The organism is Pseudoalteromonas lipolytica (assembly GCF_900116435.1).
Taxonomy (GTDB): domain Bacteria; phylum Pseudomonadota; class Gammaproteobacteria; order Enterobacterales; family Alteromonadaceae; genus Pseudoalteromonas; species Pseudoalteromonas lipolytica.
In genome coordinates this window covers 1-57671 of the sequence record NZ_FPAZ01000014.1, presented here as the reverse complement: position 1 = coordinate 57671, position 57671 = coordinate 1, and the positions used below count along the sequence as shown (strand labels likewise).

General features: G+C 42.6%; 48 protein-coding genes and 4 tRNA genes (1 of these 52 running past the window's edge). 23 read left to right on the top strand and 29 right to left on the bottom strand.

Annotated features, from left to right (window positions below; all coding sequences use genetic code 11):
• A protein-coding gene (locus BM378_RS14975; protein ID WP_074989507.1) for a PAS domain-containing hybrid sensor histidine kinase/response regulator crosses the window boundary here: on the top strand, positions 1 to 1573 show its 3' portion. It extends 1877 nt beyond the left edge of the window; only the last 1573 of its 3450 coding nucleotides appear in the window; its start codon lies off the left edge, out of view; the stop codon is at positions 1571 to 1573.
• A gap of 37 nt (positions 1574 to 1610) precedes the next feature.
• Here BM378_RS14975 and BM378_RS14970 read toward each other — a convergent pair whose 3' ends face one another.
• From BM378_RS14970 to BM378_RS14940, 7 genes are all read right to left on the bottom strand, one after another.
• Entirely contained in the window at positions 1611 to 2897 is a 1287-nt protein-coding gene (locus BM378_RS14970; RefSeq protein WP_074989506.1) for a sensor histidine kinase, read from the bottom strand.
• Positions 2898 to 4274, bottom strand: coding sequence for a sigma-54-dependent transcriptional regulator (locus tag BM378_RS14965; protein WP_074989505.1), 1377 nt, complete (start codon positions 4272 to 4274; stop codon positions 2898 to 2900).
• Between the two features lie 64 nt (positions 4275 to 4338).
• On the bottom strand, positions 4339 to 6789 hold the full coding sequence (locus BM378_RS14960) for an ABC transporter permease (RefSeq protein WP_074989504.1): 2451 nt from the start codon (positions 6787 to 6789) through the stop codon (positions 4339 to 4341).
• A 1-nt stretch (position 6790) separates the two neighbouring features.
• Positions 6791 to 7546, bottom strand: a complete 756-nt coding sequence (locus BM378_RS14955) for an ABC transporter ATP-binding protein (protein ID WP_074989503.1) — start codon at positions 7544 to 7546, stop codon at positions 6791 to 6793.
• The gene (locus BM378_RS14950; protein WP_074989502.1) at positions 7543 to 8820 is read right to left on the bottom strand and encodes an HlyD family secretion protein; all 1278 of its coding nucleotides are present in this window, start codon (positions 8818 to 8820) and stop codon (positions 7543 to 7545) included. The genes BM378_RS14955 and BM378_RS14950 overlap by 4 nt, the downstream gene beginning before the upstream one ends.
• A gap of 449 nt (positions 8821 to 9269) precedes the next feature.
• Positions 9270 to 9932, bottom strand: coding sequence for a response regulator transcription factor (locus tag BM378_RS14945; protein WP_036973567.1), 663 nt, complete (start codon positions 9930 to 9932; stop codon positions 9270 to 9272).
• 100 nt (positions 9933 to 10032) lie between these two features.
• A complete protein-coding gene (locus BM378_RS14940) occupies positions 10033 to 12324 on the bottom strand; it encodes a TonB-dependent receptor (protein WP_074989501.1) in 2292 nt (763 codons plus the stop codon).
• A 294-nt stretch (positions 12325 to 12618) separates the two neighbouring features.
• Here BM378_RS14940 and BM378_RS14935 point away from each other — a divergent pair, with 294 nt between their 5' ends.
• The 7 genes from BM378_RS14935 (at position 12619) to BM378_RS14905 (ending at position 20409) form a co-directional block, all read left to right on the top strand.
• Positions 12619 to 13920 carry a GntP family permease gene (locus tag BM378_RS14935; protein ID WP_036973562.1) on the top strand — a complete coding sequence of 434 codons (1302 nt, stop codon included), beginning with the start codon at positions 12619 to 12621 and terminating at the stop codon, positions 13918 to 13920.
• A 9-nt stretch (positions 13921 to 13929) separates the two neighbouring features.
• The gene (locus BM378_RS14930) at positions 13930 to 15120 is read left to right on the top strand and encodes an E22 family MetX-like putative esterase (protein WP_074989500.1); all 1191 of its coding nucleotides are present in this window, start codon (positions 13930 to 13932) and stop codon (positions 15118 to 15120) included.
• A 4-nt stretch (positions 15121 to 15124) separates the two neighbouring features.
• Positions 15125 to 15886, top strand: coding sequence for a 3-hydroxybutyrate dehydrogenase (locus BM378_RS14925; RefSeq protein ID WP_036973558.1), 762 nt, complete (start codon positions 15125 to 15127; stop codon positions 15884 to 15886).
• 9 nt (positions 15887 to 15895) lie between these two features.
• Entirely contained in the window at positions 15896 to 16603 is a 708-nt protein-coding gene (locus BM378_RS14920; protein WP_065979462.1) for a CoA transferase subunit A, read from the top strand.
• An 11-nt stretch (positions 16604 to 16614) separates the two neighbouring features.
• Positions 16615 to 17274: a 3-oxoacid CoA-transferase subunit B gene (locus BM378_RS14915; RefSeq protein WP_074989499.1), complete on the top strand. Its 660-nt coding sequence runs from the start codon at positions 16615 to 16617 to the stop codon at positions 17272 to 17274.
• Between the two features lie 226 nt (positions 17275 to 17500).
• Positions 17501 to 19588 (top strand): elongation factor G, encoded by a 2088-nt coding sequence (fusA, locus tag BM378_RS14910; RefSeq protein WP_036973554.1) that lies wholly within the window; start codon positions 17501 to 17503, stop codon positions 19586 to 19588.
• A 401-nt stretch (positions 19589 to 19989) separates the two neighbouring features.
• Positions 19990 to 20409: a hypothetical protein gene (locus BM378_RS14905; protein ID WP_036973553.1), complete on the top strand. Its 420-nt coding sequence runs from the start codon at positions 19990 to 19992 to the stop codon at positions 20407 to 20409.
• Positions 20410 to 20452: 43 nt separating this feature from the next.
• Here BM378_RS14905 and BM378_RS14900 read toward each other — a convergent pair whose 3' ends face one another.
• The 12 genes from BM378_RS14900 to BM378_RS14845 form a co-directional block, all read right to left on the bottom strand.
• Positions 20453 to 23203 carry an ExeM/NucH family extracellular endonuclease gene (locus BM378_RS14900; protein WP_074989498.1) on the bottom strand — a complete coding sequence of 917 codons (2751 nt, stop codon included), beginning with the start codon at positions 23201 to 23203 and terminating at the stop codon, positions 20453 to 20455.
• A 133-nt stretch (positions 23204 to 23336) separates the two neighbouring features.
• Positions 23337 to 24347 (bottom strand): porphobilinogen synthase, encoded by a 1011-nt coding sequence (gene hemB, locus BM378_RS14895; protein ID WP_065979460.1) that lies wholly within the window; start codon positions 24345 to 24347, stop codon positions 23337 to 23339.
• 12 nt (positions 24348 to 24359) lie between these two features.
• Positions 24360 to 26216: a sensor domain-containing diguanylate cyclase gene (locus tag BM378_RS14890; protein ID WP_074989497.1), complete on the bottom strand. Its 1857-nt coding sequence runs from the start codon at positions 26214 to 26216 to the stop codon at positions 24360 to 24362.
• 1 nt (position 26217) lies between these two features.
• Entirely contained in the window at positions 26218 to 27000 is a 783-nt protein-coding gene (locus BM378_RS14885) for a TatD family hydrolase (RefSeq protein ID WP_065979458.1), read from the bottom strand.
• Positions 27000 to 27527 carry a hypothetical protein gene (locus BM378_RS14880; RefSeq protein WP_036973544.1) on the bottom strand — a complete coding sequence of 176 codons (528 nt, stop codon included), beginning with the start codon at positions 27525 to 27527 and terminating at the stop codon, positions 27000 to 27002. The genes BM378_RS14885 and BM378_RS14880 overlap by 1 nt, the downstream gene beginning before the upstream one ends.
• The gene (tatC, locus tag BM378_RS14875; RefSeq protein WP_036973540.1) at positions 27528 to 28268 is read right to left on the bottom strand and encodes a twin-arginine translocase subunit TatC; all 741 of its coding nucleotides are present in this window, start codon (positions 28266 to 28268) and stop codon (positions 27528 to 27530) included.
• A 48-nt stretch (positions 28269 to 28316) separates the two neighbouring features.
• The gene (gene tatB, locus BM378_RS14870) at positions 28317 to 28646 is read right to left on the bottom strand and encodes a Sec-independent protein translocase protein TatB (RefSeq protein WP_036973537.1); all 330 of its coding nucleotides are present in this window, start codon (positions 28644 to 28646) and stop codon (positions 28317 to 28319) included.
• A 5-nt stretch (positions 28647 to 28651) separates the two neighbouring features.
• The gene (tatA, locus tag BM378_RS14865; protein ID WP_036973536.1) at positions 28652 to 28888 is read right to left on the bottom strand and encodes a twin-arginine translocase TatA/TatE family subunit; all 237 of its coding nucleotides are present in this window, start codon (positions 28886 to 28888) and stop codon (positions 28652 to 28654) included.
• A gap of 78 nt (positions 28889 to 28966) precedes the next feature.
• Entirely contained in the window at positions 28967 to 30568 is a 1602-nt protein-coding gene (ubiB, locus tag BM378_RS14860; protein WP_074989496.1) for a ubiquinone biosynthesis regulatory protein kinase UbiB, read from the bottom strand.
• Between the two features lie 17 nt (positions 30569 to 30585).
• Positions 30586 to 31191: a ubiquinone biosynthesis accessory factor UbiJ gene (locus BM378_RS14855; protein WP_036973533.1), complete on the bottom strand. Its 606-nt coding sequence runs from the start codon at positions 31189 to 31191 to the stop codon at positions 30586 to 30588.
• A 27-nt stretch (positions 31192 to 31218) separates the two neighbouring features.
• Positions 31219 to 31974 carry a bifunctional demethylmenaquinone methyltransferase/2-methoxy-6-polyprenyl-1,4-benzoquinol methylase UbiE gene (gene ubiE / locus BM378_RS14850; RefSeq protein ID WP_036973531.1) on the bottom strand — a complete coding sequence of 252 codons (756 nt, stop codon included), beginning with the start codon at positions 31972 to 31974 and terminating at the stop codon, positions 31219 to 31221.
• Positions 31975 to 32088: 114 nt separating this feature from the next.
• Positions 32089 to 33075 (bottom strand): GGDEF domain-containing protein, encoded by a 987-nt coding sequence (locus BM378_RS14845; protein WP_074989536.1) that lies wholly within the window; start codon positions 33073 to 33075, stop codon positions 32089 to 32091.
• 518 nt (positions 33076 to 33593) lie between these two features.
• Here BM378_RS14845 and BM378_RS14840 point away from each other — a divergent pair.
• Both BM378_RS14840 and BM378_RS14835 read left to right on the top strand, forming a co-directional pair.
• Positions 33594 to 35369, top strand: coding sequence for a DUF885 domain-containing protein (locus BM378_RS14840; RefSeq protein ID WP_036973529.1), 1776 nt, complete (start codon positions 33594 to 33596; stop codon positions 35367 to 35369).
• A gap of 114 nt (positions 35370 to 35483) precedes the next feature.
• Entirely contained in the window at positions 35484 to 36971 is a 1488-nt protein-coding gene (locus BM378_RS14835; RefSeq protein ID WP_074989495.1) for an FMN-binding glutamate synthase family protein, read from the top strand.
• Between the two features lie 51 nt (positions 36972 to 37022).
• Here BM378_RS14835 and mtnK read toward each other — a convergent pair whose 3' ends face one another.
• On the bottom strand, positions 37023 to 38240 hold the full coding sequence (gene mtnK / locus BM378_RS14830; protein ID WP_074989494.1) for an S-methyl-5-thioribose kinase: 1218 nt from the start codon (positions 38238 to 38240) through the stop codon (positions 37023 to 37025).
• A 133-nt stretch (positions 38241 to 38373) separates the two neighbouring features.
• Here mtnK and mtnA point away from each other — a divergent pair, with 133 nt between their 5' ends.
• Positions 38374 to 39399 carry an S-methyl-5-thioribose-1-phosphate isomerase gene (gene mtnA / locus BM378_RS14825; RefSeq protein ID WP_065979452.1) on the top strand — a complete coding sequence of 342 codons (1026 nt, stop codon included), beginning with the start codon at positions 38374 to 38376 and terminating at the stop codon, positions 39397 to 39399.
• On the opposite strand, the gene BM378_RS14820 is transcribed toward mtnA, so the two are convergent.
• The 5 genes from BM378_RS14820 to BM378_RS14800 all read right to left on the bottom strand — a co-directional run bounded on the left by BM378_RS14820 (position 39400) and on the right by BM378_RS14800 (position 43846).
• A complete protein-coding gene (locus BM378_RS14820; protein WP_074989493.1) occupies positions 39400 to 41565 on the bottom strand; it encodes a winged helix-turn-helix domain-containing protein in 2166 nt (721 codons plus the stop codon).
• Between the two features lie 98 nt (positions 41566 to 41663).
• Positions 41664 to 42005, bottom strand: coding sequence for a gamma-glutamylcyclotransferase family protein (locus tag BM378_RS14815; protein WP_036973510.1), 342 nt, complete (start codon positions 42003 to 42005; stop codon positions 41664 to 41666).
• Between the two features lies 1 nt (position 42006).
• Entirely contained in the window at positions 42007 to 42549 is a 543-nt protein-coding gene (locus BM378_RS14810; protein ID WP_074989492.1) for a 1,2-dihydroxy-3-keto-5-methylthiopentene dioxygenase, read from the bottom strand.
• The gene (mtnC, locus tag BM378_RS14805; protein ID WP_036973505.1) at positions 42546 to 43232 is read right to left on the bottom strand and encodes an acireductone synthase; all 687 of its coding nucleotides are present in this window, start codon (positions 43230 to 43232) and stop codon (positions 42546 to 42548) included. The genes BM378_RS14810 and mtnC overlap by 4 nt, the downstream gene beginning before the upstream one ends.
• A complete protein-coding gene (locus tag BM378_RS14800; protein ID WP_036973502.1) occupies positions 43229 to 43846 on the bottom strand; it encodes a methylthioribulose 1-phosphate dehydratase in 618 nt (205 codons plus the stop codon). Before BM378_RS14800 ends, mtnC begins: the two co-directional genes overlap by 4 nt.
• Before the next feature lie 99 nt (positions 43847 to 43945).
• Here BM378_RS14800 and BM378_RS14795 point away from each other — a divergent pair, with 99 nt between their 5' ends.
• From BM378_RS14795 to BM378_RS14785, 3 genes are read left to right on the top strand one after another with little or no spacing between them, the layout of a single operon-like run.
• Positions 43946 to 45088, top strand: coding sequence for a methionine aminotransferase (locus tag BM378_RS14795; RefSeq protein ID WP_074989491.1), 1143 nt, complete (start codon positions 43946 to 43948; stop codon positions 45086 to 45088).
• Entirely contained in the window at positions 45076 to 45849 is a 774-nt protein-coding gene (locus BM378_RS14790; protein ID WP_074989490.1) for an amidohydrolase, read from the top strand. Before BM378_RS14795 ends, BM378_RS14790 begins: the two co-directional genes overlap by 13 nt.
• A gap of 56 nt (positions 45850 to 45905) precedes the next feature.
• Positions 45906 to 47321, top strand: coding sequence for a mannose-1-phosphate guanylyltransferase/mannose-6-phosphate isomerase (locus BM378_RS14785; RefSeq protein ID WP_177222592.1), 1416 nt, complete (start codon positions 45906 to 45908; stop codon positions 47319 to 47321).
• A gap of 120 nt (positions 47322 to 47441) precedes the next feature.
• Here the strand turns inward: BM378_RS14785 and BM378_RS14780 are convergent, their stop codons facing one another.
• The 3 genes from BM378_RS14780 to BM378_RS14770 all read right to left on the bottom strand — a co-directional run bounded on the left by BM378_RS14780 (position 47442) and on the right by BM378_RS14770 (position 50966).
• Positions 47442 to 49598: an ATP-binding protein gene (locus tag BM378_RS14780; protein ID WP_065979447.1), complete on the bottom strand. Its 2157-nt coding sequence runs from the start codon at positions 49596 to 49598 to the stop codon at positions 47442 to 47444.
• A 109-nt stretch (positions 49599 to 49707) separates the two neighbouring features.
• Positions 49708 to 50364: a helix-turn-helix transcriptional regulator gene (locus BM378_RS14775; RefSeq protein WP_036973496.1), complete on the bottom strand. Its 657-nt coding sequence runs from the start codon at positions 50362 to 50364 to the stop codon at positions 49708 to 49710.
• A gap of 230 nt (positions 50365 to 50594) precedes the next feature.
• Entirely contained in the window at positions 50595 to 50966 is a 372-nt protein-coding gene (locus BM378_RS14770) for a histidine triad nucleotide-binding protein (protein WP_065979446.1), read from the bottom strand.
• A 103-nt stretch (positions 50967 to 51069) separates the two neighbouring features.
• Between BM378_RS14770 and BM378_RS14765 the strand changes: the two genes are divergently transcribed.
• Positions 51070 to 51693, top strand: a complete 624-nt coding sequence (locus BM378_RS14765) for a DUF2057 domain-containing protein (protein WP_074989488.1) — start codon at positions 51070 to 51072, stop codon at positions 51691 to 51693.
• A gap of 56 nt (positions 51694 to 51749) precedes the next feature.
• On the opposite strand, the gene BM378_RS14760 is transcribed toward BM378_RS14765, so the two are convergent.
• Positions 51750 to 53594: a M1 family metallopeptidase gene (locus BM378_RS14760; RefSeq protein WP_074989487.1), complete on the bottom strand. Its 1845-nt coding sequence runs from the start codon at positions 53592 to 53594 to the stop codon at positions 51750 to 51752.
• 146 nt (positions 53595 to 53740) lie between these two features.
• Here BM378_RS14760 and murB point away from each other — a divergent pair, with 146 nt between their 5' ends.
• The 8 genes from murB to BM378_RS14720 all read left to right on the top strand — a co-directional run.
• The gene (gene murB, locus BM378_RS14755; RefSeq protein WP_074989486.1) at positions 53741 to 54751 is read left to right on the top strand and encodes a UDP-N-acetylmuramate dehydrogenase; all 1011 of its coding nucleotides are present in this window, start codon (positions 53741 to 53743) and stop codon (positions 54749 to 54751) included.
• Complete coding sequence (gene birA / locus BM378_RS14750; RefSeq protein ID WP_074989485.1) at positions 54748 to 55740, top strand: bifunctional biotin--[acetyl-CoA-carboxylase] ligase/biotin operon repressor BirA; 993 nt, start codon at positions 54748 to 54750, stop codon at positions 55738 to 55740. Before murB ends, birA begins: the two co-directional genes overlap by 4 nt.
• Positions 55737 to 56435, top strand: a complete 699-nt coding sequence (locus tag BM378_RS14745) for a type III pantothenate kinase (protein WP_074989484.1) — start codon at positions 55737 to 55739, stop codon at positions 56433 to 56435. Before birA ends, BM378_RS14745 begins: the two co-directional genes overlap by 4 nt.
• Positions 56436 to 56552: 117 nt before the next feature.
• Positions 56553 to 56628, top strand: a tRNA-Thr gene (locus BM378_RS14740).
• Positions 56629 to 56668: 40 nt separating this feature from the next.
• A tRNA-Tyr gene (locus BM378_RS14735) sits at positions 56669 to 56753 on the top strand.
• A 44-nt stretch (positions 56754 to 56797) separates the two neighbouring features.
• Positions 56798 to 56872, top strand: a tRNA-Gly gene (locus tag BM378_RS14730).
• 12 nt (positions 56873 to 56884) lie between these two features.
• Positions 56885 to 56960, top strand: a tRNA-Thr gene (locus tag BM378_RS14725).
• Positions 56961 to 57096: 136 nt separating this feature from the next.
• Positions 57097 to 57671, top strand: a 575-nt coding sequence (locus BM378_RS14720; protein ID WP_143104595.1) for a GTP-binding protein, incomplete at its 3' end; no start/stop codon positions are given.

Genomic DNA, 57671 nt, shown 5'->3' with positions numbered 1-57671 from the left:
AGCAAGCCAAGTATTGAAATTTAATCGTGACCTGTTGCAATCAACCATAGAAAATATTCAGCAAGGTATCAGTGTAGTCGACAGTGAACTGCGTTTAGTTGCTTGGAATCAAGGCTACAAAAACATGTTTGCTTACCCAGATGATGCCTTGTATATCGGTCGTCCAGTTGCCGATATTATTCGCTTTAATGCTGAGCGTGGCTTGTTTAGCGGTGAAAGTATGACCAGTGAAGTTGAAAAACGCTTGGCGTATTTGCGCCAAGGCAGTGCGTATAAATATCAGCGCTCACACAATGATGGCCGCGTGTTTGAAATGCAAGGTAATCCGCTGCCAGGTGGTGGCTTTGTAACGACTTACACAGATATTACTGAATTTGTAAAACAACAAAAAGCACTCACAGAGGCCAATGTTAGCCTTGAAGAAAAAGTGGCGGCACGGACCTTAGCACTCACTCAAGCGAACCAAGAGCTATCAATGGCAAAACAAGTCGCCGAGCAAGCAACCGTCAGTAAAACGCGCTTTTTTGCAGCTGCCAGCCATGATTTATTACAGCCATTTAATGCTGCGAGCTTATTTTGTTCCTTAATGAATGAAAAAGCCCAAGACACAGAACTTAAAGAACTGGCAATGAATATTAAGAATTCGCTCGGCAGTGCTGAAGAATTGTTATCGAGTATTTTAGAGTTAACTAAACTTGATTCGGGATCATTTAAAGTGCAAATGAGTGAATTTGCCATCAGTAGTTTGGTTGAACCATTGCGCAATGATTACGAAGCGTTAGCAAGTGACAAAGGGTTAAAGTTCATTTTAGAAACATGTGATGTCCGTTTGCATACAGACAAAGCATTATTGCGTCGTGTGCTTCGCAATTTACTCAGCAATGCAATTCGTTATACGGAGCACGGCGAAGTTCGCCTGAAAATGCATCACGATGATGACCATGTATCGTTTATTGTTGAAGATACAGGGATTGGAATTGCTGCCGGTGATCAACACACCATATTCCAAGAGTTTAAGCAGTTGGGTGTTAAACCGAGTGCTGAAGGACTTGGGTTAGGCCTTGCCATTACAAAACGTATTTGCGACTTATTAAAAATACCGCTCGTAATGGGCTCTGAGCTGGGCAAAGGTACACAGTTTACTTTAACCTTACCGTGCAAAGTTAGCACTGCACCAAAGCAGGCACAACATGCTGAAATATCGCAAGAAACAGAGCTTGGGCAATTAAGGATTTGGCTGCTGGATAACGATAGCAATGTATTAGAGGCGTTAAAGCAGTTACTTGAAAACTGGGGATGCGAAATCTCTACGGCAACTAACTTAGCTGAGCTGGAACAATTAAAAGCTGAGCAGCCCTTGCCGCAGTTGCTGATCATTGATTATCAACTTGATGATGGTGTTACGGGTCTTGAGGTAATAGAGCAAGCAGGCTTAACAACACTGCCTGCAATTGTAAATACCGCAAACCATGACGAGGGTATACGCGAGTTAGTTCTCGATGCGGGCTATCCGTTGCTTTATAAGCCACTGAAAGCGCCCGCATTAAAGCGTATGATTAAGCGACTGACTTAATCTGTACGATGATCGTTAGCAGCGGTATGCGTTTTAATTAAGCGCTGCAGGGCACGCTCACTTTTGCTTGTGTTCCGTGCGCTGGCTGCGACGTTAAAGTAAGCTCGCCACCTTGATTGCGTATTAGTTCGCGGGTGATTATCAGTCCTATGCCTGTGCCGTTAGCTTTGGTTGAGTAAAATGGCACAAATAGGTTGTCGGGGTTTTGAATGCCACAACCTTGGTCGCTAATTTCAATATTTAAGTTATCACCTTGTCTTGACCAAGTGAGGCTAGGAGCAGAATTGCTACCTGCTTCAAAGGCATTTTTTATCAGGTTGATTAAGGCTTGTTCGAGTTGCCCTAAATCGGCACTAAAATGCAGCTTTTCGCTGCTATTTATAACGAGCTCAGGGAAGATAGCTGTTAAACGCGTATTTAATTGCTCGTTGCTTATCGGTTGTTTGTTTGCAGGTGGTAGTTTTGCAAAGGCACTGTAACTGCTCACAAAGTCTAACAAGTGCTGGGCGCGTTTTTCGATGACTTGCAGCATATCTTGAGCAAGATCATCGTGATTGCTTATTTGCCCCTGACGCTTCATGGTTTGCAGCGATTGGCTCATTGAATAAATCGGGGTGAGGGAGTTACGAACTTCGTGATTTAATACCCGAATGAGGCGCTGCCAGACAAGCTGCTCGTTTTCGCGAAGTTGTTTCTCGATAGAAAAAAAGGTCAGTAATTCAAAGCTTCTGCCAGCCCGCCAAAAAGTTTGAGAGGCTATCTGAAAGCGCTGTGTAAAGGGGGCGCTTTTTTGCTGCTGCCATTGCCCGTCTTGAAGTGTTAACCCCAGCTCACTGGCAGTTTTACCTTCTATATTGCTATTTTGTATACTGTTTAAAAAAGCACGGTTGCTAAAATATACCAAGCTATGTGGGTCTAATATCACAATGGGTAAATCTAGCATGCTCGCAAACTCAAATACAAACTCTTCGGTTTGCATATAGTGGCGTTTGTTTTTCGCTATTTTATCGCTCAGCTTAGCAAAGTCGTTTTTGAGTGAGGCAACCCGGCCACTTTCATAAAAAGCTAAATGCCAGCTATTGCTCTCGTCGTTGGCGAGTGCGTCAAGCTGTAAACCAAAACGCTCTACGACATCGGTGATCAGGCGGTAGCTTTTAATTAATGCAAATGCGCTTACGCTAATAAAAGGCAGCAGTAAACTGATGCTGGCGAACCAGTCGAGCTTTAGGGTCAATGTGAGTGCGATGCCCAATGTGAATAGAGCAATTAACACCACAGAATAATAACGTTTTACACGCTTCTCTAACGATTGCTTTGCACCCATTTAACGGTCTACTTCTTTTAGGTCAAGTTGGTGTTTATCAATGCGACGATAAATAGCTGATTTACTTAACCCTAAAAATTCGCCAGCAGCAATCACATTGCCATTAAATTGCAGCAATGCTTTTTGAATCATCTGTTTTTCAAGCTCTTCAAGGGGCAATAAGGGCAGCGTTTTATCTGCACTGTTATTTGGTTGCTCGCAGCTAGGTTGATCTAAAATGAGATCGCTTGCTTGAATATTGATGTTGTCACTCATGATCACAGCACGTTCAATGCAGTGGCTCAGTTCACGAATATTACCCGGCCAACTGTATTGTTCTAATGCCTCGATGGCTGAGTTACTTAGCGACATATTTGAACGTTGGTATTTTTTACCATGAGTGAGTAATAAATGCTCCGCTAAGGGGGCAATATCCGCTTTTCTGTCGCGAAGTGCAGGAATATGTAGCTCAATGGTGTTGAGTCTAAACAGTAAATCACGGCGGAATTCACCTTGCTCAATCGCTGTTGCAAGTTCTGAGTTGGTTGCCGAAATAATCCGAACATCGGCGGTTCTGGTCTGGCTTGAACCTAATACCTCAAATTCTTTGCTTTCGAGCACGCGCAGCATTTTGCTTTGTAGTTCAAGGCTCAAAGTGGCTATCTCATCAAGAAATAAAGTGCCCCCTTCGGCAATTTCAAAACGCCCTAAGCGATCTTCTTTGGCGTCAGTAAACGCCCCTTTTTTATGGCCAAATAATTCGCTTTCAAAGAGTGATGGTGCAATGGCGCCTATATTTACGCTTACATAGCGTTTGTCACTGCGTATAGAATGCTGGTGGATATAATTGGCCAGTAAGCTTTTGCCTGTGCCATTTTCGCCGGTAATTAAAATACTGGCATCGGTTTTTGCGGCGCGCTCTGCTTTGGCGAGTAGTTTTTGCATTACCTCAGAATGGGCTATATAGCTAGCGTGTGTGTTATTGGTAAGTGCTTTTAAGCAGGCATTATCATGGTGGCTTTGTTTTAGTTTTAACTGCTGTTGCACCACCGCTGTTAAGCGCAAATTATTCCATGGCTTTTCGACAAAATCGACCGCGCCTAATTGCATGGCTTTAACGGCGACATCAATGCTTGCCCACGCCGTCATTACGATCACGGGAATGGTTGAACCTAACGTATTTAGTTGCTTTAAAAAACGCAGTCCTTCCTCACCCGATGTGGTGTCGAGTTTGTAGTTCATGTCGAGTAAAATTAAGCTAATATGTTCTGATTTCAACACGTCAAAAGCGTGTTCAGGGCCTTCCGCTTCAAGGCATTGTAAGCCGAGTTGTTGTAATGCAACGGTTGCAGCCAGACGCACATCAGCTTGATCGTCAATGACTAAGATTTTGTCCATGATGTTTTTCTTTTTGTCCTGTTGATGTGGCTTAAGTTAGCACTTAAGCCACCGTTTTGTGCTGTTAATCGTTACGCAGTGCAGCCATAGGTTTTGCTTTAAGCAGTAAAACCAAAGGCCTAAAGCAAGCGAATAGGGCAATACATAAGGTAATGCTCCAAGCGAGTAATTGCAGCCTTACATCAAGTACCAGCCAAGACATTAGCTGCCCTTGTAATAAGTAAAAACCAGCAATCACAGCAGCCAACGCGACACTAAAACCAATTAAAACAGGGATAATCGCTTCAACACTCATCAGTTTGAATAAACGTGCTTTTTTAGCACCTAAAGCCATGCGTATACCGAATTCATAACGGCGCAGACCAAGGTTGTAGCTCAGTACCCCAAAAATACCGATTGCCGCTAATAATAGAGTAAATAGCGCTAAGGTACTACACAGAACCACAGTTAGTCGGCTCATATACAGTAAATTGTCGTACTCGTGTTGTAAGTCATTAAACTGCCACATGGTTAAGTCGCTGTTCTTTTCTTTTAGTGTATTAAGTATTTGTTTATTGGTTAGCTTAACGCCTTCAGAGGCTTTAATTGTGAAAAAATAGCTATACGGCTGGGCCGGCCACCAAATATGACGGCCAAACGACTCGTCGTAGTATTTTGGGTGATTAAAGTCTTCGGTTACGCCGACCACTTCAAACATTTTTTCTTCCAGGCCTTGATAAGATTTACCAATAATATTGCGATAATCTTGATCGGGTAATAAGTTTTCTGCCACGCTTTGTGACACCAGTATCTCGTTGGTTTCACCGCGTATTGCTTGCTCAGTAAAAGTGCGCCCCGCGAGAATTTGCGTGTTAACTAAAGCAAAGTAATCAGGCCCCACCCACTGACTTGGGAAGAAAATTGAGCTTTTACCATTAACATCAGTCAGGGTATTGGCGTTTTGTCTTGGCGACACCGGGCTGTGACCGAGGGCCACATCTTCAATGCCTTCGCTATTAAGTAAAACTTGCTTGTATTGCAGCATGTGCTCGTAGCGCTCAGCCAATGACATTTGATTATTTGGCTGGAACAGGTTGGCAAAATAGAGGTTCTCAGTGTCACTGCCTAAAGGGCGGTTAATCGTACCGAGGGCTTTGCTCACAACCATTACCGAAAAGCTAACGAGTAGGGCGGCCACAAACATTTGTGAGCCAATTAAAATGCGTACCGTACGGCCAGATACTTGTGATACCCCGCCTTTACCACTGTTCTGCATTTGCGTGTTTAGGGTTTTGTAATTCACTAAACGCGCTGTTATCAGTGAGAAAATAGTGGCAAGTGCAATACATAAAAGCACTGCAACGATCACCAGTGTACTATCAACAGCAAGGCTATTAACCAAAGGTAAACGCCCTTCGGCCAATACTTTAAATAAGCGAATGCCCCAGACTGCTAAAAACAGTGCAATACTGACCGACAAAGTCATTAGAATCAGTGACTGTAAGAATATGCTATTAAACAAGGTTTTTCGTTTAGCACCGAGCACTGCTTGCAAAGCGAGGGTTTTATGTTGCGCCAGCGCACGCGAGAAAAATAAAGTACTGACGTTCAGCACCGCAATGATTAATAAGCCCACGGCTCCTGCAAGCATCATTAAGCTTAAGTCATCATTTTTGCCTAATTCAACGTCGCGATAGGCGGTTACTTCGGGTTTTACATCGGTAATGCCGCCATTGTTGAGCCATTCTGATTTTATGGTGTCAATTTGTTGTTTTAAGTCGACTTTAACTTGCTCAATTGTTACGCCGGGTTTTAAAACGGCAATTAGCTTTAAGTTTTTAAAGGTGTTTGTCCACGGGCTTTGCCAGTCTTCATTGTGAAAAAAACGACGGTCGGCGCTTGATGGAAACCACACTTCAACATCACTTGCTTTAAACATATAAGGTGGGCTAAATGAATCATCAACAACCCCCACGATACGGTGAACATAATCGGTTTTACCGGCCATTACTGAGAGTGTCTTACCAATAATATTCGGATCGCTGCTGTAATGCTTGCGCCAAAAGTTGGCTGAAATCACTACGCGATCGTCGGGTGTTTCTAGTGTTTCGCCAAGGTCAAAACCTTGCCCTAGTAAGAATGGGGTGTGCAACAAGTCAAAATAATTGCCGCCCACATAAAGTACCGGTTCTTTTGGTTGGCCATCGAGGTTGGCAAAGATTTCCTCGCCAGCATTGATCATCATACTTTGCTCGAAGCTTTGATTATGCTTGAGCCAATGCACCATCGACTGATAACTTTGAAAGCCGGTGGCGTCGTAGTCATCATAGGTAAGGGATTGTTCAACGACCACCATGCGATTTTCATCGTAGACATCCAGTGGCTTTAAAAAGTAGCTATTTACTAAACTGAGTACCACAAACAAGGTGGCGAGGGTGAGTGCCAATGTTGCGATAACCGCCGTTACAAAGCCGGGAGCATTCATCAGAGATGCCCACGCTAAACTCAATTGAGTGCGTATTTTGGTTAGTTTCATGTTAGATCACCTCTGCACTTTCTTTATTGTGTTCAGTGGCTGCTAAGTGATCTGAGACTTGACGCGCCTCTGAGTAGGAAATAATTTCGCCATCGAGTAGTTTGAGCTGGGTTTTGGCACGTCCTGCGTAACGTAAGTCGTGGGTAACCATGCAAATCGTGGTGCCTTTTTTATTCAGCTCATCGAGCAAGTCCATAACCGCATCACCATTTTTTGAGTCTAAGTTACCCGTTGGCTCATCCACTAATAGAATGCTGGGTTTACCAGCCAGCGCACGGGCGATAGCAATGCGCTGCTGTTGACCACCCGATAATTGATTGGGTTTATGCTGAGCACGGTGGCCCATTTCTACTTCATCGAGTGCCTGCTTTACTGCCGCTTCAATGTCGTTTTGGCTCATTGCGGGCTCTCTATAGGTGAGAGGTAGTGCAACGTTATCGAATACAGATAGTTCATCAATTAAATTAAACGACTGAAAAATAAAGCCAATATGTAGATTTCTCAACTCTGCTTGTTTATCCATATCGAGGGTTTTAGTGTCGACATCTTTAATGAAATAGTCGCCACCTGTAGGGCTATCAAGCAAGCCCAGTAGTGAAAGCAGCGTTGATTTACCACAGCCAGAGGGGCCGCTAATGCAAATATAGTCACCTTGGTTAATGTTCAGACTGATGTTTTTTAATGCATAGGTTTCAACATTTTGGCCGCGATAGACTTTGGCGATATTGTTTAATGAGATAAGCGTATTGGTTTTCATAAACTGTCCTGTTCGATTTTTATTGTTGCCAAATGCTGCCATTTAGAAAGATCTGAAATGATCAGCTGTTCGCCCTCAGTGGCGCCGCTCAAAAGTTGAATTTGGTTGTCACTGAGTGTACCAAATTCGATATTAATTGGCGCTGCTAACTGAGTACTTGAATTGAGTTTAAAAAGAGTGGCATGGCTGTGCGCCGTTGCTCTTTGCGGTACATTAATGGTTAATGCATCGGGGATGATATTACTCACTACATAGCCTTCGATGCTTAAGTCGGGTCGAGCATTGGCAGGCAGCGTCCCTTCTAAATCAAGTTCTATGATCACGCGACCGTCTGTCACGATAGGATCAATTCGGGTCACTTTAGCGCTTACTTCTCCCTGACCCGCTTGGCTAAAGGTGTTTACTTTAGCTGTCATATTAAGTGCCACTTTTTCTGCATCGGCTTGCTGTACACTGAGCTCAGCTTTGAGTGCTTTATTTGAACCCACAACAGCAAGGCGGGTGCCCGGCATGAGGTTTTGCCCAAGTTCTACATTGAGCTCTTGCAGCATGCCATCGATACCGGCTTTGATTTGCAGTTCATCAAATGCGTGTTGTTCTACCTGATAATTCAGCTCAAATTGGCTTAATAACTCTTGCTGAATTTTATCGCGCTGTAGGTGCATTTCTTTTAGTTGCATAAGGCGTTGCTTTTCGATGTTAACGCGTTCGGTTAGTTGTGCGACACTGAGTAAGCTGCGTTTGTAATCTAAGCTTGAAACAATACCTTGCTCAACTAATTTGCTTTCGGCATCGGCTCTAAGCTCTGCACTTTGTAATTCACTTTTTAAAATCGCGAGGTTAGCTTGGCGTTCAAGTAGTTCACTTTGCTGGTTAATTTGTTGCTCATTGACACTGGCTTTTTGGCGGGCGAGTTCTAATCGTGCAACCGATAAACGTTGTGCTTGTTGCGGGTTTATTAAGCTGAGTATAACCGTGTCTTTAGTCACTAAGGTGCCAGGGTAAACATGGATAGCCTCGACCATGGCAGTATCGGTATTGGTTAAATAGCGTTGGAATTTGGGTTTTAAACGACCAAAACCGCGTATCTTCACTATAAAATCGGCTTTTTTAACGGTGGCGATTTGCAGTTGCTTGGCCAAGAGCGTCGTGGGGGCGAGCCATGATTTGACCAACCACATTACAAGCAACGTGCTTATAATTAAGACGCCAATGATCAACTTTTTACGCTGACTTGGCTTATTGCTAGGTTTTAAGGTGCTATCTAAATCCATTGGCTATGTTTCATTGTATTTTTAATTAATAAATACAATAGCGAGGAACATGCCAATATTTAAGTTTATGAATTATATGGCTTTTGATGTTTTTGTGAATGCGGAAATTCCCACTTCCGGGATTAATAAATCGAAAGTGGGACAGCGTATAAAAACGGCGTTTATTGATTTAATTTTGCAAGCTTAGCCAGTTGCTTTTTCGCATGCGCGTTATCAGGTTGTAGCGTAAGCACATGATTATCCTTAGCGTTCATTTTTATCGGTATATGCTTGTTACGAACACATAAGCGAGGAGTGTGCCAAACTTTAAGTTATTAAAATATATAGTGTTTTGTTTTTAATGCGGAAGGTAAATTCTCACTAATGGGAATTTTAAATAAAAACGGGAGTCGCGTTTATTGCTGTGGTTTATTAATATGGGTTTAGTACAGTACTCGTTGTCTTCTATTTTAGTTGTCTTCTATTTTACCAACCTGCGAAAGCTGATTAAATAAAATACCTGCCTGAGTACGGTTATACACATTGAGTTTGCGTAAAATGGCTGATACATGCTGTTTAATGGTGGTTTCTTGAATCGACATTTCAAAAGCAATTTGTTTATTGAGTAAACCATCGGCAATCATTGCCAGCACGCGGTATTGTTGTGGGGTGAGTTTTTCAAGGTTACGAGCAAACTCACTCTGCTCATCATTGATTACCACATCGGTTAAATCAACTTCAGGAGGTAACCACGTATCGCCATTTAGCACATGACTAATTGCTTCGCTGATCACATCAAGAGACGATGACTTAGGAATATAGCCAGCTGCACCTAAGCTCATTGCTTGTTTAATAATGGCGGGTGTTTCATTGGCTGAGACCATGATGACTAAAATATCGGGGTAGTGATTACGCAATTGCGACAGGGCCTGCAGACCATTTGCACCAGGAATGGTGAGATCTAAAAAAATCAGCTCAATTTCTGGGTGAGCGGCTAATAATGTAAATAAGCCATCAATATCACTGGTTTCTTTTATGTGTTCTTCAGGCACAGATGTTGCGGCCGCTTGACGAAGTGCACTTCTAAATAACGGATGATCATCGGCGATTATGGTGTTCACAGCTAAAGACATTCCCTCGATTCTCCAATGCGTTATGTTATAAGTGATTTTACAGTTGGAAACAAGGTTTGCCTGAGGGGAAGTATCAGGCAAACCTTTCTCACACAAGGATTTAGAAACGGTAACCTACGGTGAAAGCGACAGTGCGAGGGTCGCCATAGTAACCGATTAGTGTATTATCACCCCCTAAACCTGGGGTGTATTTGCTAATGTTTGTTGGATCATCTCTATCTGGTGCTACGAACTGGTAACCCCCAATCATGTACTCTTCGTCGGTTAAGTTTTTACCGTAAAGACCCGCCGTCCAATGACCATCAGTGCTGTACCATGTCACACCCATGTTGAAGATACCGTAAGCATCTTGCGTTAGTAGGCTGTCTTCTTCGAACAATGCATAATCACCACGGTAGTAGTAATTACCATTGATGACAAAGTCACCCATTTCAGTGTACATGCGATACGTTGCACCTAAATTAAAGGTTAAATCAGGCGTGTTTGATACCGTAAAGCGGTCTGATTTATCGAATGCCAACCCTGTTTCTGGGTCGTAATCAATAACATTGTCGAAGCTACTGTCGATATAACCGACTGAGGCATCAAAGCTGAGTGATTCTGTGGCTACGTAATTAAGTTCAAGCTCAATACCGTCTGATTTAGATTCACCAATATTACCTAAGCGTTGGTTTAAATCTGCTGCGCTTTCACCTGGCAGATTAGAAATATATTGGCGGTCTTTGTGATCAAGGGTAAATACGGTGACGTTTGCACGTAAATTATTGTTCCATTCGCTCTTCATACCCATTTCGAAAGAATCAACAATTTCTGGTCGTGCAGCTGGCTCTGCGGTTGTTGCACGCGGGTTGAATGTGCCTGATTTAAAGCCTTGCGCATAACTTGCAAAGAACATAATGTCGTTTGAGTATTGGTACTCAACACCTGCACGAGGTGTAAAGCGTGACCACTCTTCTTCATCATCAAGTACGGTAGGGACTAGCTGGCCTTCTGGGCGCACATAACCTGGGATCCAGTCTGATTCAGGATAAACAATGTCAAGTACAAGGCCGTTGTTAACAATGGCCTCTTTGCTGTCTTTGGTGTAGCGCGCACCTAATGTCATTGACCATTTTTCACTCAAATCAATCGAGCCTTGTATATAGGCTGCTTTACTATTTGAATTACTACAGCCGCTTACTTCACGCGTTAATCCCGCAGCGCCTAAGCTTTGACCTAACACACCTAAAATAGCCTCAAATTGACCACATGACTCACCATCGTAATAGTAAAGGCCTGACACCAACTTGTAGTTATCACCTTGATGGTTTAGTTGAATTTCGTGTGTCGTTTGTTCGTCATCGTAAATAGCCGGTACGTCAAAAATAGGCAGTGAGGTGTTATCAAAGTCAATATTGGTTGGTGAATAACTTTCACGGCTCGAACCGATGTATTTAACACTGGTGCGGTCGCTCATATCCCAACGTGCAGTTAAGCTGTAGCCTTCAAGTTCAACTTTGTTCCATGTTGGTAAGCTGGTGTATGAGTCGTATACACTGTCGGGGACTGGCGCATCCGTGAGTAAGCTTGGTAGTAAACGGTAGCCGCCTTTGGCGTTCGATTTATCTTCTGTTTTATCCCACGCTAAGCGGAAGAATAAGTCATCTGTTGGTGTGTATTCTAATGTAACACGAGCTGCAGTGACATCTTTGTTGTAGTTTTCGCGGTCTTGGTTATCAAGTGCTGAGGTTAAAAACTCACCAAAGCCATCACGGTTTAATGTAGCAAACCCAAAGCCCACATACAGTTTTTCGTCAACAATAGGCAGTTGACCTGTGATTTTAAGGTCCTTTTGGTTGTAGCTACCCACTGTGCCCTGCACATTTAACATGGCATCGCCGCTCATTTCTTTGGTGACATACTTAATTGCGCCACCAATGGTATTTTTACCATACAGCGTCCCTTGTGGACCACGAATTACTTCGATTTGTTGTACGTCTAGTAGGTCGAGTACCGCACCTTGTGGACGCGCTAAATAGACGTCGTCAATATAGATACCGACACCAGGCTCATAGCCCCACAGTGGATCTTGCTGACCTACGCCACGAATAAATGCAGTAATGGTTGAGTTAGTACCACGGCTTGCTTGTAGTGTGGTGTTAGGTGAAAACTGTTGAACTTCGGTCATCACTGATATGCCATTTTCAGCCAGCTCTTCAGCACCAATTGAGGTCACTGCAACAGGTACTTCTTGTAGGTTTTCAACGGTTTTACGCGCTGTTACCTGAATGCGTTCAAGTTCACCTTTCTTGGCTGCAGGTTCTGCTTGATCAGCTGCTTGCGCATTCACACCTGCTAAAGCAAGGGAGACTGCCAGAGTAAGTGGCGCGACTTTTGGGTTAAGCTTTATCATGTTGTATTCCTTGTTATTGTTGTCATTTGTCTTGTGGCCACTCACGATGATGTTGCCTAAGACTCATAATATTTGCCCGTGTCACCTGTCAGTTAATGTAGAAGATAGTTGCGAAAAATGAATTAGTACCATAGTGCTATACCCGCTATAGGCCTTTATTTATCAAGCTTTTAAGCTATTTTTAAAGCAGATAGTACCTTAGTGTTATGTCTTTTTTTGGCGCTTAAGGTAAGACTGAATGCATTATTCCGATGTCACCTCATCTGTTTAATAACAATAATTATAGGAATGTCTATGCTGAGCATGATAGGACTGTTAGGCGGTTTAATACTGCTGATCATTTTAACGTTGCGTGGGGTAAATTTATTTATTGCCGCGCCAATCTGTGCGCTACTTGTCGCACTCAGTAGTGGCATGGCTATTTTTCCTGTGTCGGCTGACTCAAACTTTATCAATGCCTATATGGACGGCTTTGCTGGTTTCTTAAGTGCGTGGTTCTTTATGTTCTTGCTGGGATCTTTATTCGGTAAGTTTATGGAAGACACGGGTGCGGCAGACAGTGTGGCAAGTTATATTGTGGGTAAACTAGGCATGAAGCACGCGGTGCTTGCTGTGGTGATTGCGTGTGCTGTATTAACGTATGGTGGCGTTAGCGTGTTTATCGTAGCGTTTTCTGTCTACCCAATGGCACTTAGTTTGTTTAAAGATGCCAATTTACCGCGCCGTTTTATTCCAGCGACCCTCGCATTTGGCTCAGTGACCTTTACCATGACCTCGGCTGGTTCACCTGAAATCCAAAACTGGATCCCCGTGAAGCACTTAGGTACCTCGCCTTATGCTGCATGGGAAGTGAGTTTAGTGGTGGCTATTTTCATGGCTATAGCAGGCTATTTTTGGTTAAACAAAATGATCAAAAAAGCGGTGGCTAATGGCGAAACTTTCGAAGCGCGTGATGACGACCCGGTAATAATTGAACGTCGTCGCCCGCACCCAATTACGGGTGTGATCCCTTTGATTGTGGTACTGCTTTTATCATTTACTTTACACGATGTGTTACAGCAAACAGCATTGATCGTTGCGTTGCTGGGAGGGGTGTTAAGTATTGTGATTATTAACTTTAAGCATTTTCACGATATGGGGAATGCCATTAATGTGGGCACAACCGGGGCATTGGTCGCTATTGGTAATACCGCAGCAGTTGTTGGTTTTGGTGCGGTGGCTAAGGTGTCACCTGCGTTTACTGCTGCTGTGGATGTAATGACGCATATGCCTGGCAATGAACTTGTAGGGGCTGCGGTTGCCGTGAGTGTCATTGCGGGTTTAACTGGTTCGGCTTCTGGCGGGCAAGCCATTGCATTACCCCTTGTCGCACCTGGGTATTTAGATATGGGTGTGAACCCAGAGCAACTACACCGTGTGGTGGCAATTAGCTCGGGCGCACTCGACACCTTGCCGCATAATGGCTATGTGGTAACGACAATACGCGCTATCTGTAAAGAAACGCATCAACGCGCTTATTGGTCAATGGCAGCGCTAACAGCGGTTATTCCGCTCATAGGTGTGGCATTGGCACTTGGACTCTTTATTTTATTTTAAGGAACAGCAATGAAAACTAAATTAATAATGTTGCTATGGTTGGTTGTATTTAGTTGCACAGCGTTTGCTGCTGATAACACACCATCTCAGACAATGCTGGTAGAAAAACAGCATTTTACGACAAAGGACTTTACCACTGTCTCTGGCGTGACTTTACCTAAAGTCGATATTGGTTGGGAAAGTTACGGTAAATTAAATGCCAACAAAGATAATGTGATTTTAATTACCCATTATTTTTCGGGTACCTCACATGCTGCGGGTAAATATAAAGCAGATGATGCATTACCAGGGTATTGGGATGCGATCATCGGCCCAGGTAAGGCGATTGATACTAATAAATATTTTGTGATCAGTTCAGACACCTTAGTGAATGCGAATTGGCACGATTCTAATGTGATCACCACAGGTCCAGCATCGATTAACCCAAAAACGGGTAAACCCTATGGTTTGGATTTTCCTGTTGTGACGATCACTGACTTTGTTAATGTGCAAAAGCGTTTATTAGACAGCCTAGGCATTAATAAATTACATGCAGTAATGGGCGCATCTATGGGCTCGTTTCAAGCGCTTGAATGGGCAACACGTTACCCCGATAAAGTAGAGCGTTTAATTCATGTCATTGGTGCGGCAACGATGGACGCATGGACTGTCGCAGCACTTGAAAAATGGGCTTTACCAATTCGCCTTGATAAAAATTGGCAACAAGGTAATTACTATGGCAAAGAGCGCCCGTTAGAGGGGCTTGCTGCAACCATGCTCAATATCACTCAAGATGCAATGCACCCGATTATTTACAATGCCAGTTTCCCAGATTTTAACGTTCTAGATGACGGGGCATTAAAAGACATTCGCACTTTGCCTAAATTAAACCAAGTGCTTGCACAGCGTGCAATGGCGCGTGCGCAAACTCAAGATGCGAACCATGTATTGTATTTGGTCCGGGCATCACAATTATTTACGGCGGGTATGCAAAGTGATTTAACCAGTGCACTTAAAAACGTATCTGCAAAAACCTTACTGCTTCCTGCAAGTAACGACTTATTGCTACGCCCTGAAAACATGCGCGCTGTGTATGAAACCATGAAAGCGCAAGGTAAAGATGTCACGCTTTCTGAAATCGAAGGCGGTTGGGGGCACCTTGATGGCCTGTTCTCAATTGCGCCTAAGGCGCAGCTTATCAGTGAGTTTTTAGAGGAGTAACCCGATGAGCAAAACAGTTTTAATTACCGGTGCTGCCAGTGGTATTGGGCTGTATATTGCCCAGCAACTTGCGATGCAAGGGCATACCATTATTGTCACTGATTTAAATCAACATGCGGCGCAGCAAGCAGCAGCAGGAATTGTAGAGCAAGGCGGCAGCGCTGAAGGCTATGCACTGAATGTGGCAGACAGCACTGCGATAGAGCAATTTTTCACTGAGCTAAATCAGCCGATTGATGTTCTTATTAATAATGCGGGTATCCAGCATGTTGCCAAGCTTGAAGACTTTCCGGCAGATAAATGGCAGTTTTTACAACAGGTAATGCTTGTTGGTCCGGCAATGATGACCAAAGCGGTATTGCCGCGTATGCGTAAGCAAGATTTTGGTCGCATCATTAACATTGGCTCAATTCATGCCATGGTCGCCTCTAAGTATAAGTCGGCTTATATCGCAGCAAAACATGGCTTAATTGGCTTTGCAAAAACCATGGCACTCGAAACGGGTGATGCCAACATCACGATTAATACGGTGTGTCCGGCGTATGTGAAAACCCCGCTGGTGGAGCAGCAAATAGCGTCTCAAGCGAAAGAACATGGCATTTCTGAGCAGCAAGTGATCGACACCATTATGCTTGCACCTATGCCGAAAAAGGCATTTATCGGCTTAGATGAAATACTGCATACCGTGAGCTTTTTAATGGCGGATGCAGCAAGAAACATTACTGCGCAAGCAATCGCCATTGATGGCGGTTGGACAGCACAATAGGAGGAGCCCATGTCTGGTTTTGATAAAGTAGTAACAACGTATAGTGATGCAATGGCAGGCCTTGAAGATGGCATGACTGTCATCGCTGGCGGCTTTGGCTTATGTGGCATTCCCGAAGGTCTAATTGCTGAAATTAAACGTCAAGGCACGCGTGATTTAACCGTCGTGTCGAATAACTGCGGCGTAGATGGTTTTGGCTTAGGTGTGTTGCTCGAAGACAAGCAGATCCGCAAAATGGTGGCGTCGTATGTCGGCGAAAACGCGTTATTTGAGCAGCAATTATTAAACGGTGAGCTTGAGGTTGAGCTCACACCGCAAGGCACCTTAGCTGAAAAAATGCGTGCTGGTGGTGCGGGTATTCCTGCATTTTATACCGCGACGGGTGTGGGTACACCGGTCGCTGAGGGTAAAGAAACCCGCAATATTAATGGTCGCGATTATTTATTAGAGCCAAGTATTACGGGTGACTTTGCGATAGTAAAAGCGTGGAAAGCAGACCGTTACGGCAATTGTATTTATCGACATACGGCAATGAATTTTAACCCGATGGCGGCAACCGCGGGCAAAATTACGGTTCTTGAAGTTGAAGAAATCGTTGAGCCAGGGGAGCTTGAGCCAAGTCAAATTCACACACCGGGTATCTATATTGACCGCGTGATTAAAGGTAAATTTGAAAAACGCATCGAGAAAGTTACCACTAAGCAAGAGAGCCAATAAGGAGCACGCAGATGGCATTATCACGAGAACAAATCGCTAAACGCGTGGCGATGGAATTACAAGACGGTTACTACGTTAATTTAGGCATTGGAATTCCAACCTTAGTCGCGAATTATGTCCCTGATGGCATCGAAGTGATGCTGCAATCAGAAAATGGCTTGCTCGGTATGGGGCCCTACCCAAGCGCAGATCAAGTCGATGCCGATATGATCAACGCTGGTAAAGAAACGGTCACCGCAGCAACGGGGGCGGCTATTTTTAACTCTGCAGAAAGCTTTGCCATGATCCGTGGCGGGCATGTCGATTTAACCGTACTGGGTGCCTTTGAAGTTGACCAAAACGGTAACATTGCCAGTTGGATGATCCCGAAAAAGTTAGTTAAAGGCATGGGAGGCGCAATGGATTTAGTGGCCGGTGCTAAAAACATTATTTGCACCATGACGCACGCCAATAAACACGGTGAATCAAAGCTACTAACAGAGTGTAGTTTACCGCTCACTGGTGTTGGTTGTATTAATAAAGTGATCACCGATTTAGCGTTATTAGAAATTAAAGACGGTGCATTTCATTTATTAGAGCGTGCCCCAGGTGTTTCGGTTGATGAGATTATTGCAAAGACACAAGGCAAACTTATTGTCTCGGGTGAGATTCCTGAGATGGCATTTGATTAGGCGTTTTTTCGCATTATTTCGAATCTCTTTTTATTTTTGGAGACATAAAATGACTCCTTGGCACCTTAACATCACTTTAACGGCACTTTAAAAAGTGCCGCTTATCCTTTGCATATAAAAATTTTATAAAATTGATTGCATTTTAAGCGACTTCTATGGTGATGTTCGCTTTAAGTAATGCTATACTCCCGCCGAATAATTTTTCGACTTTATTAAGAGTAAAATAATGGCAGATTTATCGAAGTACAGAAATATTGGTATTTTCGCCCACGTTGACGCGGGTAAAACTACCACCACTGAGCGTATCCTTAAGCTTACGGGTAAAATTCATAAGACTGGTGAGGTACACGACGGTGAGTCTACTACTGACTTCATGGAACAAGAAGCTGAGCGCGGTATTACAATCCAATCAGCAGCTGTAACTTGTGAGTGGAAAGGCCACCGCTTAAACGTTATCGATACTCCGGGACACGTTGACTTCACAGTAGAAGTATACCGTTCACTTAAAGTACTAGACGGTGGTATCGGTGTATTCTGTGGTTCTGGTGGTGTTGAGCCACAGTCAGAAACTAACTGGCGTTATGCGAACGAATCAGAAGTTGCACGTGTAATCTTCGTAAACAAACTAGACCGTATGGGTGCTGACTTCTATCGCGTAGTTGGTCAAGTAGAAAAAGTACTTGGTGCTAACCCACTAGTTATGACTTTACCAATCGGTATCGAAGACCAATTCTGTGGTGTTGTAGACGTACTTGAGAAAAAAGCATACGTTTGGGACGAGACAGGTCTTCCTGAAAACTACGAAGTACAAGACGTTCCAGCTGACATGGTAGACAAAGTTGAAGAATACCATGAGATGCTAATCGAGTCTGCTGTTGAGCAAGACGACGAGCTAATGGAAGCGTACATGGAAGGTGAAATGCCTTCATTAGAAGAAATCAAGCGTTGTATCCGTAAAGGTACTCGTGATCTTGCGTTCTTCCCAACGTTCTGTGGTTCTGCATTCAAAAACAAAGGTATGCAATTAGTACTAGACGCGGTTGTAGATTACCTACCTGCGCCTACAGAAGTTGATCCACAGCCTCTAACTGATCCAGAAACAGGTGAAGCGACAGGTGAAGTAGCAACAGTTTCTGCTGATGAGCCACTTAAAGCGCTAGCGTTCAAAATCATGGACGACCGTTTCGGTGCACTTACATTCGTTCGTATCTACTCAGGTCGTATGAAAAAAGGTGACACAGTACTTAACTCAGCAACAGGTAAAACTGAGCGTATCGGCCGTATGGTTGAGATGCAAGCTAACGACCGTAACGAGATCTCTGAAGCGCAAGCGGGTGACATCATCGCTGTTGTTGGTATGAAGAACGTTCAAACTGGTCACACGCTTTGTGATCCTAAGCACGAATGTACACTTGAAGCGATGATCTTCCCTGATCCAGTTATCTCAATCGCAGTTGCGCCTAAAGACAAAGGCGGTAACGAGAAGATGGGTATCGCGATCGGTAAGATGGTTGCAGAAGATCCTTCATTCCAAGTTGAAACTGACGAAGATTCAGGCGAAACCATCCTTAAAGGTATGGGTGAGCTTCACTTAGATATCAAAGTAGATATCCTTAAGCGTACTTACGGCGTAGACCTAGTTGTTGGTCAACCTCAGGTTGCTTACCGTGAAACTATCACGAAAGAAATCGAAGATAGCTACACGCACAAGAAACAATCTGGTGGTTCTGGTCAATTCGGTAAAATTGATTACCGCATCAAGCCAGGTGAAGCTAACTCAGGTTTCACATTCACGTCTTCAGTTGTTGGTGGTAACGTTCCTAAGGAATTCTGGCCTGCAGTTGAGAAAGGCTTTAAGTCTATGATGGATGAAGGTGTTCTAGCTGGCTTCCCAGTATTAGACGTTGAAGTAGAACTTTTCGACGGTGCTTTCCACGCAGTTGACTCATCAGCAATCGCGTTCGAAATCGCTGCTAAAGGCGCTTTCCGTCAGTCTATCCCTAAAGCGGGTGCACAACTTCTTGAGCCAATCATGAAAGTTGACGTGTTCACACCAGAAGACAACGTAGGTGACGTAATCGGTGACCTTAACCGTCGTCGTGGTATGATCAAAGACCAAGAAGCAGGCGCAATGGGCGTTCGCATCAAGGGTGAAGTACCACTTTCTGAAATGTTCGGTTACATCGGTCACTTACGTACTATTACGTCTGGTCGTGGTCAGTTCTCTATGGAGTTCTCACACTACGCACCATGTCCACAAAACGTAGCTGAAACTGTAATCGCTGCAGAAAAAGAGAAAAAAGCTGCTAAGTAATTAGCCTTTTAACTTCTTAAAAAAACCCGCACTTGTTGCGGGTTTTTTATTGCCCGCCAAGCACGATTACAAATAACACATCTAAATTAATCTTCTATTCAGTGCTTCTTTATTAATGTTCCCAATATGATCACGACTTTTAGTATTGGTTTTATTTTCATAATTACCAAATAAGTACTAAGTGGTTTGATGTGCATGATTTTTGTACAAATTTATTTTTAATCTAAAAAGCTATGCTTTTTAGTAAGTTGTGAATTAATCATTTTGTTCTAGTCTAAAAGTCTTATTCTGTACCTTGTGTACCTTTTTTGAACGGTGTAGAATTGCCTTGCGAATGATTAGTTAATCATTTTGTATTAAAAGTCCTGCTTATTTTTATTAAAAATTAAAGATATATTCTCATGAAAACGATTAAGTTAAGTCCAAATTGGACCGTACAGGGAAGCAAGTTAGTGCTGGCTAGTCTTGTTGCATTTAGTGTTAACATTATTGGTACGTCATTACTGATGTTTATTTTGCCAGTTTTACTGTTTATCACGGTATTAAACTTTTTGCAGATCCGTTTTTTACACTGCTACAAAGCAGGCATTTGCTATTCTCGTGGTTTTGGTAAGCGTTATATAAATGCTGAAGAGATTAAAGCCATTGAGTTTAAGAAAGTGGCCTTTCTTACGGTGTTTAAGATTAGCCTTGAGAATGGTGAAAAATACCATTTTAGTAATTGGCAAATTAATGAAGAGCAGCAATTAGCAATTACGAAGTTGTATAAAGTAAACAAAGGCTCTAGTACATTTAAGGCACATGTAGAGTGTAAGGCTTAAATCGCAGGATGAATAAAGGCCGCAATTGCGGCCTTTTTAATGTTTATGCTTTAAAGCGGCGGCGTACAGCCACGAAAGGTAAAGCAAGTAAACTCAGCCAGCCAAATGAGCCAGAATCGTCTTCGTCTTCATCGTCAGCTTCATCATTTTTCACATTGATGTAAAGTAGTTGCGCTTCCGATAAGTTACCTGCGCTATCTTCAGCGCGGATCATAAGTGTTAGTTTATTTTCGAACTCATAATCAAGTTCTTTCGTAAGGCTGATTTGACCGAGTGCGTCGATTGATATCGCATCTGCGTTTTCACCAGAAACAATGAATTTTACAACAGGCGTATACTCAGCATCAGCATCGCTGAATTCAAGTTGGCCAATGACAGTACCAATCGCGCTATTTTCAAGTACTTCAAAAGCTTGCTCTGGGCTTATCACTGGGGCTTGTGGCTCAGGAATAGGCTCTGGTGCTGGCTCTGATTTAATATCAATGATGACTGGGTCATGATCCGATGCTCGATAAGCATTGTCTGCATAGAGGCTTGCTTGTTGAGTTGATGACTTGTATTCAAGATTATAGTCTAAGCTAATTGGCTCATCGGCATTGATATGCCAATCTGTCGCTGCAACTACTTTACCAAGCAGTGATTCAGATACTAATGCATGATCAAGGCTACCAATACGACCAGAGAAGCTATAAGAATAACCTAATGTGTTACCATCTAACTCTGTAACAGCACTCTTAAGGCCTTTGTCTGCAAATGCACGGATAGGGTCTTCCATGGCATAAGCGTTCATATCGCCAACCAAAATGACATCGTCATCTGCGACACCCGTAGGATGAGTGGCTAACCAATCTGCATAGGCATTGGCACCCGCAACTCGAATTTCATTCCAACATGCTTGGCCATCGCCTAAATCTGCATTATTGCCTTCGGCACTGCCACAGCCACCTTTTGATTTTAAATGCGCAACAGCAACAGTGAAAACCTCTTCTGTTTCTAGCGATTTAAAACTTTGTGCAATTGGCGGACGATTACTGTAATCAAATGGTGCAACCGTAGTATGCGCGGCTGTGCCAACCTCGGTTACTTTATTTGCACGATAGATAATTGCCGTTGTAATCGCGTCAGTGCCTACTTGTGGGACGTTAAAGTCAACAAAAGCATAACTGTTGTTTACGTCTTCATCATTGAGTGCTGCGACTAGGCTGGCGATAGCGCTATTTTCACCAAAGCCATCGTTTTCGATTTCCATTAAGCCAATCACATCTGCCTGAATTGCAGTGATTGCACTGACGATTTTCGCTTGTTGACGAATAAACTCTTCTTCACTGTCTGCACCGCGGCTAGTAGGGAAACCTGCACCTTGGCCATCACCATTGAAGTAGTTCAGTACATTGAAACTAGCAACACGTAAATCTGCACCTTCGGCCAGCTCAGGAGCGTCTGCACGTGGATTTGTTGTTGTAAAACTAGGTTGCACAGTCGGGTGAATACGGTAACGGTCAAAGCTGTAACCCATTACACCGGTGATAGAATTTACTGTATCGCCTAAACGCAGAGTATTATAAGCATCGAGGCCCGTGCCAGGATAAGCAATTGGATCACGGTTTTGTTTGGTTGAACCATCATCAATTAAGATTTGCTTCTTCAGGTTTTCAGCTTCAATTGCATTCGCAGCATCACCTGGGAGCGCAACTTGCGTGCCTTGGTATAAACGCTCAGTACCTAAGTCAACTTCGCCGTAGCGGCCAAGGCCATAGTTGTTATTAACGACAAGTGGTTGAGAGAGGGTAACGAGCATACCTTCGTAAGCTTCAAGGTCTGCAACGTCAGCAACTGGCAAGGTGATAGCCGTAGCGTCGGTAGTTAAACCTGTCGCACAAATTTCTACTTGGCTAACATCACCCAGTTGTGTTGCGCTGTAGTATTCAGCCACGCTGCCTTTAACACGTACGTGGTCACCAACAGTCACATCAGTATCAGCGAAATAAACGAATACGCCTTCAGAGGTAAGTGGGTTTGCATCGATATCAGCCGCAAGTGAGCCGATGAAGAAACCTTTAAGTTGATCATCACCTTGGAAGTCAGCAGTGACTACGCCTTCAACTTCTACTTCAGTGTTAATAAGTGGGCTATCACCCCCTTCACCTTGAATGGCGCTGATTAAGGTTTTTTCTGCGCCACACACAAGTGGTGTTACTGGTTCTGGCTCAGGTGTTGGTTCACTGCTGTCACCATATAGGCCTAAGTTGCTGAAATCGTCTTGATCGAATTGTTCCCACTCTTCGCTTGGGTTAAAGCCTGCCGTTGCATCGGTACGGCCAGTGGTTACAGTCGTTTTACGACGGAGTGTTTTATTAGCCGTTGTTACTCCCCCCTCAGACCACGCTGAACCTGGATCAACACCGAGTTGACCAAAGCTATCAACAATTGCTCCGTCTTTGCTTAATACCAACGCATCATCACCATTAAAGTAGGTAATGGTTGAATCTGTATCTGCTTTTGCTATTAATTCTGCACTAGCGCCTGCATTAGCAATCACATATGTGCCATTTGCAGCAAGGGTACCGCTTAAGGTGAGGCTGTTATTAGGAGAGGCTAAGTCACCATTTCCATTTGAATACAATGAGATAGTGTAACCATCGAGTGATAACTCAGTGCTTGACGTGTTGTAAAGCTCAACAGCTTTGTTGTTGGCGCTTCCTTCAACGTATTCTGAGATGATTAAGTTGGCTGAGGCAGGCGCGCTCAGGCTTGCAATGACAAGCGCGAGCGGCGTTAATTTAGTATTTATCATTATATTTTCCCGTGTATGTATGATTTGAGTCCCAAATTGGGACACAATACTTTAAGGAAAATCTATGACAAATTGAATACAAAATGTTAATGAAAGTGAAATAATCACTGTTTTTTAGACTATTTACTTTAGGTTAGTTATTTTTTAACCACGTTGCTGCTTGTTTAGCAAAATAAGTGAGGATGCCATCGGCACCTGCACGTTTAAAGGCCAGTAAAGATTCCATGATTATTGCCTCTTCTGCAAGCCAACCATTATCAATGGCTGCTTTATGCATGGCATATTCACCGCTCACTTGATACGCAAATGTTGGTACGCCAAACTCGTCTTTTACGCGACGTACAACATCTAAATATGGCATGCCAGGTTTAACCATCACCATATCTGCACCTTCTTGTAGGTCTAACGCTACTTCACGCAAGGCTTCATCTGAATTTGCTGGATCCATTTGATAGGTTTTTTTGTCGGCACCTTTTAAATTACCTGCTGAGCCTACCGCATCACGGAATGGTCCATAATAGCTTGAAGCGTATTTAGCAGAATACGCCATGATGCGAGTATGGATATGGCCTTGCGCTTCTAATGCTTCTCGAATTGCGCCAATACGTCCATCCATCATGTCAGATGGGGCGACGACATCAGCACCGGCTTCGGCATGTGAAAGTGCTTGTTTTACGAGTATTTCAGTTGTCACATCGTTAATCACATAGCCTTCGTCATCAATAATGCCGTCTTGGCCATGTACAGTGAATGGATCGAGTGCAACATCAGTGATTACACCCAGCTCTGGAAATGCTTCTTTTAGTGCACGCACAGTGCGTTGTGCTAGTGCATCAGGGTTGTAAGCTTCTTCAGCGAGCAGTGATTTTTTATCACTCGGTGTAACAGGAAAAATCGCGACAGCGGGTACACCTAATTCAACAAGCTCTTTGGCTTCTTCTAGCAATAAGTCGATAGAAAGGCGCTCAATCCCCGGCATTGATTCAATGGCTTCACGGCGGTTTTTACCTTCTAACACAAAAACAGGGAAAATAAGATCATTCACGGTTAGTTGGTTTTCAGCCATAAGGCGTCGAGAGAAATTATCACGGCGCATACGGCGCATACGTGTATATGGGAAAAGATCGAGTCCTGATTGGGCCATGCTTTTATACTCCTAGTCTGGTAGAGGATAACTTACTACGCGATTACGGCCTGTTTGCTTTGCGTGATAAAGGGCTTTGTCGGCATAGTCTGTGAATAAACTTGGTTTATTAACGTCTTCTGCAACGGCGCTGAAAACACCGGCACTGAGTGTAAATTTAATCGTTGTTCCGGCAACTATTATATCAGTGTTAGCAGCGGCTTTGCGTATTTGTTCAGCAATTATTAGGGCACCTTCAAGGGGGGTGTTAGGCAAGAGTACAACAAACTCTTCCCCACCATACCGGGCGACTTCATCGAGAGGGCGCTTTAAGTGTTCCTTAATAATATTTGCAGTCGTTTGAATGGTTTGGTCACCGGTTAAGTGGCCAAAATTGTCATTAATCGCTTTAAAATGGTCGATATCGAGCATAATGACGCTAAGCGGAGTTTGTTCCCGGCGGGAGCGGCGAATATCCATTATTAATTTTTTATCGAAATAACGGCGATTTTTCGTTTTCGTTAATGCATCTTCCATATTGAGCTGCTCAAGCTCACGATTTTTGTCTTCAAGCTCACGCAGGGTAACTTGCAGCTCAAATGTTCGCTCTTCAATGTTAGCCTCTAAATCTTGCCGAGCTTGTTCTTGAAGGGCTAAGCGCTCCTGCATTAAGGTATCTTGCGCTTTACTCTCTGCTAATGCGTTTTGTTGTGACACAACTTCGGCATCACGTTGCATCAAGAATAATTTAATAACGGCATAACATAAGCTCAGACTACAAATTAAGAAGCAAACAAACGTAAGAGAAAGCATACCAATATTTAAATTAAATGGGTTAAAGACACCTAAACCACTGTAAATAATCGCAGAGAAAAATGCAGATAAACCAATAAGGAAAGCAATACTTGGTTGCTTGTACGCCTGGTTAAATTGCTTCATGGCAATGATGAAAAACACCAGTAGTAATACAGGCAAGCTGATTAAACACAGTGAGAGTGCAAAATGTTTAGGAAGAAACCACATTAATACTGTTATCAATATCATGGCCCAGGCTAGCCAAAATTGAGTGCGACTCAGGGTTTTATTATCAGTGCTAAAAATATACCGTTGTATAGGAACAAATAGCGCACCACTTATAAAAAATAGACTCGGGATTGCCAACTGCTGGAATGTTAAACCACTCGGTTGTAAGTAGCGGTACCCAAAACCATATATATAAGCAAGTGTTAACCATAATGAGGTTAGTAAAATACCTGTGTAGGCAAAGTAACGGCGTCTTGAAAAACCGTACAGGACAAGGTTAGTGATCGCCAAAGAAAGAATAAAACCAACTAATAATCCATAGAGTAAGTTAAATTTACTTTTATATTTAAGGTATTCAGACGGCTCCCATAGACTAAGTGGGACACGTAATCCGCCCTCATTCTCAACTCTTAAAAATACTTCAGTATGACTTGCTTTAGGCAAAATGAGTGGAACAAGTAAGGACTCATTCTTTATTTGCCGATTTGCAAGCGGCAGTGCGTCGCCAATTTTGGTCTTTGACAGAATGTGCCTACCTTGCACATGAAAAACACTGACTTCATCAAGAAGTGGGTTATCGATCGAGAGAATCAGAGTGAGATCATTCAAGGAGGTATTTTTTATCGATACCTTTAGCCATAAGGGTGTCAGGTTTAAGCCCAAGTTAAGTGTGTCAGCTTGATTTTTTTGCCAGTCGATATCTTTACTGATAAATGCTTGTTGCTGAGTAATAGGCTCGAGCGTGTACTCAACATTTATGATTTGTTGAGACTTAAAGTGCGAGCTAACGGCGATAGGGTTAGCCTTTAAATAATGACTGAATAAAACAACGAAGAGTACGCCACATAGTGACCATAGGCGCTTCATTTTAACCCTTTGTGGTAAATAATGTCTGAAAGTTTAGTGTAGTTTGTTTTGCCACTTCAGTAAATTCACAGCCTTTTAAGTCAGCAATTTGCTGGCATACATAGGTAAGATACTGTGGCTCGTTCCGCCGAGACTTAGGTTTAGGCTTAATGGTTCTTGGCAATAAAAAAGGGGCATCTGTTTCAATAAGCAAACGTTCTAATGGGATGTCGGGCACAAGCGCCTGTAGTTGTTCACCACGGCGTTCATCACACACCCAGCCTGTAACGCCAATATAAAGCCCAAGCGCCAGGTAATTTTGTAATGCTGATGCATCACCTGTAAAGCAATGTAATACGCCACGTACGTTGTAATCGGCTAGAATCTGAAACATATCTTCGCTGGCATCTCGCTCATGAAGATAAACAGGCATGTTAAGTGTTTCAGCAAGTGCCAGCTGTCTTCTTAAAACGCTTCGTTGTACATCACGTGGAGAAAAATCGCGATTGTAATCGAGCCCACATTCACCAATAGCAACCACCTGTGCATGGTTAACAAGTGCGCTTAGCTCACTCTCAAGTGCCTCAGTGGCTGTTTTCGCATCGTGGGGATGAACTCCGGCGGTACACAGCAGATTAAATTGCTTTGCAAGCTGTAATGAGTCATGGCTGCTTTGTAAATCACAGCCAATCAATAGCATTTGCGTTACACCCGCAGCCTCAGCACGCTGTATGACAGCGGCGTGACGATCATCAAATTGATGATTGCTTAAGTTGACGCCAGCATCAACAAGCCGTGTGCTCATTAGTTTGTGCGCTTAACACGAATTGAGCGGTTTTGACCTTCAACTTTCAATAAAAATGAATTAAAAATACCGCGCTCAATCACGACTGTGTCATTGGCTTTTAGACGTAAACTATCTGAGCCAATTTGACGCCATTGTTGACCATTTTTCAGTTCGATGATGAGCTCGCCATACGCGGCTTTTTCAACGCTTTTAACGACGGCACTAATCTCATCATCATTGTCTTTTGTTGCTTCTTTGTGCTCTAGACCAAAATCTTCATTTTTTGTCTTAACAACTTGGTTTGATGAAGCAACTACAGCAGGTGCCGAAACTGCGGCGGCGTTTGTTACAGGCTTTTCAATTTGTTTGTTTGCTGCAGGTTTAGTCAGTGATTTACCTGCCATAATGTTGTCGTAACAAAGCAAGCGATTAAAGTCGTTTTCAACAAAAGTACAGGCTTGCAATGCTTGAATATTAATTTCGTTAGCGTGCGTTGTGCCTGCAACTGTAAGTAGTGCAATAAAGGGAATTAGTTGTTTTTTCATTTATTCCTCTGATTCCTGTTGGGGTTTGGCGGTATAAAATGCAGCCAAAATTAAGCCTAACTCAAATAACAACAGCATGGGTAATGCTAATAATGTTTGTGACAATACATCGGGTGGGGTTAAGAACATGGCTACCACGAACACACCGACCACGATATATGGGCGTTTCTCTTTTAAGCTTTTAGTGGTTGTCGCACCGCTCCAGCATAACAGCATAATGGCAACTGGTATTTCAAAAGCAATGCCAAATGCATAGAAAAGCTTAATAACAAAGCTTAGATAGCTGCCTATGTCAGGGGCTAAGGTCATCATCTCGGGACCTGCTGCAGTGAAAAAAGCCAGTATCATTGGCAGCACGACGAAATAACAAAAGCTGACCCCACCATAAAATAAAAACACACTTGAAATCAAAATGGGTACTAACATTTTTTTCTCATTTTGATACAAGCCGGGTGCGATAAACCCCCAAACTTGGTGCAATATCATGGGTATGGCAATTAAAAAAGCTAAAAACAGAGTAAGTTTAATCGGAACTATAACAACAGAAGTAACATCTGTAGCAATCATGCTTGTGTTACTGGGTAAGTTTGATACTAAGGGTGCAGATATAAAATCATAAATATCGTACATAAAAAATATCAAGACGATAAATACCAGCAAAGTGCTTAGGAGCGCTTTCATGAGTCGATTTCGTAACTCAATTAAATGGCCCACAAAGCCTGAATGAGCTTGCTCAGTCATAGTGTTATAAATACTCTCTAAAATGGACAACTAAAAGAAAAATTAATTTCATTTTTTTTCACTGTTTTCAACTTTCGTTTCTTCTTGGTTGTCTTTTTTGTAGCTGTGGGTGACAGACTGTGCTGCTTTTTGCAGTTCGTTCACAGAGTCTTGCAGTTCAGGTGATAACTCTTTTAAGTTTTGCTGCTCTGCTTTTTTTAAGTTTTCATGAAGTTCATGGATACGGAGTTCTTCGTTTACTTCAGCTTTCACTGAGTTGGCAACTGACTTAAGCGTTTTCATCCAGCGACTAACGGTGCGTATTGCGACAGGCAAGCGCTCAGGCCCTAAGACAATTAGGCCTACAATCAGTACGACAACAAGTTCCCACATCCCCATATTGATTAAACCTTATGGTCGTCTTTGCTTTTTTCTGCGGTCTCTTTGCTTTGCGTATTAGACGCTTGCTCGATCTGCTCGTTGTTGCTGCTGGTTTTATCGTCTTCAGACACGGCTTTTTTAAAGCCTTTTACTGCACTGCCCAAGTCGCCACCAATGCCACGTAATTTTTTAGTGCCAAATAACAATACAATAATTGCTAAGATAATGACTAATTGCCAAATACTGATACCACTAAGCATGGGTTACTCCATATTTTATCAAATTGATTGAATGTACTTGTTTTGATTATACTCACCAAAACATAAATAGCACTTAGTTTATGCGCTGCGCCAAGCTGCAATAAAACCAACCACAGCAAGTCCTGTTGTGATGCCTGCTGCAATTAGGTCATCCTGTAAATAACACAGTCCCGACACAATAAAGCAACTGCCCGCAAAAATGCTCAGGAGCAGAGGTTTTGACGACGACTCCTGCGGCAATTGTACAGGTTGTTGATGACGCTTTAAGTTTTGATAGATTAAATCGGGTAATTCAGGCATTTTTTCAGCCCAGAATGGTAAGTTCGCGTACATTTTTTTCATCACTGCAAGCGGACCCACTTGTTCTTTAACCCATTCTTCTAAAAATGGCTTAGCGGTTTTCCACAGATCAAGCTGCGGATAAAGTTGCCTGCCAAGACCTTCAACATATAACAGTGTCTTCTGTAATAACACCAATTGCGGTTGAACCTGCATATTAAAGCGACGTGCGGTATTAAATAAATTAACCAGTACGTGACCAAATGAAATTTCAGCCAGTGGTTTATTGAAAATGGGCTCACATACTGTGCGAATCGCAAACTCGAATTCTTCAATACTGGTATCTGCGGGGACCCACCCCGAATCAACATGCAGCTGCGCTACTTGGCGGTAATCACGATTAAAAAAGGCAATAAAGTTTTCTGCAAGGTAACGTTTATCTTCTCTATTTAAGGTGCCGACAATGCCGCAATCAATGCCAATATATTGAGGGTTATGGGGCGTCTCGCGAGAAACAAAAATATTGCCCGGATGCATATCTGCATGGAAAAAGCTGTCGCGGAAGACTTGTGTAAAGAAGACCTCGACACCGCGTTCAGCGAGTAATTGCATATTGGTGTTTTGTGCAAGGAGCGCTTCGGTATCAGAGACAGGAATACCATAAATACGCTCCATAACTAAGACATTACTGCGGCTATAATCGCTGTAAACAAAGGGAATATAGAGAGAATCTGAGCCCTCGAAGTTGCGACGTAATTGAATGGCATTCGCGCCTTCGCGCATTAAGTCGAGCTCATCTAGTAAGGTTTTCTTGTACTCATTTACCACCTCAATAGGGCGCAAACGTTTGGCTTCTTTTAAAAGTTTTGCAACGAGCTTAGCGACCTTTTGCATCAGCATTAAGTCGGCGTCTATCTGCTCTTTAATATTAGGGCGAATAACTTTAATAACGACATTTTGCTCTTCACCATGCTCATCTAGCAAGGTTGCCGTATGCACTTGTGCAATGGATGCTGACGCGAGAGGGGTTTTCGAAAAGTCATTAAAAAGCTCACTAATGTCATTTATACCAAGCGCTTTTTCAATCAGTTGCTGAGCAAGCTCTCCTTCGAAGGGCTCAACTTGGTCTTGTAACAAAGCCAGTTCAAGCGCAATATCATGCGGTAATAAATCGCGGCGTGTAGAGAGCATTTGCCCAAACTTAATCCACACAGGCCCTAACTCTTGTAAGGCTAAGCGTAAACGCATCCCCGCAGGTTTATCTTTATGTTGATTGCGTAACCAAAATAAACTGCCTCGCGCTAATGTGGCAAACCAAGGTATTTTTTTACGTGGGATCAGTTCGTCTAAGCCGAAGCTCAGTAATGTTTTTGTGATGTAATACAGACGAGCAGTTGACACACAATATCCTTAGCGCACTAGCATGACTTTAATAAGGCGTTTATTCGCATCTCGAGTTGAGACACTTGGTTCTTTAATTGGCGGTTCTGTTGCTTAAACTCAGCCAGTTCAAGTGGGTGAATTGTCACTGCAAGCTCGTCTTGACATAAGGTGGTCAGTGTATTTTCGAGTTTATTTTTTACGTTCACACCGTGACGTTTCATTGCTTGCAAAGACAGCCATAGCTGCTGTGCTGGTGCGTCGCCAATATAACGTGAAAAATGCTCTGGCCAATCAATATTAAGTGCAGCAAAGGCATTACTAAAGCCTTGAGCTATGTGTAAATCGCCTTGTAAATCTAATTTATCTTGGCGGATTAACTGGGTTAGCATTGCTGGATTTTTCAGCGTGAGCAGAGTGTCAATATCAGCACTGATCATGCAGTCGAAGTGATGCTCTGCAGTGCTATATAAGTGTATTTGCTCATCACTGTATACGCATAAAATGCGCTGTTGCCAATCACGGATCTCAATCAGTAATTGCTTGTCTGAAATAGCCGCTAGGTTGTCCTTTAGAGACGAGTCTAGCTGCAAAACATGATTAATGATTCGTTCTACCAGTGATAACAGAGCATTTGCTAACATCGCGTTACCTACTTAATCTGTTTAATTTTAGTATTTAAAACCACGGTGTAAGGCGACAATACCGCCGGTGAGGTTTTGATAGCTAGTGTGTTCGAAGCCCGCATCTTCCATCATGCTTTTCAGCGTTTCTTGGTCTGGGTGCATACGAATCGATTCGGCTAGGTACTGGTAAGATTCGCTATCATTTGCAACTAGTTGCCCCATTTTTGGCAAAATATTGAATGAATAAAAATCGTACGCTTTGCTGAGCGCTTCATGTTCTGGTTTAGAAAATTCAAGAACGAGTAAACGACCACCTGGTTTAAGGATGCGGTACATTGAGCGCAGCGCTTTGTCTTTGTCAGTTACGTTACGAAGACCAAATGCGATGGTGATTAAATCAAAGCTGTTATCAGGGAATGGCAGCGCTTCAGCATTCATTTGTACGTATTCAATATTGCCTACTCGGCCTAGGTTACGTAACTTTTCACGGCCGACTTTTAGCATTGAAGAGTTGATATCACCCAAGATTACTTGACCTGTTTCACCGACGAGTTGGCTAAACTTCGACGTTAAATCGCCAGTACCGCCTGCAAGGTCTAATACGTAATGGCCTTTGCGAACACCAGAGCTGGCAATTGTTTGACGCTTCCATAAACGATGAATACCGAACGACATAAGATCATTCATAACGTCATATTTTGCAGCGACTGAGTGGAATACATCTGCAACCATAGATGCTTTGTCGTTTTCAGCAACAGTTTTATAGCCAAAATGCGTGGTCTTTTGTTGATTCTCGTTCATGATTTGTCTCTATCGTGGCAATAAAGACTAGTGTACTTGATTGTAGCTGTGGGGTGCAATTTGATTATAACTAAATCATCAGATTAGCATTGGCTTTTATGATTTAGCGCAGGTTTATTGGCCGGCAATAAAACTGCTTTGACCTAGTGACTTTGCTTTCGCAGCAGCAAGCGAAGCTTTGCGGACTAAGCTGTTGAAGTTGTCTTCATCTTGATGTTTAGCAATCCCTAAAGCAAGATGAATAGCGGGTAGTTTTGTGCCATTCTTTGAACTAATAAAGCGCAGCTTTTCAACACCATTACGCACTTTTTCAGCAATTAAATTAGCCGTCTCAGGCTCAATATCAGCCAGTAAAATAGTAAATTCATCTTTGCCAGTGCGCCCTGGTAAACCACTTTCAAGGACATATTTTTGCACTTGTTTGGCGACCTTATTCAAGATCACCTCGCCAATGACATCACCGTAATTATTGATGAAGTGCTCAAGGTTTTCTATTTGAATCGCAATGGCGCACACCGCTTTTCTTTGACCAAGCCACAATTGTGTTTGTTGATTTAAATAATGACGTTTATACAAACCAGTTTGCTGATCGGTGATGTGCTGTTTACGAAGTTGGGTGAGTTGTTTTTGGGTCTTATCTTGTAGTGCTTTGGCTTTTGCGATTTCTTGTTTAAATTGGCGATGTTGAGCCAGTAAATGTTCTGATTGTTTACTGAGCATTTTTAGCGCATGACGTGTTTGTTCTAAGTTGTTTTCGTCAATGGCGTGTACACAATCACTAATTTGTTCAGTAAAGCGAACAATATTTTGTTCATTATTGTTTGCATTGCGCGTTAGTGTGCCCAGAACAGAATCAACATTACGTACAATCGCTGTTTTCATTTTATGGCCTTGCTCCATAAAATCAAAATACAGTTGCTCTATAAAGATACTGTCGATCGGCTTTTTTTGCGCGATGGCGCGATCCAGTGCGGCATTAAGTTTTAGATTAGATTGGCTGACATATGTATATACAACCTGGTAATTAAGTGGTGACGGCGGTAATGCATGATGTTCTAAAAAGATACATACCTTTGTCATTTTTTCTTGAGCAATAGCCATGGAATCATGGAACATCATTTTTTCAATACCACTAAATACGCATAACAACCAATTAATCATCTCTTCCGTAAGGTTTAATTGCATCCAAGCACCTTATATAAATTCGCATAACACGTAATCACGAGAGATAAAACTTGACGCTAATTGCGTTAAAAACGTCTGTTTTACGGCTGTATCAAAGCAGAAAAGTTGCTGAGTAGAACTCATTAACGAAACGTTTGCCGTACCTCAAAATGGATCACTTAATTAAGCGAATGGGTATTACAGTAATCTGTAATCTGTCTATTTAAAAGCAAAATCGCTAATTTTGGAACTTAAATTTGTTTCGTTTGGGTCTAATAGCTGATTTTCTCAGCAACTTTAACAAGTGTAATTAAAAATTGCTTAAAGCCTGCTCATTCATGCATTTATAGTGATGTTAATTTGAGCGTATTAAACCGCTGCTTGGTCGCATTTGCTTGGGTTTTAGTGTGAGCTACGCTACTTTATCTCTATTGTTTAAAACGAATAAGAATCCTATGAAACAAACACTATCGCGAACGTTAAACCGTTCTTTAATAGCCATTGCTTTAGCGTGTACTTTAAGTGCGTGCCAGGTAACCACTGTTGATGCAGATCAGCAGTTTAATCAGGTTGCAGAAAATGTGGTCAATTACCGTGAAAGTATTAGCCCTTATGGTAAAGAAAACGGCGTTAATGGTTATTTATTAGCAAATTTATCTGCTGAGTTTTTAGAACAAAAATACCAAAAAAATACCGAACTCCTTGCAGAGCTAGATGCCATCGACCGCGATAAATTGTCGGAAGAAAATCGTATAAATTTAACGATTTTACGTGGCCAAGTACAAAATAGTGTTGATGAATATGTGTTTAATACCCACTACATGCCGTTAACGTCTGAATATGGCTTTCATTCGAGCCTCTCATTTATGATCTCAAGCTCCGATTACACGAAAGCGAAAGATTACGATGTTTATCTTGCCAAACTGCAGCAAATTCCCCGCTTTTTTCAGCAAAATATTGGCTGGATGCGTAAGGGCCTTGAAGTTGGATTAACGCAACCGCAAGCCGTTTTAGAGGGTTATCAAGATTCGATTACAGCATATATAGTTGATGATGCGACACAATCTGAGTTTTATAAACCCTTTTTAAAAAATACTGCAGGGCTCAGTGAGAGCGAATTTTTACAGCGTCAACAACAGGCACAAAAGATTATAAAAGAACAGGTGATTCCTGCATACCAAGGCTACCTGACTTTCTTTAATAACGAATACCAACCGGGTGCTCGTAAAGAGATTGGTATTTCGAGTACGCCTAACGGCAAAGCATTTTATGAAAACCGTGCGAAGTACTACACAACAACAGATATGACGCCAAAAGAAATCCATGAATTGGGTTTGCAAGAGGTCGCGCGTATCCGTGCAGAAATGGATAAAATCATTAAAGAGGTTGGTTTTGAAGGCAGCTTTGCCGACTTTGTGCATTTTTTGCGTACAGATCCGCAGTTTTATGCCAAAACGCCTGAAGAATTATTAAAAGAAGCGTCTTACATTGCTAAAAAAATGGACGCACAGCTTCCTAAACTATTCCATACGTTACCAAGAATGCCTTACGGTGTTGCACCAGTGCCAGCCAGCATTGCGCCTAAATACACCACGGGGCGTTATTCGGGATCACGCCGTGACGACCAAGCAGGCTATTACTGGGTCAATACTTATGCGCTTGATAAACGTCCTTTGTATGTACTTGAAGCGTTAACTTTGCACGAAGCTGTGCCAGGACATCACTTACAAATTTCATTGAATTCAGAGCTGGAATCGCTACCAAGCTATCGTCGTAATGCGTATTTGTCGGCATTTGGTGAAGGTTGGGGGCTATATTCTGAATTTTTAGGTATTGAAGCCGGTTTTTACCAAGACCCATACAGTGATTTTGGTCGATTAACTTACGAAATGTGGCGAGCTGCACGTTTAGTCGTTGATACGGGGATGCATATGTATGGTTGGAGTCGTGAGCGTGCGATGACGTTCATGAGCGAAAACACGGCGCTTTCACTGCATAATGTAAAAACAGAAACCGACCGCTACATCTCATGGCCAGCACAAGCGCTGTCTTACAAAATCGGTGAATTAACGATAAAACGCTTGCGCCATGAAGCTGAACAAGCACTGGGTCAAGATTTTGATGTGCGTGAATTCCATCACCAAATATTACGTCATGGTTCTGTGCCGATGTCGGTGCTTGAAGAGCAAATTCAACTTTATATTAAGGCTGAATTAGCAAAGCGAGCCTAAGCAATTGAGCTGATTAAAAAAGGCGTGTTTAAAACACGCCTTTTTTGTTTGTTGCGCGTATTTTAAACTGCTTATATGATTTGCAAGGACGTCATCATCACACAGGAGTCTTGAATGAGTGATTTTATAATTTTTAGTATCGATGTATTTGCCAGCTTGTTTATCTTTGCGTTAGGGATAGGGCTGTTGGTAATCATCTGTTTTTACATTAGTGATGTGACGCAGTCGAAACAGGCTATTCGTCGTAATTACCCTGTGATAGGGCGTTTTCGTTACTTTTTTGAACGCCAAGGTGAGTTTTTTCGCCAGTATTTTTTTGCGATGGACAGAGAGGAGCTTCCGTTTAACCGTGCCGATCGAAGTTGGGTCTACCGAGCAGCAAAAAATGTTGACCGTACCACGGCATTTGGTTCCACTCAAAGCTTAGAAGCCACAGGCACTGTGATGTTCATGAACTGTGCATTTCCGACGCTCGATGAAGAGGCACTCGAACCTAGTCATGTCACCTTGGGACCCTATTGTGAAAAACCTTATTCTACCAATGCATTATTTAATATTTCGGGCATGAGCTTTGGAGCACTTTCAAAACCGGCTGTTCGCGCTTTATCTCGAGGCGCAAAACTAGCGGGATGCTGGATGAATACAGGTGAAGGGGGGTTGAGTCCTTATCATCTGGAAGGAGGATCCGATATTGTATTTCAGATTGGTACGGCAAAATATGGTGTCAGAGATGAGCAGGGCAAACTGAGCCTCGAAAAGCTCAAAGCGATTGCTAGTCATGAGCAAGTAAAAATGTTCGAAATTAAAATGAGCCAAGGCGCAAAACCGGGCAAAGGTGGCATGTTGCCGGGCCGAAAAGTCACCGCAGAAATCGCTAAAATCCGTGGCATACCAGAAGGACATGATTCGATTAGCCCTAATGGGCACCCAGAAATAAAAAAACCTGCTGATTTACTCGATATGATTGAAACTGTTAGAGCTACGACAGGAAAACCCACAGGATTTAAAGCAGTAATCGGTGAGTATACGTGGCTTGAAACCTTATTCAGTGAAATTAACAATCGCGGTATTGAGTCAGCACCAGACTTTATTACCATTGATAGTGCTGATGGTGGCACTGGGGCTGCCCCGCAGCCATTGATGGATTCTGTTGGTTTACCTCTAAAAGAAAGCTTACCTTTGGTCGTTGATTTGTTGAAAAAACATGGTTTAAAAGAGCGGGTGAAAGTGATTGCATCGGGTAAATTAATCGTCCCGTCGAAAGTGGCTTGGGCATTGGCTTTGGGGGCTGATTTTATTGTGTCAGCGCGCGGGCATATGTTTTCATTAGGCTGTATTCAAGCATTACAATGCAATAAAGATACTTGCCCGACCGGTATTACAACGCACAATGAGCGATTACAACGCGGCTTAGATGTGACAGACAAAGCGCAGCGAGTTGCAAATTACAATAAGTTTATTCACTACGGTGCAGGCTTAATTGCTCATTCATGTGGCGTGTCGAGCGCCCGAGAACTTGCGCGCCACCATGTGCGTGTTGTACAAGAAAATGGGTTGTCAGAACCGCTTGATAAAATGTATGAGCATTACAATAAACAATGATGAGATTCAATAAGGCGCGATAAGCGCCTTATTCATTGGGTAGCTGAATAACTAGTTTAATAAGCTGATCAATAAGGTAAAAAATTCATCTTTATTTTCGCAACTTGTTGCGTTAAGCATCAATTGTTCGCCTAACACTAAGGTTTGTTGCTGCACAGCTAAGCGTGCTTGCTCGTTTTCAATGCCGTCAATGTCAGCAACGTGGGCAAGGCCAATCGTACGGCGAATAAGTTCTGCACCGCAATAACCAATGGCATCATGCAACACGCTTTTTAAGTAATCTTCTGTAAAGGCGCGGTTAGCAAAGCTTACATCGGTTGTCTCATTACTTGCTAAGTTCAACCACTGCTCTTCAAACTGGCTATAACAGTCTTGTAAGCATGTTAATAAATGCGTTTGATAGTGGCGACGCTTTGCTAATTCAGCTATACGGCCATTTTGCGCGCAGTAGTTAAGTAATAAATTACCCATAAATGAACCGATATCGAAACCAACTGGGCCAAAAAAGCCAAACTCTGGGTCGATCATCTTGGTTGTGTTGTTATCAACAAAAATACTGCCGCTGTGCATATCGCCGTGTAACAAGGTTTGCGGACACGATAAGAACCTAGCTTTTAATTTCGCTGCGGCAAGTTTTAGCGCGTTGTTATTACGAATGTGTTGCACTGACGAATTGAGTTCAGCCGGGAAGTGATTGCGCTCGTGCTCGATATAAGGGTCAGTGAAAAAGAGGTCCTCAGTGATCTTACATAAATCTGGGTTGATAAATTGGCTCACTTTGGCTTTTTTATCGTCGGCAGAAAGATAAAAGTCGGAGTTATAAAAACCGGTGCGACTGAGATATTGGGCAACATGACTGGCTAATTTAGGGAACTGCTCGGCATTTATTTGTGCACCACGTAAAATTTGTAAGTGACCTAAGTCTTCCAGCACGGTTAATGCAAGCTCAGCATTGTGGTGCAAAATGGCTACGGTGTGCTCTGGGCACAATGAACCATGATTTATTAAGACGTCAGCCTCGATACGCGCACGGTCTAACGATAACGGCCATGACTCACCCACGCAGCGAGCATAGGGTAAAGCTTGCTTTAAAATTACACTGTTGTTGTGTTGATCAGTGACCCGGAAAACTAAGTTTAGATTTCCGTCGCCGAACTCGTACGCTGACAGCTCAGCGTTAGGAGTAAACACTGAACTGAGTTCACTTTCGGTAAGTTTTTTAATGTAATCAACAGCATGCTCTGCAGTGAAGGCAGTGTAATTAGCCATGGCTCTATCTCAAAATATTATTAACTTTGGGCATTCTATACCTGTAAGCGTTTAGATGTCCATACATCCAGCTTGTTAGTTGTGTAAACTGATGTAAAATACCCTTTCATCAAATTAGTAATCTGGATGCACTATGCAAGATCTCATCGCGAGTAGTATTAAATATCAGCAAAATACCTTAACTGTGCTTGATCAGTACTTATTGCCTCATCAACAGCATTGGCATGTATGCAATGATGTTGAAACGATGAAAGAACTGATTTTGACTTTAAAAATTCGTGGTGCCCCTTTAATTGGCTTAGGTGCCAGCGTACTCGTTGCTCATTTAGCAGAGCAAGGTATGAGTAAAGCAGAGCTTGCTTCAGCGATTGATGAATTAGAAGCAACGCGTCCGACCGCTGTGAATTTAATGCACTGTATGGCACAGCTGCGTGAGGCATTAATGCAACCTGCATATGTTGAGGCTGTTGTTGACACGGCTGAGCAGTTATTTTTTGAAGACATTGCACTGTGTGACAGCATGGCACAGCGTGGTGCTGAGCTTGTTGCTAAAGGCGATAATATTCTTACTCATTGTAATACTGGAGCATTAGCTACGGCGGGAGTAGGCACAGCGTTAGGTGTGATTTATAAAGCTCAGCAACGCCATGGAGATCTGCATGTCTGGGTTGATGAAACACGCCCATTATTGCAAGGGGGCCGATTAACTGCATTTGAGCTTGAGCGCTGGCAAATACCTTACACGTTAATTTGCGACAATATGGCAGCAAGCTTAATGGCTGCGGGTAAGGTCGATAAAATTTTTGTAGGTGCCGATCGTATTGCTGCAAACGGCGACTTTGCTAATAAAGTGGGTACGTATAATTTGGCAGTATTGGCTCACTTTCATAATATTCCGTTTTACGTGGTTGCGCCGCTAACAACACTTGATACGCAAACAGCCTGTGGTGATGATATTGAGATTGAACAGCGAAGCCCCGCTGAAGTACGTGGTGTGAGCGGTAGTTTTGGTGAAGCACAGTGGGCACCGACGAATGCATCAGTGTATAACCCTGCTTTTGATGTCACGCCTGCAAAGTTGGTTACAGGCTGGGTATTAGATACCGGTGTTTACGAGTATGCTGATATCGAGCAAGGTGTATTAACGCAATTAAAATAACTAGTTGCTGGGTCTTTTCTCAGTGTAAAGCTCAATACTGTTTTGATTATTAGCGGTTACGAATGAAATCGCTAATTTTTCATTTTGTGCGTTGAGGTGCAAAATATAGTTAGACGGTTTCATTTTAATCAGTGTATTCACTTCCATTAGTTCCTCTAAAGCGGCACTGTAAATGTCAGCAGAGGTGGCGATAAACAGTGTTTGCTCATTACTCGCCATCGTTACTATTGACGGTTTTATTGCAGTCAACTTATCTGGCATAGGTAATTCATGGTAGCGATTAGTTTGGCTATCAAGTTCTAGAAACTGTGTGTGTTTGGCATGCACAATCAATTGATGATCATTACGCCAAGCGATAGCAAGGGGCGTATCAATCGTGCTGATGACTGTTTCTGTATTGTCAGTATTCAATAGCATTAACTGATTTTGTAAGGTGGTTGCATCGGCGTAGATTACCGCAATGCGGTTTTTACGTATTTTAGCGAGCACAATTCGGCCTGGTATTTGCCATTGCTTAATTGTCTTAAAGTCTGTGGCATCTAATAGTGAGAGTTGATGCGTGTGTTTATTGAAACTCAATAAACGCGTGCTGTTTTCATTGGCAGAAACAATGATATTGTCAGTGCCAACCCTATCAGAAATAGGGATATATTGGTTATTGGTTTTAAGCCAATGTTCACGCTTATCGTAATAGGTATCGGCAAAATAAACATCACCATTTGCAAGCGCTACAGCAGAATTTTCATGCTTATTAGCGGTGGCTATGTAGCTCATTTCTTGCGTCTTTAAATCAAAAACACTGGCATCTAGATCATGCAGATCGGTACTTATTAACAGCGACTCTTTGTTGAGTGGGTAAGCGTAGTTAGCGTCTTTAACGGGGGCTTTAATAGCGTGGGCTCGGGTCATTGAGTCGAACGAAAATGATTCAATAGTCGAATTGGCACGGTTATACCAAATGAGCGAATTACTGGGTTCATCATACGTGGCAGCCCATGATCTATAGTTATTTGTCGTGAGCAGCTTCATGGAGCTACCGTCTAGGTTTGCCATATAAATTTCTGCTTGGCCAGTGTTGTGGCGTTCAAAAATAATCCGTTCAGGATTTGATAATGTCGTTAATAAATAATCACCTGTTCCAGTAATATTGGGTGATGTAATGCGGATTTCTTCTGCTGTTTTTTTATCATAAGCGTAAAGCGCAAATAATTGGCTTAAGCCACGATAATGATTACGTCGAAAAATAGCGGTATCCCCGACTTCTGTGTATTGCGTTAACTTATCACCTGAAGAATAAGGATACGACAGGGGGGATTTTTTGATTGTTTCAGAAAAAAAGTCACTGGCCTGCCATTGTTGGCACTGACTATAGTCACCGGGTTTACATTTGACATAAAATAAGCGCAGACCATCATCAGACCAGCCCTGAATATAAGCGTCACCTGAGTCAACTAAAAACTCTTTTTTGGTTTTTAGGTCCATAACATAGATATTCATTATGTCATTTTGCTTGAGAGGTGTGAGCAAATAAGCAAGCTTACTTTTATCGGGGGGCAGTAGTAAGTGAGAGTAACTGCCTTTATGCCAAGAAATAGTGTCAGCATCTAATGCTAGAAAAGGCATGGTTTGTCTGGTTTCACTACTTGCCGCAGGTTTATCTGAAAAAAACCAAAAAAAACAAATTAGCGTTGCTATTAATATGGCGGGAATTGACCACGACCAATTTACATTTCTTTTGGGATGACTGTGTGAAGATGATTCAGCGGCAGCGACTTCACTCGAAGATTCGTGTTGATTTTGCTGTTCTGTAGTGACTGTCTCGGTTTTATTTGAGCTGACAGGAATAAATAAACTATACCCTTTACGGTAATGTGTTTTGATACTTTGGCCAGGCTGCTTTTCTGATTTGAGTGCTTTTCTAAGCTCCGATATCGCTCGATTGATGGCATTATCATCAACGTAGCTTTGCTGCCAAATGTTGTCCGCCAGCTCTTGGCGAGAAATAATACGTTCATTATGTTCAATAAAATAGCACAGTAACTTAAATAACAGCGGTTCTAGTTCGCGAGCATGCACGCCGTCATTAATTGCTTGCAATGATATGTTTAGCTGCCATTCGCCAACATAAATAATATTATCGCGTAAGGGTGAAATTACCGACCCCATGTGTAGTCCTTTAGCTAATAATTAAGTACTGAGCATTAATGAGGTGATGATACCAGAAGTTGTTTTTGAATTGGGTTTTTTTGTTTTATATTTGTAAATTAAAGGCCATTTTTTGCAACATATAACCAAGCAGAGGTATTACATTGGAATTTTTCTGCAATGCGTTGATAGTCATCTACCTCATAGTCATCGGCTTGGGCCAACTCTTGTTCGGTGATTAAATAAATTGTGCCATTCACAATGTCGCAGTCTTCACCTGTTTTAATTAACGCAGGATGAAAACGCTGGCCACTGCTTTTTAACACCGCAGGATCAGTAATTTCAATTTCACCGACAATGTACCCTGTTAAAGTCGCAGGCTGACCTTCGAGCAAACGCCCGAAGGTATCGAGTTGCACCTGTTTATATTGCAAAGTGCCGTATGAGAAAAGTTTTTCCATATTAATCAAGCAATGGAAAGTCATTCGCGATAGCTGAATCTGTGCTTTTAGCCACCCAGCCTTCGGTATTATTAAATAAGCGAATAGCAGTAAATTCAGGGTTGCTGCCCATGTCAAACCAATGAGGGGTTAATTCTGGCACCGAAATTAAGTCACCTTGCTGGCACAGCACTTGGTATACTTTATTATCGACATGCAGACAAAAAAGCCCTTGGCCTTTTACAAAAAAGCGTACTTCATCTTCGCTGTGGGTATGTTCAAATAAAAACTTACCACGTAACTCAGCGGCATTCGGGTTGCCTTTTGCGAGCGAGATAACATCAACAGTTTGATAACCTCCTTCACGCTTTATGCGCTCAATGTCGTCAGCGTACGCACTTAAAATAGCATCATGGCTGGTTGTTTCATCAATATGTGCATTCGCCTGCCACTGTTCAAAGCGTACACCCACTGCATTTAGTTTCGTTGCTATGGCGTTTGAGTCGTCGCTGTGAAAAAGGATGTCATCGGCATTGTTATCATTAAAAACTGTTAACTGGCTCATGCTAAATACTCCGCACTAAATTCACTAAAATCATTAATATAAGGATGCTCGCTGGTACTGTCTTGGCCATCGCGAATAAGGTGCAAAGTGCGTAAACCTGCCGCTTTAGCTGCCTCTAATTCAGCAGCAACGTCGCTTAAAAATAGCACCTCAGAGGCGTCAAATGGCAGTGCAGCGATAATTGTGTTGTAAGCGCTTTGCTCTTGTTTTGCGCCCACTTTGGTATCGAAGTAATCACTAAAAAGAGGTCTCACATCACCATAGTCAGAATATTGAAAAATAAGGTGCTGTGCTTTTACTGAGCCTGATGAGTAAACATACAGGCTTCTTCCTGCTTGTTTTTGCGCGTTTAAAAAAGCGTACGCATCAGGATAAAGGTGACCGGTAAAATCACCATTTTCATAACCTGTTTGCCAAATTAAACCTTGTAACTGTTTTAATGGCGTTACTTTTTGATCCGTTTCAATCCAATGAAGTAAAGTACTAATCACCGTTTCTAGGTCAGCTTCTGGCTGTTCAATGTGTGCTTTTACACTCGCAATATGTTCCGCGACATCGTGATCGTCTTGGTGTGCTTTAATAAACGCAGGAAGCTTTTCAGCGGCATAAGGGAATAGCACATCTTTCACAAATGAAATGCGTGTGATAGTGCCTTCAATGTCAGTTAAAATGGCTTTGATCATGCGTGGATACCTTCCAGTTTTAGGCGCTCAAGCTCGCAACTAAATAAAAACTCCAGCCCTTCTAAATGGCGCAATACTTCTTTGATGTCTCTGCCGACAACATAGAGGCCGTGGCCGCGAATAAGCACCGCGTGCTCTATTGGCGTATGCAGGTGATGATCGCTTACTAATAGACTTAGGCGATCAATGTCTTGATCGTTGTCGAAAATAGGAATGCTTAGCGTATCTAAATGTGAGGTAACACCACTGAGTGACTTTTGCATCTCGTAGCCATGTAAATTAATGGCATGTCCTTTTATGACGCGAGATAAAACGGTGGCAGCAACCGAGTGGGTATGTAAAACAAATTTTGCAGAAGGGATCAGCTTATACATGTTCAAGTGTAGTTCTGTTTCTGCCGAGGGTTTTCCCGACCCTTTAGTGCGGTTGCCTGCGTGGTCTAACTCAATAAATGCATGTGTACCGAGCTGGCCTTTATCGAAACCACTGGCGGTGACGACATAACCCGTTTCTGTGCGGGCTGAAAAATTACCACCGGTTGCTGGGACCCAACCTCGTTGGCTTACCCATTTACCTGCTTCTATTAGTTCTGAAATAGCGGTATTGTTATGCATACATTCCTCGACTTTCTAAAAGTTATTTAGACGGCTATACATCTGTTTTAAGCAATGATAGCATCGCTTCGAGCGCAAAACCATCTTTAAGGAACCTCTGTGTTTGAAAGTAAATTGCCGAATTTAGGCACCAGTATTTTTAGTCAAATGACTGCTTTAGCGAATCAGCATCAAGCACTTAATTTATCTCAGGGCTTTCCTGAATTTGACGCCCCTGATTTACTAAAAAAACAGTTAAATAATTATGTACTTGAAGGGGTTAATCAATATGCTCCGTCAAGTGGTATTGTGCGTTTACAGCAGCAAATAGCAGCACTGATTGCGAGAAAATACCATAACAATATAGATTATGAGCAGCAAGTCACGGTGACATCGGGTGCAACCGAAGCATTATTTGTGGCAATTCAAGCGCTGGTAAGAGACGGTGATGAAGTGGTGGTGTTCGACCCTGCCTATGATTCGTACCAGCCCGCGATTGAATTAGCAGGGGGACGCAGTGTACATGTTGCCTTACATGCGCCTGATTATCAGATTGATTGGCACGCGGTTGCAGAGGTCATGAGCGAAAAAACGCGCGCTATTATTATCAATACACCACACAACCCGAGTGGCAAAATACTTAAAGCTGACGACATTGCAGCACTGAAAGCCTTAGTTAAAGCACACAACTTATACGTGATCAGCGATGAAGTGTATGAACACATCACCTTTGATGGTGCTACACATGTTAGTGCGCTCACGGATACAGAATTATTTGAACGCAGCTTTGTTATTTCAAGCTTTGGGAAAACATTCCACAGCACAGGCTGGAAAATGGGCTACTGTGTTGCCCCCGCTGAGCTGATGATTGAGTTTCGTAAGATTCATCAATACGTGACATTTTCAAGTTTTACCCCAGCACAACATGCTTTAGCAGATATGTTAGAACTGGAGCCTGAACATGTTGATGGGCTAGCGGATTTTTATCAACATAAGCGTGATTTGCTCAGTAACGCGTTACAAGATAGCCGTTTTACCCTTTTGCCCAGTGAAGGCACATATTTTTTATTGCTTGATTACAGTGATGTGTCAGACCTAAATGATGTGGAGTTTTGTCATTGGTTGGTAGAGCAAGCAGGCGTTGCAGCAGTACCGCTTAGTGTATTTTACAACAGCCCAAGTAATGATAAGGTCATACGAGTATGTTTTGCAAAAAATGATGACACGCTGTTGCGTGCCGCGGAGATTTTATGTCAGCTTTAACGCTTGCCCTTGTACAATCCTCACTTTATTGGCTAGATAAACAGGCAAATCTTGCGCATTTTTCTGAGCTGCTTGAGTGTTTAACTGAGCCGGCTGATTTAATCGTGTTACCCGAAACATTTGCGACAGGGTTTGCCATCAATCTTGACTGTAGCGAGCCTGAGCAAGGTGACGTTGTTAACTGGTTAAAAGCCACTGCAAAACAAAAAAATGCAGTCATCGCTGGGTCGGTATTAGTGACTCACGGTGATAAGAAAGCAAATCGTTTCTACTGGGTGTGGCCAAATGGTGAGGTAAAGTTTTACGACAAGCGTCACTTATTTTGTTTAGGGAACGAAGGCCGCTATGTTGAGGCGGGTAAGCAGCGTGAAATTTTCAATATCAAAGGCTTTCGCATTTTACCGCAGGTGTGTTACGACCTACGCTTCCCTGTTTTTCAACGTAACTGCAATGACTATGACCTCATGGTGAATGTTGCAAACTGGCCTGCGGCACGTCGCCATGTTTGGGATACCTTATTAAAAGCGCGCGCAATGGAAAATGTCTGTTATGTGGTCGGTGTCAACCGTATTGGGCCAGATGGCAATGAGGTTGATCATAATGGCGGCACTGCAGTATACGATTTTAAAGGGGATACATTAGCAGCGCTCGATGATAACCAATCGGGTATCATAATTCAGCGCCTTGATATATCCGCATTAGAGGATTTTCGGCGCGCTTTTCCTGCGCATTTAGACGCGGATCAATTTCAGTTGATCTAAGCCGCATCGCTAAAAATTTGTTAAACTCATGGTTGGTTTATTAACTACAAGCAATCATGAGTCGCAAAATTACCCCTGTTATTCTTGCTGGTGGCATAGGTTCACGCCTATGGCCGTTATCACGCAAGGCCATGCCTAAGCAATTTTTACCTTTGCTAAGCGATGAATCGCTACTGCAAAGCACCTTAAAGCGGGTAACAGGTTCGCAATTTAATGCACCGATATTAGTGTGTAATGAAGCGCATCGATTTATTGCCAAATCACAGGCATTCGACGTATCTAAAAATGTGACTCTTTTACTTGAACCTGAGGGCAAAAATACCGCGCCAGCTATTGCGTTAGCGGCTGAATATGCGCAGAAAAATGGTTTACTAGGCCCGTTATTGGTAATGCCTGCAGATCATTATATCTGTGACTTTGAAAAGCTACTTGCGCGATTAGATGATGCCGTAGCCTTGGCAGAGGCTCAGCAACTCGTTACGTTTGCAATTACCCCAACGGAGCCGCATACAGGGTATGGTTATATTCGCCAAGGCCCACCACTGCACCGTGATGGCTGTTACAAAGTCGCTGAATTTAAGGAAAAGCCAGTGCTTAAACTTGCTGAGCAATACATTGCCAGTGGTGAGTTTAGCTGGAATAGCGGTATGTTTTTATTTTTCGCTGATGTGTACTTATCTGAGTTAAAACGGTTTGCGCCAAAAATAGCGAGTAGTATCGCACAAGCAGCCTATTTTACTGAAGATCTCGGTTTTTTGAGACCCAACGCAGACATACTGAAAACATGCCCAAGTGACTCAATTGATTACGCTATTCTTGAGCGAAGTGAAAATGTCGCTATGCTTCCTGTTGATTTAACGTGGAGTGATGTGGGCAGCTTCTCAGCCCTTTCAAAAATTGCTAACAAAGATCAATTTGGTAATTATTTGGGCTCGCAGGGAGTGAGTATTGATAGTGAAAATAATTTGCTGATTAGTGAAGCTGATCACACGATTGCAGCTTTGGGAATTAGCAATAAGGCGATTATACATACCCACGATGCCACCCTCGTCGCAGACAAAAAAGCCCTTGATAAGTTGCCTGAATTACTTAAACAACTCGCGCAACGAGACAACGATAAATTGACGCACCATCAAGCCGTATTCAGACCTTGGGGCAATTACCGCACTTTGGTTGAGAGTGTTGGGTTTAAGGTTAAGAAAATTATCGTTAATTGTGGTGCGAAACTCTCAACTCAGCGTCATCAACACCGTGCCGAGCATTGGGTTGTGGTTTCGGGCATTGCCAGTGTACATGTGGGAGATGATAAGTTTGAACTCGGTGCCGACCAGTCTTGTTATATTGCCGCCCAGCAAATTCATAGCCTTGCCAATTGTCATGATGAGCCCCTCATTGTCATTGAAGTACAAACTGGGGCGATACTTGATGAAAGTGATATCGAACGGTTTGAAGATGAATATGGGAGAGAGTAATTGTTAAGCCTCAGAGGTCAGTCGTTAGTCGAATGAGCGGATGATTTAATTCTCGGCGTAATGAAACAAAAAGAGTATTACCATCCGTAAGGGCAGATTTACTTTGTTAATCTAAACTCATTAACCTAGCTCACTTCTCACATGGTTTAAGTACGCTTGTAGGCTGTCTTGCCAAAGTACTAGGGCATCGGTGAGTGATTCTTTTAAGGGCTTATTATCGAGTAACTTACGCTCGATCTTTTTCAGCTCTAAGCCGTAACGATTAAAGCCGAGCTGTAAGGCGGTACTTGCTTGGCGATGCAGTAGTTTAATACATTGATCTTTATCATCTTCAACAAGTTGTTGGCTTCGTATCAGTTTATTCCGTGCCGAGAGAACAAACTCATTATAAATAGAAGACACTTCATCTTCATTAAATGAGCTAATGAGTGCAGCAGCTGCTGTTTCGTCATATAAGGTGTCACGCAGCTCGACAGCAATGCTGGCAGCTTGATTTGTTTGCGAGTCGCTCAATGCTTGGCGCAGTTTTTGTTGTTTAATTGGCTTACCGACAATATCTTTAATCCCCAACGCTAAGTATTCTTTTATTTCATCGGGGCTTAGACTCGCAGTGAAAGCAAGTACTGGCGTGCGTTGATTTAAATGGTCGATATTTTTTAGTTTTTTTAATACTTCTTGACCTGTCAGGTCGGGTAAATTCATATCCAGTAGTACCACATCAAAATGATGTTTTTGCATCAGCTCAATTGCGCTGTTACCGTCTTTTGCGAGTTTTATTTTATGCTCGTCATCGGCCATAAATTCAATGGCAATTTTTTGATTTAAGTCGAGATCTTCCACTAACAAAACATCTAAACCGGTCACATAATCTTTCGATTGATGACGTTGCTCAACAAGACTAAGTTCACCAATTGTGAGTGTGATATCAAAACTAAAAACACTGCCTTTGTTAAGCTCACTACTTATGTTGAGCTTACTACCGAGCTTTTCGAGAAGGCGACTTGTAATAGCAAGGCCAAGGCCTGTGCCACCTTTTTCTTTTCCTGCACTGCTTTGAACATAAGGTTCGGTTAGGTAGATGATTTCTTCATCTTCGATACCTGGGCCTGAATCAATCACACTGATCCGAACGACATGGTCTAGCTGCCCTTCATTGAGCAGTTTGACGTGGATTTTTACAGAGCCTTTATCAGTAAATTTAATTGCATTGCCAACAAGGTTAATAATTACTTGTCTAAGCTTTTGCTGGTCACAATAGTAACAAGCCTGTTCGGGTAAATCGTAAATCAGCTCAAATTTCAGGTGCTTTTGTTCTGCAAGCGGACTGAGTAATAAGCATAAGTTGTTTAACCATGTTTTAAATTCGACATCTTCTTCGTAGAGGGCTTCATCGCGCTGATCTAAGCTTGCATAGTCTAGCACTTTGTCGACCAGTAAGTTCAGTGACTCTGCTGAATTAATAATGGCTTCACAGTATGGTTTATCTCGCGGGTCGCTCGACTGATTCATGATCAGTTGAGCGCTTCCCAGTATGCCATTGAGGGGAGTGCGAATTTCATGACTAATGGTTGATAAGAATAAGCCGCGAATTTCAAGATCTTTATGTGCTTTTTCAGTAAGCTGGTTGAGGTGTTGCTCGCGGCGTTCATTACACAAAATTGCCATGCCTGTGGCATAAAACATCGGTGCAATCACCCCATTAATGAATAGGGTGATACTAAACCAATTTTCGGAAAGTAAATTAGCTGTGCTGACATCGCCCATCATCAGTGTTCTGCCTGTAAATATGGCAAGAATAATGGTTAATATTAAGATATAAACAATGCTGCCATTCGGGTAACTTTTGCGGCCATTGCGAATGAATAAGGCAAGTAGAAACAAGGCCTCAATAATGTGTTGTAAATCAGATACTAAAATCCGGTTTCTAAGCTCAGCATTGTCTGTCGCTAAATAGATCATGCTGAGTGCTAATACCCCGGTTATCCCTATAAATGCTCTAAACCCTATACACTTGGCATTTAAGAACTGACAAATAGCGAGTACATGAATAATAGAAGCACTGAATAATAAGGAGTTTGCAATGGTGATACTTGCAATATCATTGATATGACCGAGAAGTGCAAAACTCAGCACTGAAGTGAACATCACTAAAGGATAGAAAATATAGAGCAAGGTGCCCGGAATGCTTTTATTTGCTCGCCATGTCAAATAGTTAAGGAGTGTCATTACCGCCATCATGGCTGCACTTGTGTAGTATAAGGTGACTGAATCGAGCATGGCTTTTCCGAGGATTACGAACATCTTCGAGCATAAAGTCTATTTGGGTGTTTAGCAACTAGAAACAAAAACAGACGCATTGTGCGTCTGTTTTTTTAAAGAAGAGAGTTTAGCGTATTTCGTCTGGGATATTTTGCTGTGCCCACGATAAAAGCTCGATGCGATTTCGGCATTTCGTTTTTCTGAATGCACTATAAAGGTGCGTTTTAACAGTGTGTGGGCTGATACTTAAATCTTCAGCAATCTCTTTATTTTTCGAACCTTTGCTCATCAATGAGATGATGGCTTTTTCGCGTTTAGTTAGCTTAACAGGCTCGATATTACCGTCAGTTAGTTTGTGCAGGGCATCTTTATTAAATTGCAGCATGCGGTTTAAAGCATTGCACATTATTTCGCGGCGGTACCACAATTGATCTTCAAGCAATAAACGAATGCCTTTCATCAATACATCAGCGTTATCAGTCGTGTAAAAAACACCACGAATACCACTTAATAGTGCACGGTTAGCAATCTCTGGGTTTTCGTCAAGATTGAATAGTACAATATCGCACTTAATGCGTAGGTTAACTAGTTGTTCTTTTAATTTACCCCAGGCATCTGTGCTCGATGTTTCGATGAATAATAAGCGTGTACCTTCTGGCACTTCAGATATATCAGTCCCAGATGTAACAGTTAGACCTTGTGTTTTTAACAACGGCTCCAATACGTTAACACCAATCGTGTTAATTGGTTCTGGATCTAATAATAAAAAAGCTGAACTACTCATATTTATACACTCTTGAATAAAGTTGACTGATTCATCCTACCATGCAATCCACCCCTTTCGTATTAGAAATTTCTGAGTCTTATGCAGGAAAAGTACAGTTTGTGTCTATTTTGTTTCAAAAAATACAGTTAGTTAACGTAACTAAATATGTTAACTAACTGATATATATTCACAATAATCAATAATAGTATATTAGTTCGACTTTTTACAATTTTTTACATAGCAAAGTGCTAGATATTTTGTTTTTTCTTGTCCTGATAAGGAGGCCAACCCATTTCTTTACCAGCTAACATATGTAGATGTATATGGTACACGGTTTGACCGCCATGATCATTACAGTTCATAACCACACGAAAGCCGTCGTCACTAAAACCAAACTGCTTTGCAAGTTTTGCGGCTACGACATAAAGATGACCTACCAAAGGAGCATGTTCTTCACTGATATCATTTATGGTCGCAATGGGTGTTTTAGGAATGATCAAAACATGAAAGGGGGCTTGTGGGTTAATGTCTTTAAAGGCAAGTGACTGCTCATCTTCATAGATGATATCCGCAGGGATCTCACGATTAATAATTTTTGTAAAAATAGTCTCTTGGCTCATATTTACCTCTTTTAAAATTGGCTTAATTACCCGCTCACTAATGACAAACTTTATTTGCAGTGTCAAACTGAAACTGTCGCAAATGAACAACCAAGGAGTGATCATGCGTAAGTTAGTATTACTAAGCAGTGCGTTAATGCTATTCAATAGTATCAGTAGTTTAGCTGAGACAATCCACTTTCCTGAGGAATTTGTCCCTTTGCAAGTAGGTGACCGTCTTATTGAACAATCATTTTTTAGTCGTGTTGACGATGTTGAGCTTGCTCCTGGAACATATCAGTTAAAACTGAAGTACACAGATCTTTACGAACAAGGTTACGATGATCATCAAGTCGTTGAATCCGAACCATTTTGGGTTGAAGTGACGGTTGAACAAGGCAAAAACTATGATTTAGTGTTTAATCGTGCGAGTAATGCCGTTGCTGCTGAAGTGTTTGCTGAGTCACCGCAAGTGAGCCTAAAAGCCAAAGGCAGTGAACTGGCTATGCCTTTATCAATTGTGAATTATCGAGCGGTTTCGGCTCCTGTGCAGGCGGTTGCGACGGCTCCCGTTGTTGCTACAAAGAACAAACCGGCGACCGCGGCACCAGTTACCCTGCCTGCAAACGTGTCTGGTGGTCAGGATGGATTGAAAAAAATGCCAAATGCAGCTGCCATGTTGGAATTTTGGTGGCAACAAGCTAGCCCAGAAGAGCGTCGAGCGTTTTTACAAAAAGTAAGTCAATAGTATTGAGAATTAAAAAAGGCGCTGATATTCAGCGCCTTTTTACATTTAGAAGCGTCTTATTTTGAAAATAAGTCGTCAACGGTACCTTGTGCTAGCGGGTGATAACCCGGACGTGCTTTTAAGTACACATCGTGCGCCCAGTCTCTTTTGCCGTTTTTAATCAGTGCTTTATAAAGTGGCACTATTAATTTACGGCGGCCAATACCAGACAAGTGCTTGTCCAAAGCAGGGTAAATAGGCTGATAGCCATTGCCTACAGCCAGCATAAACCATGCAAATGCACGCTCAGCATTGGTTGATTGAGTTAAGTTGAATTGTTTATCAAGCTCAGCCATTTTCTCAATGCTTAAATCGCGAGGGAGGTTATTGAGGAAATGTAACCACTCATGCACTGTCCATTCAGCAGTCGGCAATTCTGCCGCATCGATCTCATTGTTTAACCATGTTTTTGTCACTGTATCGACTTTATCAAATGCATCAGATGTTGGGTTAGGAGCATCAGTTGGTAACCCTGGCTCAAAAATCCACTCGTTTACTTTATCCATGCTCACTACGCCTGGATACTTGTCGATAAGGTTTGCTTTTATGTAAGTAACAAATTGGGCTGTCGTGAGTGACTTAAATGCAAACTCGTCGAAATAACCTTTTACAAATGGGTCAAATTTATCGCGACCAAATTTATTCTCTAGGTAAATAAGAAACAGCTGCCCTTTAGTATAAGGCACTGAGCTGAATGCATCGTCAGGATCACGACCATTAAGCTTTAAGTTTAGGCGCGTGTCTGGAGCAGGAAGTGTTTTAAGTAAAGCACGCAGACCTGCTGCATCTAAAGCTTGCTCCATGATTGCACGGTCACGACCAAAAACTTCTTCCATGATGCGGTTTTCAACATAAGAGGTAAAGCCTTCGTTTAACCATAAATCTTCCCATGTTGCGTTCGTCACTAAGTTACCCGACCATGAGTGTGCGAGTTCGTGAGCGATTAGGTTAACTAAGCTCTTATCGCCTGCAACAACGGTGGGGGTGATAAACGATAAACGTGGGTTCTCCATACCGCCAAATGGGAAGCTAGGTGGAAGCATTAATAAGTCATAACGCCCCCAAGCATATTCACCGTACATGGCGTTAGTTTTGTCGATCATTGCTTGTGTGTCGTTGAACTCAGCAACCGACGCATCTAAAATTGTTGGCTCAGCAAAAATACCTGTCTGCTTAGACATGGCTTTAAATTCTAAGTTACCAGCCCCTATCGCGATTAAGTATGGCGAAATAGGTTGTGGCATATCGAATAAGTAATCACCATCTTTGTACAACGCATCTTTATTGTCTGCACTCATGACTGCGCGAATATCTTTAGGTGTATGAATACGCGCAGAATACGTAACACGCATTGCTGGTGTGTCTTGCACAGGTATCCAACTACGCGCATGAATAGCTTGTGATTGGCTGTACATGAATGGGTGTGATTTACTGGCTGTTTGCTCAGGCGTTAACCATTGTAATCCTGAGGCTTCTGGGCGGCTATTGTAGTAAATACGAGCTTTAACCGCTTGGCTTTTAAATTTAATTGTTAATTTTGAGCCCTTTACGTCATCGCGTGCCGCAAGAGTGAAGTCGGCTTTGTGCCAGCCGCCTTTTTTATCTTGATACATAACTTTGTCGATATCTAAATCGCGAGTATCAAGTACCAGAGTTTTGCTGCTAGCATTGTGCCAATCTAGCGTATGCTCAACAAACCCTTCTAGTTGCTTATCATCAAAATCAACATCTAAATCTAGTAATAGGTGAGTGGTTGTTACGTCATCTAAGTTTGCATAGGTGTGCTGGCTAATTGCGTCAGCAGTTGCTTGAGAGCATGCGCCTGCCATAGCAAGACTTAAAAATAATGGTTTAAACTTCATAATAACCTTGGAACACAAATGAAAAAAGAACCCGTTTTATAACATGATTAATACAGTGGGTTGAGTGATTTTTACAATCTGATGCGTATTTTGCGATGATAGGTTACACTAATGCGATTAGTTACCGGTAACCTTTGAGGCGTTTTGTGGCTCAGTCCCTGCAACCTTTTCATACCTTTTCATTGCCAAGCCATTGTCAGCATTTCCATCAAATAGATGACGTAGAGCAGCTCGTAAATACCGATTTCTCTGCACCGTTTTGTATTTTAGGCGAGGGTAGTAATACGGTATTTTTAACCGACTACCAAGGGACGGTAATCTATATGGCCACTAAAGGGATTGAAATTGAAGAGCTAAACGATCATTTCCTTTTACATGTTGCTGCAGGTGAAAATTGGCATCAATTAGTGAGTATGACGATTGCCAACGATATGCCTGGGCTTGAAAACTTAGCGCTGATCCCCGGTACGGTAGGTGCAGCCCCGGTGCAAAATATTGGTGCTTATGGTGTCGAGCTTGAAAAGTTTATTAGCTATGTAGAGTACTTCGATATTGCATCTGCGAGTATTAACCGTTTAAGCAAAGAACAGTGTCTGTTTGGCTACCGTGATTCGATATTCAAACATGCACTTAAAAATAAAGCAGTGATCACGAAAGTCGGGCTAACCTTACCCAAACAATGGCAGCCAATATTACATTATGGGCCACTGCAACAGCTACATAACCCGACTGCGCAACAGGTGTTTGAGCAGATTATTGCGACTCGAAATAGTAAGTTACCTAACCCAAGTGAACTTGCTAATGCAGGTAGCTTTTTTAAAAACCCTGTGATTAGCAATGAGCAACTCGCTGACTTATTAAAAAGCTACCCAGATATGCCCCATTATTTTGTCGACGCACAACACCACAAAGTAGCTGCAGGTTGGTTAATTGAACAGGCTGGCTTAAAAGGTCACCGTATTGCGGGCGTTGAAGTACATCAGCAGCAAGCTTTGGTGTTAGTTAATCATGGCAACAGCACCGGCGATGACCTGATTGCCATGGTGAATTATGTGCAACAACACGTGTGGCAAAAATACCACATTGCTTTGCAACATGAAGTGCGCTTAATGAATGCCGATCACGAATGTCATATTCACTTGGAGTCACAAATATGAAGGCGCCAGATGGAAATAAACTCGCAATTTTAAATGCGCTCAATTCAGGTGGTTTTATTTCGGGTCAGCAATTAGGTGAGCAGCTAGGAATTAGCAGGGCCGCAGTTGGAAAACATATTCACTCGTTACAAGAAATGGGATTGGATATTTTTAAAGTGACAGGGAAAGGCTACCGCCTGAATAATAGCGCGGGGCTTTTGCATAGAAGTAAAATTAATGACTATTATGCTGAGCTTGGTGGAAATACCGCATGCGTTGAAGTGCAGTCAATTATTGATTCGACCAATAGCGAGTTAATGCGCCGTATTCAGAGTGACACCCCATTAGACTCTGGCACTGTACTCGTTGCAGAAATGCAGCAAGCAGGACGAGGCAGACGAGGTCGGGTTTGGCAATCGCCATTTGGTGCAAACTTATATTTTAGCTACTTTTGGCGTCTAGACGATGGCTTACAAGCTGCAATGGGTGTGTCGATTGCTGTTGGACTTGCGGTATACGATACCTTAAAGGCACTTTATCAACTGGATGTGGAGTTAAAGTGGCCAAACGACATTTATTTAGACGGAAAAAAACTAGCGGGTGTGTTGGTTGAGCTTGATGGTCAACCTCAAGGACCATGTCAGTTGGTTATCGGCATAGGTATAAACGTGCATATGCCAGACAGTGTCAGCCAGCATATTGATCAAGCATGGACAGACTTGAGCCAACATGTAAAAGGCCTTGAGAAAAATAAACTCGTGGCGTATCTGTGCTTTTACCTTGAGCAACGTTTGGCGCAATACCGTCAAACAGGTTTAAATGACATGTATAAACAATGGAATCAGTTAAACGCATTTGCAGGTCAATGTGTGGAGCTCAATACAGGCCATCGAAGTTGGCGCGGTATATGTGAGGGGATTGATCACCAAGGCGGCGTTCGCATTCGCCAAGATGGTGAGGTTAAAAGTTATTACGGTGGTGAAATATCACTGCGTAAGGCTGAACTATGAGATTATTGGTCGATGTGGGTAATACGGCAATTAAGGCCGTACTTTTTGATAATGAGCGTTATCAAGCATGTGAGCTCAATGCCATTCCATGGTCGCATGTTACAGACATGGTTTATGCGTGTGTGGGGAGCACAGAGCGACTTATGCCACTATTTGCGCAGGCACAACAACATGCAATTCCTTATTTCGAAGCTAAAGTAACCGCTGAGCTTGCAACATTAACCTGTGCTTATAAGCAGTATCAAAATTTGGGGATCGATCGCTGGCTTACTGTCATCGCTGCATACACTGAATACCCAGAGAAAGATTGTGTTATTGTTGATGCGGGGACAGCGACCACAATTGATGTATTGAATAAAGAGGGTCAGCACTTAGGTGGTTGGATTGTGCCTGGGCTCGATTTAATGACCCGCTCATTAACGCAAAATACTCAGCGCGTTTTTGACGATGAGCACACCCCTTTTGCCACCGATTTAGGGTGTAATACACCTAATGGTTTAAAAAATGGCGCGCTCGTTGCGACAATGGGGGCAATTGAGCAAGCTGTTCAGCATGTTGATCAGCAAAATTGTTGTTTATTATTTGCCGGTGGCTATGGAAAATTACTTGCTGATCTATTTTCTGGCAGTCAATTTGATAGTGTTTTGGTTTTTAAAGGACTGAATTATTGGCGTGAATTAACAATAAAACAGTAAAAAACCGTGGATTTGCCTGAATTGTGAGCGTTTAACACATAAATTCACACTTTTTTTAATTTTATTGTTGCATCCCAATAAACCTTACCTTAGAATCTCGCCCCGTACTAAAGCAGTGCCGACTTAGCTCAGTTGGTAGAGCAACTGACTTGTAATCAGTAGGTCATCCGTTCAACTCGGATAGTCGGCACCACTTTCCTTTTACCGGAAGTGACTTAGTAAAGAATTTTCGTGGAGGGGTTCCCGAGCGGCCAAAGGGATCAGACTGTAAATCTGACGGCTCAGCCTTCGCTGGTTCGAATCCAGCTCCCTCCACCACTTTATTCTTGACGGTTAGAGGTAGTTTAAGAACAGTTTCCTATGCGGGCATCGTATAATGGCTATTACCTCAGCCTTCCAAGCTGATGATGCGGGTTCGATTCCCGCTGCCCGCTCCAGACTCTGGTGTTGCTGATATAGCTCAGTTGGTAGAGCGCACCCTTGGTAAGGGTGAGGTCGGCAGTTCAAATCTGCCTATCAGCACCAGTATCGAGAACTTATCTTATTATCTCCCTTTATCTGTCAGAAAAAACTATTTGAAATTTGAAAAAATTAAATTAATCTACCCTCGGTGGATTATTTTCATATGTAATCTAGATACACAAAACTGATAGGTTCCGTCATGGCAAAAGAAAAGTTTGAACGCGTAAAACCGCACGTAAACGTTGGTACAATCGGCCACGTTGACCACGGTAAAACTACCCTAACTGCAGCAATCACTAACGTACTTGCAAAAGTATACGGTGGTACAGCTAAAGACTTCGCATCAATCGATAACGCTCCAGAAGAGCGTGAGCGTGGTATCACAATCTCAACTTCACACGTTGAGTACGATACACCAACTCGTCACTACGCACACGTAGACTGTCCAGGACACGCCGATTATGTTAAAAACATGATCACTGGTGCTGCTCAAATGGACGGCGCAATCCTAGTAGTTGCTGCGACTGATGGTCCTATGCCACAAACACGTGAGCACATCCTACTTTCTCGTCAGGTTGGCGTACCTTACATCATCGTATTCATGAACAAATGTGACATGGTTGATGACGAAGAGCTACTTGAGCTAGTAGAGATGGAAGTTCGTGAACTTCTTTCTGAGTACGATTTCCCAGGTGACGACTTACCTCTAATCCAAGGTTCAGCACTTAAAGCCCTAGAAGGCGAAGAGCAATGGGAAGCGAAAATCATTGAACT

Bases quoted from the DNA above. Each gene is read 5' to 3' on its own strand.
- BM378_RS14770 (WP_065979446.1), bottom strand. From the start codon at position 50,966: ATGAGCCAAGAGACTATTTTTACAAAAATTATTAATCGTGAGATCCCT.
- BM378_RS14835 (WP_074989495.1), top strand. From the start codon at position 35,484: ATGAGTGATTTTATAATTTTTAGTATCGATGTATTTGCCAGCTTGTTT.
- BM378_RS14950 (WP_074989502.1), bottom strand. From the start codon at position 8,820: ATGGATTTAGATAGCACCTTAAAACCTAGCAATAAGCCAAGTCAGCGT.
- BM378_RS14925 (WP_036973558.1), top strand. From the start codon at position 15,125: ATGAGCAAAACAGTTTTAATTACCGGTGCTGCCAGTGGTATTGGGCTG.
- BM378_RS14945 (WP_036973567.1), bottom strand. From the start codon at position 9,932: ATGTCTTTAGCTGTGAACACCATAATCGCCGATGATCATCCGTTATTT.
- BM378_RS14790 (WP_074989490.1), top strand. From the start codon at position 45,076: ATGTCAGCTTTAACGCTTGCCCTTGTACAATCCTCACTTTATTGGCTA.
- BM378_RS14745 (WP_074989484.1), top strand. From the start codon at position 55,737: ATGAGATTATTGGTCGATGTGGGTAATACGGCAATTAAGGCCGTACTT.
- mtnC (WP_036973505.1), bottom strand. From the start codon at position 43,232: ATGATCAAAGCCATTTTAACTGACATTGAAGGCACTATCACACGCATT.
- fusA (WP_036973554.1), top strand. From the start codon at position 17,501: ATGGCAGATTTATCGAAGTACAGAAATATTGGTATTTTCGCCCACGTT.
- BM378_RS14960 (WP_074989504.1), bottom strand. From the start codon at position 6,789: ATGAAACTAACCAAAATACGCACTCAATTGAGTTTAGCGTGGGCATCT.
- BM378_RS14820 (WP_074989493.1), bottom strand. From the start codon at position 41,565: ATGGGGTCGGTAATTTCACCCTTACGCGATAATATTATTTATGTTGGC.
- BM378_RS14890 (WP_074989497.1), bottom strand. From the start codon at position 26,216: ATGAAGCGCCTATGGTCACTATGTGGCGTACTCTTCGTTGTTTTATTC.
- mtnA (WP_065979452.1), top strand. From the start codon at position 38,374: ATGCAAGATCTCATCGCGAGTAGTATTAAATATCAGCAAAATACCTTA.
- BM378_RS14785 (WP_177222592.1), top strand. From the start codon at position 45,906: ATGAGTCGCAAAATTACCCCTGTTATTCTTGCTGGTGGCATAGGTTCA.
- mtnK (WP_074989494.1), bottom strand. From the start codon at position 38,240: ATGGCTAATTACACTGCCTTCACTGCAGAGCATGCTGTTGATTACATT.
- BM378_RS14930 (WP_074989500.1), top strand. From the start codon at position 13,930: ATGAAAACTAAATTAATAATGTTGCTATGGTTGGTTGTATTTAGTTGC.
- BM378_RS14935 (WP_036973562.1), top strand. From the start codon at position 12,619: ATGCTGAGCATGATAGGACTGTTAGGCGGTTTAATACTGCTGATCATT.
- tatA (WP_036973536.1), bottom strand. From the start codon at position 28,888: ATGCTTAGTGGTATCAGTATTTGGCAATTAGTCATTATCTTAGCAATT.
- tatB (WP_036973537.1), bottom strand. From the start codon at position 28,646: ATGGGGATGTGGGAACTTGTTGTCGTACTGATTGTAGGCCTAATTGTC.
- BM378_RS14765 (WP_074989488.1), top strand. From the start codon at position 51,070: ATGCGTAAGTTAGTATTACTAAGCAGTGCGTTAATGCTATTCAATAGT.
- BM378_RS14955 (WP_074989503.1), bottom strand. From the start codon at position 7,546: ATGAAAACCAATACGCTTATCTCATTAAACAATATCGCCAAAGTCTAT.
- BM378_RS14775 (WP_036973496.1), bottom strand. From the start codon at position 50,364: ATGAGTAGTTCAGCTTTTTTATTATTAGATCCAGAACCAATTAACACG.
- BM378_RS14780 (WP_065979447.1), bottom strand. From the start codon at position 49,598: ATGCTCGATTCAGTCACCTTATACTACACAAGTGCAGCCATGATGGCG.
- BM378_RS14965 (WP_074989505.1), bottom strand. From the start codon at position 4,274: ATGGACAAAATCTTAGTCATTGACGATCAAGCTGATGTGCGTCTGGCT.
- BM378_RS14885 (WP_065979458.1), bottom strand. From the start codon at position 27,000: ATGAGCACACGGCTTGTTGATGCTGGCGTCAACTTAAGCAATCATCAA.
- BM378_RS14915 (WP_074989499.1), top strand. From the start codon at position 16,615: ATGGCATTATCACGAGAACAAATCGCTAAACGCGTGGCGATGGAATTA.
- BM378_RS14855 (WP_036973533.1), bottom strand. From the start codon at position 31,191: ATGTTAGCAAATGCTCTGTTATCACTGGTAGAACGAATCATTAATCAT.
- BM378_RS14845 (WP_074989536.1), bottom strand. From the start codon at position 33,075: ATGGCTATTGCTCAAGAAAAAATGACAAAGGTATGTATCTTTTTAGAA.
- BM378_RS14760 (WP_074989487.1), bottom strand. From the start codon at position 53,594: ATGAAGTTTAAACCATTATTTTTAAGTCTTGCTATGGCAGGCGCATGC.
- BM378_RS14940 (WP_074989501.1), bottom strand. From the start codon at position 12,324: ATGATAAAGCTTAACCCAAAAGTCGCGCCACTTACTCTGGCAGTCTCC.
- BM378_RS14810 (WP_074989492.1), bottom strand. From the start codon at position 42,549: ATGAGCCAGTTAACAGTTTTTAATGATAACAATGCCGATGACATCCTT.
- BM378_RS14880 (WP_036973544.1), bottom strand. From the start codon at position 27,527: ATGAAAAAACAACTAATTCCCTTTATTGCACTACTTACAGTTGCAGGC.
- BM378_RS14900 (WP_074989498.1), bottom strand. From the start codon at position 23,203: ATGATAAATACTAAATTAACGCCGCTCGCGCTTGTCATTGCAAGCCTG.
- BM378_RS14970 (WP_074989506.1), bottom strand. From the start codon at position 2,897: ATGGGTGCAAAGCAATCGTTAGAGAAGCGTGTAAAACGTTATTATTCT.
- BM378_RS14840 (WP_036973529.1), top strand. From the start codon at position 33,594: ATGAAACAAACACTATCGCGAACGTTAAACCGTTCTTTAATAGCCATT.
- BM378_RS14800 (WP_036973502.1), bottom strand. From the start codon at position 43,846: ATGCATAACAATACCGCTATTTCAGAACTAATAGAAGCAGGTAAATGG.
- hemB (WP_065979460.1), bottom strand. From the start codon at position 24,347: ATGGCCCAATCAGGACTCGATCTTTTCCCATATACACGTATGCGCCGT.
- BM378_RS14920 (WP_065979462.1), top strand. From the start codon at position 15,896: ATGTCTGGTTTTGATAAAGTAGTAACAACGTATAGTGATGCAATGGCA.
- tatC (WP_036973540.1), bottom strand. From the start codon at position 28,268: ATGACTGAGCAAGCTCATTCAGGCTTTGTGGGCCATTTAATTGAGTTA.
- BM378_RS14905 (WP_036973553.1), top strand. From the start codon at position 19,990: ATGAAAACGATTAAGTTAAGTCCAAATTGGACCGTACAGGGAAGCAAG.
- BM378_RS14815 (WP_036973510.1), bottom strand. From the start codon at position 42,005: ATGGAAAAACTTTTCTCATACGGCACTTTGCAATATAAACAGGTGCAA.
- birA (WP_074989485.1), top strand. From the start codon at position 54,748: ATGAAGGCGCCAGATGGAAATAAACTCGCAATTTTAAATGCGCTCAAT.
- ubiE (WP_036973531.1), bottom strand. From the start codon at position 31,974: ATGAACGAGAATCAACAAAAGACCACGCATTTTGGCTATAAAACTGTT.